General features: G+C 41.7%; 54 protein-coding genes. 19 read left to right on the plus strand and 35 right to left on the minus strand.

Annotation, left to right across the window (positions count from 1 at the left end; genetic code table 11):
* Entirely contained in the window at nt 1–1866 is a 1866-nt protein-coding gene (locus FD724_RS32775) for a type IV secretory system conjugative DNA transfer family protein (protein ID WP_179075900.1), read from the plus strand.
* 139 nt (nt 1867–2005) lie between these two features.
* Here FD724_RS32775 and FD724_RS32780 read toward each other — a convergent pair whose 3' ends face one another.
* The 3 genes from FD724_RS32780 to FD724_RS32790 are packed head-to-tail and all read right to left on the minus strand — an operon-like array spanning nt 2006 to nt 4263.
* Nucleotides 2006–2659, minus strand: coding sequence for an N-6 DNA methylase (locus FD724_RS32780; protein WP_179075901.1), 654 nt, complete (start codon nt 2657–2659; stop codon nt 2006–2008).
* A complete protein-coding gene (locus tag FD724_RS32785; RefSeq protein ID WP_179075902.1) occupies nt 2659–3513 on the minus strand; it encodes a hypothetical protein in 855 nt (284 codons plus the stop codon). The genes FD724_RS32780 and FD724_RS32785 overlap by 1 nt, the downstream gene beginning before the upstream one ends.
* Nucleotides 3514–3561: 48 nt before the next feature.
* Nucleotides 3562–4263, minus strand: coding sequence for a hypothetical protein (locus FD724_RS32790; RefSeq protein ID WP_256874661.1), 702 nt, complete (start codon nt 4261–4263; stop codon nt 3562–3564).
* Nucleotides 4264–4441: 178 nt separating this feature from the next.
* Between FD724_RS32790 and FD724_RS32795 the strand changes: the two genes are divergently transcribed.
* From FD724_RS32795 to FD724_RS32805, 3 genes are read left to right on the plus strand one after another with little or no spacing between them, the layout of a single operon-like run.
* Nucleotides 4442–4768 (plus strand): DUF5674 family protein, encoded by a 327-nt coding sequence (locus tag FD724_RS32795; RefSeq protein WP_179075903.1) that lies wholly within the window; start codon nt 4442–4444, stop codon nt 4766–4768.
* Complete coding sequence (locus tag FD724_RS32800; protein ID WP_179075904.1) at nt 4765–5127, plus strand: hypothetical protein; 363 nt, start codon at nt 4765–4767, stop codon at nt 5125–5127. The genes FD724_RS32795 and FD724_RS32800 overlap by 4 nt, the downstream gene beginning before the upstream one ends.
* A 6-nt stretch (nt 5128–5133) precedes the next feature.
* Nucleotides 5134–5442 (plus strand): hypothetical protein, encoded by a 309-nt coding sequence (locus FD724_RS32805; protein WP_179075905.1) that lies wholly within the window; start codon nt 5134–5136, stop codon nt 5440–5442.
* Between the two features lie 117 nt (nt 5443–5559).
* On the opposite strand, the gene FD724_RS32810 is transcribed toward FD724_RS32805, so the two are convergent.
* Nucleotides 5560–8148, minus strand: coding sequence for a DEAD/DEAH box helicase (locus tag FD724_RS32810; RefSeq protein ID WP_179075906.1), 2589 nt, complete (start codon nt 8146–8148; stop codon nt 5560–5562).
* Nucleotides 8149–8423: 275 nt separating this feature from the next.
* Between FD724_RS32810 and FD724_RS32815 the strand changes: the two genes are divergently transcribed.
* From FD724_RS32815 to FD724_RS32840, 6 genes are all read left to right on the plus strand, one after another.
* Entirely contained in the window at nt 8424–8717 is a 294-nt protein-coding gene (locus FD724_RS32815; protein WP_069069438.1) for a hypothetical protein, read from the plus strand.
* Nucleotides 8714–9064, plus strand: a complete 351-nt coding sequence (locus FD724_RS32820) for a helix-turn-helix domain-containing protein (protein ID WP_069069437.1) — start codon at nt 8714–8716, stop codon at nt 9062–9064. Before FD724_RS32815 ends, FD724_RS32820 begins: the two co-directional genes overlap by 4 nt.
* A gap of 44 nt (nt 9065–9108) precedes the next feature.
* Nucleotides 9109–9978 carry an ImmA/IrrE family metallo-endopeptidase gene (locus FD724_RS32825; protein ID WP_218107937.1) on the plus strand — a complete coding sequence of 290 codons (870 nt, stop codon included), beginning with the start codon at nt 9109–9111 and terminating at the stop codon, nt 9976–9978.
* The gene (locus tag FD724_RS32830) at nt 9971–10786 is read left to right on the plus strand and encodes a thymidylate synthase (RefSeq protein WP_179075907.1); all 816 of its coding nucleotides are present in this window, start codon (nt 9971–9973) and stop codon (nt 10784–10786) included. The genes FD724_RS32825 and FD724_RS32830 overlap by 8 nt, the downstream gene beginning before the upstream one ends.
* Nucleotides 10787–10877: 91 nt before the next feature.
* Nucleotides 10878–11996 carry a nucleotide kinase domain-containing protein gene (locus FD724_RS32835; RefSeq protein ID WP_179075908.1) on the plus strand — a complete coding sequence of 373 codons (1119 nt, stop codon included), beginning with the start codon at nt 10878–10880 and terminating at the stop codon, nt 11994–11996.
* A gap of 205 nt (nt 11997–12201) precedes the next feature.
* Entirely contained in the window at nt 12202–13092 is an 891-nt protein-coding gene (locus FD724_RS32840; RefSeq protein WP_069069434.1) for a nucleoside triphosphate pyrophosphohydrolase family protein, read from the plus strand.
* A 245-nt stretch (nt 13093–13337) separates the two neighbouring features.
* Here the strand turns inward: FD724_RS32840 and holA are convergent, their stop codons facing one another.
* The 12 genes from holA to FD724_RS32900 all read right to left on the minus strand — a co-directional run bounded on the left by holA (nt 13338) and on the right by FD724_RS32900 (nt 25416).
* Nucleotides 13338–14291: a DNA polymerase III subunit delta gene (holA, locus tag FD724_RS32845; RefSeq protein ID WP_179075909.1), complete on the minus strand. Its 954-nt coding sequence runs from the start codon at nt 14289–14291 to the stop codon at nt 13338–13340.
* A complete protein-coding gene (gene dnaX / locus FD724_RS32850; protein WP_179076016.1) occupies nt 14288–15790 on the minus strand; it encodes a DNA polymerase III subunit gamma/tau in 1503 nt (500 codons plus the stop codon). Before dnaX ends, holA begins: the two co-directional genes overlap by 4 nt.
* A 242-nt stretch (nt 15791–16032) precedes the next feature.
* Complete coding sequence (locus tag FD724_RS32855) at nt 16033–16386, minus strand: XisI protein (protein ID WP_179075910.1); 354 nt, start codon at nt 16384–16386, stop codon at nt 16033–16035.
* Nucleotides 16374–16790, minus strand: coding sequence for a XisH family protein (locus FD724_RS32860; RefSeq protein ID WP_179075911.1), 417 nt, complete (start codon nt 16788–16790; stop codon nt 16374–16376). Before FD724_RS32860 ends, FD724_RS32855 begins: the two co-directional genes overlap by 13 nt.
* A gap of 321 nt (nt 16791–17111) precedes the next feature.
* The gene (gene dnaN / locus FD724_RS32865; protein ID WP_179075912.1) at nt 17112–18563 is read right to left on the minus strand and encodes a DNA polymerase III subunit beta; all 1452 of its coding nucleotides are present in this window, start codon (nt 18561–18563) and stop codon (nt 17112–17114) included.
* Between the two features lie 203 nt (nt 18564–18766).
* Nucleotides 18767–19318, minus strand: coding sequence for a WGR domain-containing protein (locus tag FD724_RS32870; protein WP_179075913.1), 552 nt, complete (start codon nt 19316–19318; stop codon nt 18767–18769).
* 104 nt (nt 19319–19422) lie between these two features.
* Nucleotides 19423–21039: an AAA family ATPase gene (locus tag FD724_RS32875; protein WP_179075914.1), complete on the minus strand. Its 1617-nt coding sequence runs from the start codon at nt 21037–21039 to the stop codon at nt 19423–19425.
* Nucleotides 21036–21293, minus strand: a complete 258-nt coding sequence (locus FD724_RS32880) for a hypothetical protein (RefSeq protein ID WP_179075915.1) — start codon at nt 21291–21293, stop codon at nt 21036–21038. Before FD724_RS32880 ends, FD724_RS32875 begins: the two co-directional genes overlap by 4 nt.
* A 130-nt stretch (nt 21294–21423) precedes the next feature.
* Nucleotides 21424–21630 (minus strand): DUF2997 domain-containing protein, encoded by a 207-nt coding sequence (locus FD724_RS32885; protein WP_179075916.1) that lies wholly within the window; start codon nt 21628–21630, stop codon nt 21424–21426.
* 3 nt (nt 21631–21633) lie between these two features.
* Complete coding sequence (locus tag FD724_RS32890; RefSeq protein WP_179075917.1) at nt 21634–22080, minus strand: DUF1257 domain-containing protein; 447 nt, start codon at nt 22078–22080, stop codon at nt 21634–21636.
* 297 nt (nt 22081–22377) lie between these two features.
* Nucleotides 22378–23454, minus strand: a complete 1077-nt coding sequence (locus FD724_RS32895) for a hypothetical protein (protein WP_179075918.1) — start codon at nt 23452–23454, stop codon at nt 22378–22380.
* Nucleotides 23455–23967: 513 nt separating this feature from the next.
* Nucleotides 23968–25416, minus strand: coding sequence for an ATP-dependent RecD-like DNA helicase (locus tag FD724_RS32900; protein ID WP_256874662.1), 1449 nt, complete (start codon nt 25414–25416; stop codon nt 23968–23970).
* 532 nt (nt 25417–25948) lie between these two features.
* Here FD724_RS32900 and FD724_RS32905 point away from each other — a divergent pair.
* Nucleotides 25949–28582 (plus strand): ATP-binding protein, encoded by a 2634-nt coding sequence (locus FD724_RS32905; protein WP_179075919.1) that lies wholly within the window; start codon nt 25949–25951, stop codon nt 28580–28582.
* 43 nt (nt 28583–28625) lie between these two features.
* On the opposite strand, the gene FD724_RS32910 is transcribed toward FD724_RS32905, so the two are convergent.
* The 9 genes from FD724_RS32910 to FD724_RS32950 form a co-directional block, all read right to left on the minus strand.
* Nucleotides 28626–29759: a S1 RNA-binding domain-containing protein gene (locus tag FD724_RS32910; protein WP_179075920.1), complete on the minus strand. Its 1134-nt coding sequence runs from the start codon at nt 29757–29759 to the stop codon at nt 28626–28628.
* Between the two features lie 157 nt (nt 29760–29916).
* Nucleotides 29917–30687: a hypothetical protein gene (locus FD724_RS32915; RefSeq protein ID WP_179075921.1), complete on the minus strand. Its 771-nt coding sequence runs from the start codon at nt 30685–30687 to the stop codon at nt 29917–29919.
* A gap of 172 nt (nt 30688–30859) precedes the next feature.
* The gene (locus FD724_RS32920; protein ID WP_179075922.1) at nt 30860–32494 is read right to left on the minus strand and encodes a TrbI/VirB10 family protein; all 1635 of its coding nucleotides are present in this window, start codon (nt 32492–32494) and stop codon (nt 30860–30862) included.
* 17 nt (nt 32495–32511) lie between these two features.
* The gene (locus FD724_RS32925) at nt 32512–33243 is read right to left on the minus strand and encodes a hypothetical protein (protein ID WP_223278179.1); all 732 of its coding nucleotides are present in this window, start codon (nt 33241–33243) and stop codon (nt 32512–32514) included.
* A gap of 443 nt (nt 33244–33686) precedes the next feature.
* On the minus strand, nt 33687–34805 hold the full coding sequence (locus tag FD724_RS32930; protein ID WP_179075923.1) for a hypothetical protein: 1119 nt from the start codon (nt 34803–34805) through the stop codon (nt 33687–33689).
* Between the two features lie 129 nt (nt 34806–34934).
* Nucleotides 34935–35753, minus strand: coding sequence for a hypothetical protein (locus tag FD724_RS32935; RefSeq protein WP_179075924.1), 819 nt, complete (start codon nt 35751–35753; stop codon nt 34935–34937).
* 33 nt (nt 35754–35786) lie between these two features.
* Entirely contained in the window at nt 35787–39134 is a 3348-nt protein-coding gene (locus FD724_RS32940) for a hypothetical protein (protein WP_256874664.1), read from the minus strand.
* A 210-nt stretch (nt 39135–39344) separates the two neighbouring features.
* Nucleotides 39345–39977 (minus strand): hypothetical protein, encoded by a 633-nt coding sequence (locus FD724_RS32945; RefSeq protein ID WP_179075925.1) that lies wholly within the window; start codon nt 39975–39977, stop codon nt 39345–39347.
* Nucleotides 39978–39999: 22 nt separating this feature from the next.
* The gene (locus FD724_RS32950) at nt 40000–42024 is read right to left on the minus strand and encodes a hypothetical protein (RefSeq protein WP_179075926.1); all 2025 of its coding nucleotides are present in this window, start codon (nt 42022–42024) and stop codon (nt 40000–40002) included.
* A gap of 402 nt (nt 42025–42426) precedes the next feature.
* On the opposite strand from FD724_RS32950, the gene FD724_RS32955 reads away from it, so the two are divergent.
* Together FD724_RS32955 and FD724_RS32960 are read left to right on the plus strand one after the other, a co-directional pair.
* Nucleotides 42427–43323: an Rpn family recombination-promoting nuclease/putative transposase gene (locus FD724_RS32955; protein ID WP_179075927.1), complete on the plus strand. Its 897-nt coding sequence runs from the start codon at nt 42427–42429 to the stop codon at nt 43321–43323.
* The gene (locus FD724_RS32960; protein ID WP_179075928.1) at nt 43324–43530 is read left to right on the plus strand and encodes a hypothetical protein; all 207 of its coding nucleotides are present in this window, start codon (nt 43324–43326) and stop codon (nt 43528–43530) included.
* Between the two features lie 60 nt (nt 43531–43590).
* Here FD724_RS32960 and FD724_RS32965 read toward each other — a convergent pair whose 3' ends face one another.
* Nucleotides 43591–46962 (minus strand): hypothetical protein, encoded by a 3372-nt coding sequence (locus FD724_RS32965; protein WP_179075929.1) that lies wholly within the window; start codon nt 46960–46962, stop codon nt 43591–43593.
* Between the two features lie 35 nt (nt 46963–46997).
* On the opposite strand from FD724_RS32965, the gene FD724_RS41265 reads away from it, so the two are divergent.
* A complete protein-coding gene (locus FD724_RS41265) occupies nt 46998–47129 on the plus strand; it encodes a hypothetical protein (RefSeq protein WP_256874665.1) in 132 nt (43 codons plus the stop codon).
* An 85-nt stretch (nt 47130–47214) separates the two neighbouring features.
* Nucleotides 47215–47541, plus strand: a complete 327-nt coding sequence (locus FD724_RS32970) for a hypothetical protein (RefSeq protein WP_179075930.1) — start codon at nt 47215–47217, stop codon at nt 47539–47541.
* A 128-nt stretch (nt 47542–47669) separates the two neighbouring features.
* On the opposite strand, the gene FD724_RS32975 is transcribed toward FD724_RS32970, so the two are convergent.
* Nucleotides 47670–48812 (minus strand): hybrid sensor histidine kinase/response regulator, encoded by a 1143-nt coding sequence (locus tag FD724_RS32975; RefSeq protein ID WP_179075931.1) that lies wholly within the window; start codon nt 48810–48812, stop codon nt 47670–47672.
* 751 nt (nt 48813–49563) lie between these two features.
* Here FD724_RS32975 and FD724_RS32980 point away from each other — a divergent pair.
* A complete protein-coding gene (locus FD724_RS32980) occupies nt 49564–50283 on the plus strand; it encodes a response regulator transcription factor (protein ID WP_179076018.1) in 720 nt (239 codons plus the stop codon).
* A gap of 76 nt (nt 50284–50359) precedes the next feature.
* On the opposite strand, the gene FD724_RS32985 is transcribed toward FD724_RS32980, so the two are convergent.
* The 6 genes from FD724_RS32985 to FD724_RS33010 all read right to left on the minus strand — a co-directional run bounded on the left by FD724_RS32985 (nt 50360) and on the right by FD724_RS33010 (nt 54724).
* Nucleotides 50360–51262 (minus strand): ThiF family adenylyltransferase, encoded by a 903-nt coding sequence (locus FD724_RS32985; RefSeq protein ID WP_256874666.1) that lies wholly within the window; start codon nt 51260–51262, stop codon nt 50360–50362.
* Nucleotides 51259–51951 (minus strand): hypothetical protein, encoded by a 693-nt coding sequence (locus FD724_RS32990; protein WP_179075932.1) that lies wholly within the window; start codon nt 51949–51951, stop codon nt 51259–51261. The genes FD724_RS32985 and FD724_RS32990 overlap by 4 nt, the downstream gene beginning before the upstream one ends.
* Nucleotides 51935–52693, minus strand: coding sequence for a hypothetical protein (locus FD724_RS32995; protein WP_179075933.1), 759 nt, complete (start codon nt 52691–52693; stop codon nt 51935–51937). Before FD724_RS32995 ends, FD724_RS32990 begins: the two co-directional genes overlap by 17 nt.
* On the minus strand, nt 52666–53490 hold the full coding sequence (locus FD724_RS33000) for a hypothetical protein (RefSeq protein ID WP_179075934.1): 825 nt from the start codon (nt 53488–53490) through the stop codon (nt 52666–52668). Before FD724_RS33000 ends, FD724_RS32995 begins: the two co-directional genes overlap by 28 nt.
* A gap of 146 nt (nt 53491–53636) precedes the next feature.
* Entirely contained in the window at nt 53637–54074 is a 438-nt protein-coding gene (locus FD724_RS33005; protein ID WP_179075935.1) for a hypothetical protein, read from the minus strand.
* A gap of 5 nt (nt 54075–54079) precedes the next feature.
* The gene (locus FD724_RS33010; protein ID WP_179075936.1) at nt 54080–54724 is read right to left on the minus strand and encodes a hypothetical protein; all 645 of its coding nucleotides are present in this window, start codon (nt 54722–54724) and stop codon (nt 54080–54082) included.
* Nucleotides 54725–54847: 123 nt separating this feature from the next.
* On the opposite strand from FD724_RS33010, the gene FD724_RS33015 reads away from it, so the two are divergent.
* On the plus strand, nt 54848–55411 hold the full coding sequence (locus tag FD724_RS33015) for a Uma2 family endonuclease (RefSeq protein ID WP_179075937.1): 564 nt from the start codon (nt 54848–54850) through the stop codon (nt 55409–55411).
* 314 nt (nt 55412–55725) lie between these two features.
* Here the strand turns inward: FD724_RS33015 and FD724_RS33020 are convergent, their stop codons facing one another.
* Entirely contained in the window at nt 55726–56304 is a 579-nt protein-coding gene (locus FD724_RS33020) for a siphovirus Gp157 family protein (protein ID WP_179075938.1), read from the minus strand.
* Between the two features lie 2 nt (nt 56305–56306).
* Complete coding sequence (locus FD724_RS33025; protein ID WP_162398260.1) at nt 56307–56498, minus strand: hypothetical protein; 192 nt, start codon at nt 56496–56498, stop codon at nt 56307–56309.
* Nucleotides 56499–56638: 140 nt separating this feature from the next.
* Here FD724_RS33025 and FD724_RS33030 point away from each other — a divergent pair, with 140 nt between their 5' ends.
* Nucleotides 56639–56890 carry a hypothetical protein gene (locus tag FD724_RS33030; protein ID WP_179075939.1) on the plus strand — a complete coding sequence of 84 codons (252 nt, stop codon included), beginning with the start codon at nt 56639–56641 and terminating at the stop codon, nt 56888–56890.
* A 55-nt stretch (nt 56891–56945) separates the two neighbouring features.
* A complete protein-coding gene (locus tag FD724_RS33035) occupies nt 56946–57569 on the plus strand; it encodes a hypothetical protein (protein WP_179075940.1) in 624 nt (207 codons plus the stop codon).
* Nucleotides 57570–57671 lie beyond the last annotated feature (102 nt).

Consider the following 57671-nt stretch of genomic DNA (forward strand, 5'->3'; position numbering starts at 1 on the left):
ATGAAAATTTACCAGAAAAATCTACCACACAACCAGATCACTGCTAACTCGACATTAATTGAAGTGTCATCCTTCCAAACACCTCTGGCTAGCATTGACTTTGGCAAGTTGTTTCAGCAGTATAACAATCCCCAAGGTTGGATGATGGTAGGTGGAATACTGTTCGTTATACTGTTGTTGCAAATCAGTGGTACTGGTAAGGGAAAAATTACCACTGGTAAAGTCTCCGGTATCAGTGAGAAACTAGCAGCAACTAACCTAGCACTCAAGCAAATCAAGGAGCATAAACACAATAAAGTTACCCTATGGTCTGGTACTCCTCGCTATTGGGTAAAAGGCAAGTGGCGGGGGTTGCTGGCTAACATACAAATTATACTTGGTGCTGCACCTACAGTTTGGTTTCCCAATGCCGAAAGGGGAACACTGGTAATAGGTGCGCCTGGGTCTGGTAAAACCTACTCTACCATAGACCGGATGTTAGAAAGTGCGATGCAGCAGGGTTTCCCGATTTTACTCTACGACAAGAAGGGCGACCAACTACGACTCCATGCACCCCTAGCTGCCCGTTATGGCTATAAAGTACGAGTATTTGCCCCCGGTGAACCCTTTAGCGGTGTTATTAATCCTTTGGATTATATGCGTGATGCACGGGATGGGGTAATGGCAGGGGAAATTGGGCAAGTGATTAACCGCAATGCTTCCAGTGGTGGTAAAAGTGATGAGTTCTTTGCTAAAGCCGGGGACTTGTTAGCTAAAGCACTTTTACAGTTAGTTAAGGGTTCACCTTACCCAGATATGGCGATGCTTTATGCGGTGCTGCGGTTGCCAAAACTGGTGCAACGTCTTGACCATGCAGTACAGTCCAAAAGGTTGGATGAATGGGTGGCGACTTCGTTTATTCAATTTTTGAGTGCCAAGGATGCAGAGAAGACTATTTCGGGGATTTTGACCACAGCAGCAGGTACTTTCTCATCTTTCATCCAAGCTGATTTGCTGAGGGCATTTATAGGGAAATCGGACATTCCCACTAAGCTTGAAGGTAGAGAGATGGTGGTGTTCAAGCTAGATGATGAACGTCGCAGTGTGGTTGGGCCTCTGCTGGCTGCTGCAATGCACTTGATGATTGTTGGTAATTTGAGCCGTCCCCGCAAAGACCCGTTGATTATTTCTTTGGATGAATTGCCATCTATAAAGCTAGACCGACTGCCACAGTGGATTAATGAATATCGTTCCAATGGTGCCTGCTTTATTCTGGGTATCCAAAGTTTAGAGCAACTTTACGATATTTATGGAGATAAAATGGGGAGTGCGATCGCTTCTGCTTGTAGTACCCATGTTTTGTTCAATCCTGGTAACTACAAAACGGCTGAGGATTACTCAAAGCGTTACGGTGAGAAGGAAGTGCTGATTAAAAATCGTACCACAGGGCGATCGCTTGGCGGACAAATGAGCCGTTCAATTAGCTGGAGTGAGAATTTGCAAAAAATGCCTGTAATCAGTGCTGACGAAATTTTGAAATTTCCTCAAGGCAAGTGCGTAATTACCAGTCCTGGTTATAGTTCCGAGGGACAAGCTTCTATTCCTTATCCTTTAATTATTCCCGTGTCCAAAGCCGATGAAAAACGGGCGCATGATAGTGAGGCTCTTTGGGACACACAAGTTAAACCTGCTTTAGAAAGTCAGGTGACAATTCCAGATATTAAAACGCTAACACAAGCATTACATGAACGGATTGAGTCAGCAGCGCGGATGTTGCCATTACCAGAGGAAGATGTAGCACCTGCACATGAGTCTAGTAGCAGTGAAACTGATGTTTTAGAAAATTTCCCAGCACGAGTTTATCAAACACCCGGATTGCAAGGATAAGAGGCTGGTAGCTTTTAAGAAGCGAAATATTGTTGGATATATTGTTGCTCACAGCGTAAAATGTTCAGGGGGTGTATGTTTTCCTGTTGCTAGTAATTTGAGGATAATCTGCGCTTGGTTGAAGTGGTTAAAGCAAGTGCTATTTCTCAACATTATTTTGCCATACCTCTTTGATAAACTTTTTGAACTCTTCTAGAATCAGAGGTAAATCACTATCAATTTCTTGGGTTTGTTGCCCATTTATAATTGGACGAAACAGACGACGACCTCGACTATCAAAACCAATTTTATCCGCAACTGCCATAAAGATTGAGTAATCTTCTGGTACTGGTAAATCTCCACCTTTGCGCTGAAGAATCAAAAAGCTGGTGATAATTCCCAATCCACATTCTACCTGAAAGTTCTCTGTAGGTAACTGAATGGAAGCAATTAGCAAAGCCATGTCTTCTAATAGCCATCGGCGAAAGTGTGCTTGGTTAGATGAAGAAAGAATTCCATTAGACACCAAAATACAGACTATTTCACCAGGTTGCAATTGATTTAAACACTGTTCTACAAATAAGCACTCTTGTTCTGCTTGGGTTTTCAACTTGGATGTAATAACGTAGCTTCCATCTCCGTGTTTTATCCATTTATAAGCCATCTCAAATCGGGCTAGTTCTGAATCGGAAGCGAGATTAATTTTGCAATAGGGAGGATTGGCAATGGCTACAGTAGGCAAGGAAATTGGCAGAGGAGAATTCCTGACACAATTTTGAAATAGTTGTTGCCAATCAGCAATTTGAATTTTCATCAAAATAAACTTCGTTGCAACATATTTTCTGCTTTAGTATTTTCGTATTTAATACCATTAATTAGCAAACTATTATTTAGCTTCGGTTTAGGTGTTGATGCGGGAGTTTCATACTTTAAATTTGGTCGTATAAAAGAAATACCCTTGCCAGTCAGGGTGTCTCCGATAACTAAATCTCCACCCAAACTAGGAATAGGCAATGCCAAGTAGGGAGCGTAAAGCATGAAGTTTAAACTTGCTATTTTTATTAGTAGTGAATCCCACTCCCAGCCTGTTAAACTGATAGCATAATTGGACATTTCCAATGCTAATCTTCCTGTACCAAGTGCTGGTTCATATATATGAAATGGTGCTATTGCAGCAGAACTGTCAACTGCTGCAATAGCCATTGTCCTGGCTGTCCAAGTAGGAGTAGGATAGAATTTAGCTCTCGATTGTCCGTAACGATTAGCAGCCAACAAATGACCAAAGTAATCGAAGGGACAAGAAATCAAAAGCTTCAGTTCCAATTCTTGAATAAGACGATTACTCGCACCGTTACATCCCTCTGGCTCATGAGGCAATTTAGTAATGTTGGGATGCCCTAGAGCATAAAGTAACCAATCAGTGAAATAGGGAATAAATCTGGAAGTACTGCCGCATCCACCTGTAGGAATAGATTGCAGACAGCTTGAGAGCATCTGTAAAACTTGAGGATGTCCTAAGTCTAAAAACTCAGTTTGTGGTATTTCTTTAGGTAGCTCTCCAGTTTCCATTGTGCATCGCCATTGCTCCCACCTACCTTGATATTCATCATCTAATTTCAGTAGCTTTGATAATAGCCATCCATGTTCAAAAGTTGATTTGAGTACCATTGGGGTTATCTGTAATAAGCATTTGCCAATGGCAGAGGCATTAGCCTCTTAAATCTTGACTTCTGGAATAGCTTCTAAATTGACCATTGACGATAACTCAGGAATGACTATGTTTGATTGTGATTTGTTATCTGGAGATTGAGTCAGTAGTTTAATTAACCATTTTTCAGTCTGCATCTGATCCTTTTTATTCCAGCGTACATTTAATCTTTGGGCTGGTTTAACAGGATGTAATGCTAAAACTACGAGTTGTATTTGGTTAGGAGCAACTGAGTATTGTCTAGCCGTAGTCCACAACTTTACCCGGTCTTGCCAGCTTAAGTAGGGATGGCGTATAGCCCATTCATAAAGCCTGGGAATACCTTGTTTAAATGCTATATTTGTTAATACTTGAATAAAGTGCTTGTCGTCATTAATCGCAAGAGGTGCAATAACTGGATTATCGACTAATAACTTTTTCCGAGATTGAAAAATTTCCGGTGCAAGTTCCTGTATTTGATCAACCCACTGAGCAATTTGAGGATAGGCATTTAATAAAGGTTCTACAGTCAGTCCTAAAAATAGTTGTCTCATCACCAAAGAGAAGTTATCTGCAACTATAGAGTCAAAGGCAGAGCGATTTGGATGATATTTTTGACTGGGGAATAGGACTTGTTGCTGTGTTTTAGTAATTTGTTGAATATCGGCAAGATTAATTACTGGCATGGTGGAGAGAATATAACATCTCTCCCATGCAGCGGTAAGCTGCAAATTAATTACTTCGATTAATTATGCTTCAATACAGATATACAAAGTATTGCCGGTTGCAGGAAGTAGAAAATTTAGTTACAAAGCTCTGCACCAATCGGGTATTACTGTTGATAGCTGAAGGCTGCTGTAATTAGGCAAGATAGCCAGGGCAACCGTATGTTTAATAGGAGTAAGTTTTTTGATTGAGATTATTAGAGTTCGTGCTACACCAGAGCAAATTGAACAGATGCTACAAGAGTTAAAGTTTTATATTAAGGTAGCGGTAGATATTGAGCATCGGATTCTGGCTGGGGGAGGTGAAATGCACTTTTACTGTGAACAGGCGTTGCTAGAAGATGGCAGTAAGCAGAGTGATATTAGGTCGCATCGTTTTAGACCTGATACACAACAGATAATCTATGAGTCTATGGTTAATCTCCGTCCCCGACAGAATCGTTCAATGGAAATTATGGACGTTAAGATTAGAGAACAGGTTGCCGCAATTATTATGGAGTTTCTGGGATGAATAGTGGCTTAACTTATGAGCAAGAAACCTTTGTGCAAGATAGTATCCCTGTTAGATTGGAAAAATTGGCAACTAATTTAGCACGGATAAATCAACTTTTCAGTGAGTCTACACATGAGGATGTGGTCAAAAGCCTGATTAGAGAGACTATGTATTTCCTTGAGTGGATAGCCCCAGATATAGATATTGACAATGCTTTTGAGTTAGCAAACTTAGGAAGGTTTCTCACACGCTGGCTGTTTAACTGGGAACAAGCTTGGAATAACACAGATGCTAAAAACCAGATTATTCAAGAACTTGGCACTTGGTCAGACAGTGTTTTGCAAATGTCAAAATTACCTGCTGTACAACAATCCTAACTGATAATGACTCAATCCCAACCTCCATTACCACAACCCAAACTAGAATCTGCTGGTATTACTTCTGACCAGTATTTTGAATTTACTCCAGAAAAACTAGAACTTAGTAACGGATATTTGGGTTATGGTGGACAAGACCAACTTGGGTTTCATTTGTCTGTTCTCACCAACATGGGATTATTGACAGCAGTTCGACATACAAATTTGTCGCTGTGGCTAGAAGCGCTCAAAGGTGTAGTAAGGGAAAAACTACCAACTGTCAACGCTCAACCAGAAGTAGCAGAAGCAATGCTCAATCGATTTAATCGGGCGTAGGCGTAGCCCGCCGCAGGCATCGCAGACTTGGAGGCAGTGATTGAGTATCTGGAACAATAAAATCTGGAAGTTGAGCGATGTCTACGACGATGCTCGTGTCACACATCAGGTGTAGGGCTACGCCCCGGTGGAGGCGATCGCATTTAACAACAGTAATCCCAGTTGCTTCAATAAAGCAGTGTTACCATCAGGGCAACCATGTTGAATTAGACACTTGGCACAGCCAGTATCGCAGTTGCAATCTCGTGCGATCGCTCTAGCAGCACTAGCAAGTTTTGGCAGATGTTTAAACACAGCTTCAGCCGCACCATTCCCACCATCACTGGTATCATAGAAATAGCCTGTGTAATTGTTATTTTCCCCTAACTCCTTCACTACTGTAAAATTCACCTGTTTTAGGTCAACTCTAGCCACCAGCTGTAAAGCTCTCATAATTTGATGCCCAAAGCTGTGGATAGCAATCAAGGGACTGGAATATTCCCACAACTGTTGATAACCTGGTGGAATCGGTTCTCCACTGCGGGTTAAATTGGTTCTAGTTTCCAAGGCATTGTGTTGGAGGTATTCCCGCGCACTTGAGTTTATCGCTACTTTGACCATTGGTGCTGAAAATTGTGTACGGAAAGGCTGCTCAAACTTTTCTTCTGACAGGGTTTTCACAATTACAGCTTTGCGTGTGAGTTTGCTACAAAGCGGACAACGACGTTCTTTAGGTAGCGGCTCTTTGTAGTTAAGACACCGTTTGTTCAAACAAGTCTGCTCATAGATTTGGGTCATTAAACTGTAACCACTGGTAATGTGCTTAACCTCACCAAAACTAAGTTCTAGGGTTAAGTATTCCTGACAGTCATCAACTTCACTGACTTGAGAAAACAGCAATGGTAACTTCACCGGATCTGTCAGCACTGTTAGGCTACTGGTTTCTGATTCTGTAACTGCAACTGTAAACAGTGAGCTATCTGCTGTCTGTTTTAAAATTGCTTGCTTGCTGTTCAAGTCAAGGGAGATGCACCGATAAGTCAGCATTCGTCCATTGGCATCTTGTCGTTTGTAGATGGCTTGGGGATGGACTTCTCGGTGAGCAATATCTTCTGAGATTTCCTCTAGTTCTTCCCCTGATTCTGCATCTACTAGCTTGATGGTAGTTTGGGATAAGCCACCCCGAAAGTTAACATCTTTATGGGGATAGCCTTTTGCCCACAGTCCATTACGACCTTTATTTAGATGCCCTTGGGCTAACAGGAGTTTTGCTACCTCGTAAGCTGCTGTGCCAAAGTAGTGCTTGATTTTATTACTAGGAATACCAGTTTCTGCGGCTGCACACATCAAATGTTTAGCAGCAAAGATGGGATATTCGTCATTAAAGAATACTTCCTCAGCTTCTGGCGATACCAGCATTTCTGGATGTTCTGCTACATAGCAGTCAATGGGATTGAAAGCATTAGGAAGCAGCACTGTCAATCCAGACTGAGAACGTCCGGCGCGGCCACTGCGTTGCTGGTATGCCATTTTGGAACCTGGCCAGCCACGCAAAATGCAACATTCTAATTCTGGTAGGTCAATTCCAGCTTCTAATGCTTCTGTGGCAATAATCCACTTGATCGTGCCAGACTGGAGTTGGTCAACTACTTCTGCCCGACGCTCAGAGGTAATGCCACTGTAGAACGCGGCTACTTGGTTTGATTTGAGTAATTCTGTTAGTTCCCGCACGCTGCGACGGGAGTTACAAAAGGCGATACCTGATTTACATTGATTGAGTAAAAATTGAATTATCCGAGCGGTATCACCAGTTAGATTGTAACTGGGCTGAGTGATTATTATTTGTCTAGATGGTGAAGCGGCTCCACTTTTGCGAATCCAAATCAGGGGTTTGGGGTTGAGTTTAGTTGGTTTTAAGCCGGAGATTTTCAGAGCCAGTTGTTTAGGATTACCACAAGTGGCACTCAGGAAGATAAATTGCAGTTTCTTGGAGTCACCACCGTAATGATCTACTGCTAGTTTAATGCGACGAATCAGCCAGGACATATTTGCGCCATAGCTACCTGAGAGGGTGTGAGCTTCGTCAAGCAGTACATAGCGCAATCGCTGATAAAAGTTTGCCCAATGCGCGGATTTCCAGGCTTGCTTGAGTTGAAAGTGGATTAATTCTGGTGTGACACCTAAAATATGCGGTTCACTCTTGAGGATTTGTTCTCGTTTTTCTGATTTGACATCTCCAGTGATCATTGCAAGTATAGGTCTGGATTGTGTGGGTATGGTAGAGAGTAGTTCAGAGATTTTGTGGAACTGGTCTAGTGCTAATGCTCGCAGTCCATAAAATGCTAATGCTCGGTGTTCTTGATTTATACAACCTTCCAGAATGGCGGGGTATGTGCTGAGAGTTTTGCCACTGGCTGTGGGAGAGGTGAGGATTAAACTTTTACCTTGTCTAATTGCTTGTAATGCTTGAAGTTGGTGAGAGTAAAGTTGGGTGATTCCTAATGAGTGAAGTGCTTTAATTAATTTATTTGGCAGGTCATTAGGGATATTTTTCAGATTAGGTTCTTTGGCAGGGATAGTCTGTTGCCATAGTAAATCTTCACCTAGAAATTCAGTAATATCTGTTGGTTCAGTAGGATGGTTATTTGAGTTGGAATTTTCTGTAATGGGTGTACGAGGTGGTGTCCAAAAGCTTTGTAGCAGGGCATTGTAGTTGGGCGTGGTCATAGTCGTAGTCTTCGCTCACTGCCCTAAAAAATCCCCCATTGGGGGAGTGCTACTGAAAAAATATGTATTTATTATAACCTTTACTACGTATTGCTCACCCTGGGCATAAGAATATTCAGCACACAGTGCGCTACATATAACTTACCTCTGGTCGGTTTCAAGGACTTTGAGATGATTAACATCTAAATGCCTAAATATTACCCTGAACTCCGATTGACATTTTATCCTACACTTGGTAAGATTTTCTTACAAACGGTAATATAGTGTGCTGCACTATGACCCCAGAAAATGTAAAGGTCAAGCTCATAGAAGTGTTTAAAGAAATCCAGAGCGATAGCGGATATGAAGGACAGCCAATCACAGAAACAACTTGTCCTATCAATGATTTAGCATGGCTTGACAGTTACCTCTGGCCTGTTGCCATCACTATGTTGGCTACGGAACTTAACGTGAACATCCCTAATGACAAAAACATTTTTTTGTCAGAGGATTGCACGCGGCGACTCACCATCAACGAATCAGCTGATGTAGTTTGTGAAATCGTCAGTAAAGAGGAAAAACGGAGATGACTGAAGCAAAAGACAAGAAAGCAATAATTGCTTCTCGCATTCGCGAAGCACGTAAGATGGCAGGTTTGTCTCAGGCTCAGGTAGCTCAAACTCTTGGTCTACATCGACCCTCTATTTCTGAAATAGAGGCTGGCAAGAGAAATGCTTCCGCCGAAGAAATTACAAAGCTTGCAGAAATTTTTGATGTCAGTGTGTCATGGCTACTTGGTGAAGGTGCGAATAAGGTCGATGTCCATGACAATAAACTTCAGCTTGCTGCTAGAGAACTCCAAAAGCTTAAGCCAGAAGATTTAGACCGACTGTTAACATTACTTGCTTCAATGCGAACGGGGAGAGACAACCTGTGATTAGTAATATTAGTTACCTTGATACCAAGTGTAGGAAAAAATCTGTGGCTAATCAGAGGCAAGAATTGGCTCAACAGGCCATGCTTAAATCAATCGATATTCGGAAACAAGCTGGTCTAGACCTTAAAAGCCCAGCTTGTATCTATAACTTGTGCGACAAACTCAATGTCAAAGTTAAGTTTGTTGATATTAGTAGCATGGAAGGCATATATCTCAAAGGAGATGAACCACAAATATGGCTTTCTGCGCTGCGACCCCTTACTAGGCGTAACTTTACCTGCGCTCATGAACTCGGACACCACGTTTTTGGACACAGTTCAACGATTGATGAACTAACAGAGGATTCGGAGAAATCTAAGACTTTCCATCCTGACGAGTTTCTGGTTGACTCCTTTGCAGGTTTCTTACTTATGCCAACTTTGGGGGTGAGAAAAGCATTTGCTTCGCGTGGCTGGGATATTGCTTCAGCAACGCCACTTCAGATTTTCACGATTGCCTGTAGTTTTGGTGTTGGGTACGAGACTCTGATCAATCACATGACTTATACCCTAAAAATGATTAATCGCATCAAAGCTGCGTCACTTCTAAAATCTACACCCAAGTCTATCCGCCAAGATTTTCTTGGGCGTTCATCAGCAGAACCGTTGATAATTGCTGATGCACATTGGTCAATGCCTACACTTGATGCTGAAGTTGGAAGTCATCTTCTACTACCAAACACAGCAGAAGCAACGAACGACACTATCACTTTCCAAGAAAATCACTCACAGGGTCGTCTCTTCCAAGCTAACCGTCCTGGTATTGTGCGCGTTTACTGTCATGACGCTGAGTGGGCAGCTTTTGTTCGGGTTTCGCGTTATCAGTTTGTAGGACTAAGCAAATATCGCCATCTTGAGGAGCCGGAAGATGAGTAATAGTGCGCCTCTCCCCATTAACGAAACAAACCTCTCTTGCGCTTGGAGTCGTATATTTTTACACATTATCGATAATCCTGGCAAAGAAATTTCGCCATTGGTGGTTAGTTTAACAGGTTTTAGCAGCGGTATTGTAAATGAAGACAAATCAGTTCGAGATGCTCTTGATAATTGCCTTGTAAAGAACAAAAAACAAAAAATTCACACAGTTGCAAATACGATTTTTCCTAGCTCTCTCTGGCGAATGGCTAAGTATGACCGAAAGAAATTCTTTGAGATTTATCTTAATGCTCTTCCCAGATACAAAGCTGCTGAACCGTCGAAAAACCGACGTGGTATTTACTTTGAAAGGCTGATTGATTTTGGTTCTGGGCCCCACAATGGCAACCAACTCGAACACATCATTTTTGAGTATAATTCACACCCAAAAATCAGAAGAAGTATGTTTCAAGCTTCTATCTTTGATCCAGGGCGAGACCATATTCCTAATTGTAGGCAACTAGGCTTTCCTTGCTTACAACACCTTAGCTTTGTACCAAATAATCAAGATAAAACCCTTGTTTTAAATGCTTTTTATGCTACCCAACAACTTTTTGATAAGGCATACGGCAACTACTTGGGACTATGCAGATTAGGCGATTTCATGGCTCACGAAATGGGACTGACGTTTGACCGGATGAACTGCTTCGTAGGTGTAGCAAAATTAGAAAGAATTGGAACAAAATCGCCAACTTTAACTCCAGTTATAGAGGCGGCTCGGAATATTATGCAACAAACAACTTGCGAACATACAATAGATAAAACATAGCTTTTTTCCAGACAAGCTTAATAAAAGATATTTGCGGGTGAGAGTACTTTACGGATTTAAGGAAACAGAAATGTTTCTTTAGAGAGATAAAATGGGAAAAAAACGTCAGAAACAGTCTAGCGAAAACGCCAATCAAAACAAACAGTTAAGTCTTGGAATTGGCGATAGTGGAGAAAAACCTATCTCATCGCCAGTTATCATTTCACATATTCTACCCGCCAAGCCTACAGTTGTATTCAATACTTATTGGCAATTCGCTGCCGAACGACAAAAGATATTTTACAAGAAGCTAGAAAATGCACAAGTGCCTTGGACTGATGATCCAATTCTTTCCACATACAAATTTACCAATGCCTACCGCGCAAGCGACCGCACGAGCCAGTACTTGATACGAAATGTCATCTATCGGGACGATCTACCATCTTCAATCAATGAGGTATTCTTTAGAATTATCCTCTTCAAAATTTTCAACAAAATTGAAACTTGGCAGCTTCTAGAAAAAAATATTGGACATATTACTTATGCTGACTATTGCTTTGAACGCTACGATAAAATCCTCACAGAAACCATGCAGTCCGGTCAGACTATCTATTCTGCGGCATATATCATGCCATCGGGTGGCAAAACATTTGGATATACTACAAAGCACCGCAATAATCTCAAGTTGATTGAAAAGATGATGACTGATGATCTGCCACAGAAGCTAGCAGATTCACGGAATATGCACCAGGGTTTCGATTTATTACATAATTATCCAACTATTGGCGATTTTTTGGCATACCAGTTTATAACTGATGTTAACTATAGCGAGATTACTAGCTATAGCGAGATGGAGTTTGTAATTCCTGGTCCTGGTGCGCTTGATGGTATCCGCAAATGTTTTCTTGATCTGGGTGGTTTAAACGAACCAGAAATTATTAAATTCATGGCAGATATCCAAGAATCTGAGTTTGAGCGATTAGGACTAAATTATCATTCCCTTTGGGGACGGAGACTGCAATTAATCGACTGCCAAAATCTATTTTGTGAGGTAGATAAGTATTCTCGGATGAAACACCCTGAAATATCGGGAATATCAGGAAGAACACGTATAAAGCAAAAGTATTCAGTTAACGTACAACCAATTAGTTATTGGTATCCACCAAAATGGAAAATTAACCAAGCTATTGAAGAGGATATAAAAATTCAAGCTGCTTCCAAATCTAAATAGAAGGTATTACTAAACGAGGGGTGCAAATTTAAAAAATTTAAAATTATTTGCCCTCCTTGCAAAAGTTTCTAATCAACTCCGATAACTCTACAGAAGGCTTTGCTTCAGCAACTTTAGCATGGCCAAGTGAGCCTGCTTTCAGACTCTATTTTTTCATGCCCATAATCAGCAACACCAAATATAATCTCAAGATAAGGAGTGGATAATGGATTTTCGTAAGTATCAACAACAAGCCCTGAAAACTGATCAAGTTCCTACTAAAAGTGGAGATGGAATAATCATACCTCTGCTGGGTTTGGTTGGTGAAGCAGGTTCACTCCTCGCTGAATATAAAAAGCATCTCCGGGATAAAGATGCACATAAACTTTTTAAAGATTGTGTTGCAGAAGAGTTAGGGGATTTACTTTGGTACGTTGCTAACGTAGCCAGTAAATTTGATCTAGATTTGGCAGAAATTGCACAAATTAATCTGAATAAGTGTCGTGACCGTTGGGGAAGAAGAGATTCGGTACAAATAGATAGTCAAACTACAGCCTACATATTTGATAGTAACTTTTCCGAACACGAAAGTTTACCGCGACAGTTTGAGCTATATCTTACTGAAGTGAGCGAAGATAACTCAGTGAAAGTGAGAGCATTTATTAATGGTCAACAGATTGGAAATTACCTTACCGATAACTCCTACTTTAGTGATGGCTATCGCTTTCATGATATTTTTCATTTGTCCTATGCTGCTGTTTTGGGATGGTCGCCAGTCATTCGCAGTAACCTTAAACGCAAGCGTAAAAGTAATCCTCGTATTGACGAGGTTGAAGATGGTGGTCGGGCAATAGCTATTGATGAAGGTATATCAGCACTTGTATTCAGCTATGCCAAGGATCATGGGTTTTTGGAAGGGGTTGTAACGATAGATGACCAACTATTGAAAACTATAAAAAATATGACCTTGCATTTAGAAGTTCGAGAGTGTTCGCTAGGTGATTGGGAGAAGGCAATTGTTGATGGGTATAAAGTTTGGCGACAAGTAGAAAAAAATGGGGGCGGTAAGGTTATTATTGACATTGATACAAGTTCGATAAGTTATCAAGCAAAATAAAGTGGTAAACAGATCGTTTAATACCTCCTCCATCTGGTGTAAGTAAAAGTGGTGGTTCACATCAAGCGTTCACAGAAACCTAGCTGACTATTATGGTACTTACCATATGCCTTATTTCCTTTGCCTCCTGCCTTTTACCAACGTGAAATATTGACTTGGACTTACTTAAATAACTGATTTTGGATTTTAGACCGGAATCAAATATACAATCCAAAATCCAAAACTCTCAGTCAACTTTATGTTGATTAAGTTAACTTAAATAACCTGCTAACACTAAGAATTATTAGCAGTAAATCCTTACTTTCAGCACCTCTCTTAATAGACATCTCCAAATCCAGCATCATAGTTACTGCCTTAGCTAAAGCGTTGATGCTTGTATTTGCTACCTCCTGACGCAAGTAGTAAATGCGATTAGGATTGCTGATATTGCACAGTTGAGCTAATTCACTATCTTTCTTAACCCCAGAAACGATCGCAGATTTAACCCATAACCAAGTTCTAAACTGCGTTAGGAGAGTAGCAACAATCACCATTAATGGTTCCGAGCGTGACAGTAAATCATCCAGCAGGTGCAAAACTTGATTGCTTTCTCCTTGGCGAATAGCAGATGCCAGTTGTAGGCTATTCTGAGTCTGACATGGCACTAATTCTTTTACTTCTGCAAGCTCAAGTTGTCTGCCCTTACCATAAATATACAGTTTGCGTAACTCAGTAGCTGCACGAGTCATATCGTTACCAATTGCTTCTGCTAGATATTCCACTGCATCCTTTGACAGCATCAGCTTGATTTTTTTAGCTTGAGTAGCGATCGCCTTCTCAATTAAATCAGCACGCCAAGGTGGTATCAATAGAAACTCAAACAACTTGGCATACTTGACAATATGTTTGTAAATCTTCAGGCGCTTATCTACATTGGTGGCGACAAACACCAAAATTGTGAATTCAGGCACTTGAACAAGCTGCTGCAAAGTTTCTAACTCAGTATCACCCCACTGCTTGAGGTGGCAATTTTCGACAATCACCAGTTTTTTACCACCAGTCAGGGAACGAGTGCGAGCTACACTGATAGCTTGGTCAAGGTGATCGGCTGGAAATCGGTGATAGCAAAGTGTGAGCCATTGGGTATCAATCTCTGCTTTGTATTGGTTTAGCTGTTCCTGAATAGCGTGTTGGTCGTCACCTGTCAGCAAGACAATCATGCTTTTACCCTCCCATTACTGCTCTTGTTGGCAGTTTTAATTAACACAGTCATTGGTTGTTGACTTTGGGTAGCTCGTTGCAGCATTTTAGCGATCGCCTCTTTACTACTTTCAAACTTATTCAGGTAAGCTGGTGTAACCTCTAAAATCGCCTTGTCACCTTGCAATTTAACGAGATTTGCATGAGCCAACAGCTTTTGATTGCTAGGTTTAGCTGTATCCATCACCTGCTGCCAAATTTGAGCCAGATTAGTAGTCTGGGCTGCAACTGTTGGTAACAATTTGTCATCATGCCCTTTGTCATTTACAGGTTTAGCTTTCACCTTGTTTGTGGTATATACTCCAACTGTTGGTAGCAACTTGCCGTCATGCACAGGTTTAGCTGTTAGCGTCTTGGTTGCACTGACAGGCAATAAACTGGTCATCAGGTTCAGTAAGCAAACTTCTAGCCATACAGCAGCATTTACTGTGTACCGCAAATAGTTTTCTGCTTTTTGTAACTCTGCTAAAGACAAGTTAAGCGTCTCGAAATTCCAGTGATTTGCTAAAACCTTAAGTTGAGCATAGCTAAGACAACCAGTTAGCAGGGATTGCTCTTTGGGTGCAGATTTGATAATCAGTAAATCTCGGTATGTTTGCAGTAAGTTGGAGAGAATCAATTTGGGTGTTTTTCCAGAATCTACTAAAACTCTCGCTACTTGCAGCAAGTTAAAGGTATTGTTGGTGGATATTGCCTGTAAAATTGACATTAATTCTGTTTCTGTCACACCACCAGCGATTTCCATCACATGATTGGCAGTGATATCTTCATCTAAAAGACTCACCTGACCCAGTAATTGCAGTGCATCCCGCAATCCACCATCGCTAAGTCGAGCGATCGCTGTTAGTGCCTCCTCATCAATAGAGATAGATTCTGCATCTGCTACAATACCGAGGTGCTGCACAATTGCCTGAATAGACAAAGTGCGGAAATTAAACACCTGACAACGGCTGACAATGGTAGGTAACACCTTGTGCAGTTCTGTTGTGCAGAGAATGAAAACAACATGAGGTGGTGGTTCTTCAATACACTTAAGTAAGGCATTGAAGGCGTTACCGGTTAGACAATGGCACTCATCAAGAATAAAAATTCGGTAACGTCCTGCAACTGGTGCTAAGGTACTGCGCTCAATTAAAGCACGGGCATCATCTACACCATTATTAGAAGCAGCATCAATTTCACTAACATCTAGGCTATTACTGGTTTCAATTGAACGGCAGGATTGACAAATACCACAAGGTTGGTCAGTTGGTTTTTTAGTGTTGAGGCAATTGAGGGATTTAGCAAATATCCTAGCAGTTGATGTTTTACCTGTGCCTCTAGAACCTGTGAATAAATAAGCTGGTGCAATTTGCAGGTGTTTGATAGCATTAGTCAGAGCAGTTTTGATGTAGGGCTGTCCAACTAATTCGGCTATTGTCTGGGGTCGATATTTTTGATGTAGGGCGACTGTAGACATAGGATTCATTAACCTTAATTTGTCGCCCTTACCCCTGTTAAGGGGGTGTAATTTTGACTCAAAAGTAGGCTGATTTGCTCAATTCCAGTAAGATTTACCGATACCAGAAGTTGAGTACACCCAATCATTTAAAAGTTGAAACAGGTGTATAAGTTTATGGAATTTACAACCGAGCTATAGCCATTTTAGAATTCATATCCTTGCCTCATAGAACGCTAATTTTATCTTTTTTACCTGCCGCCTTAAGCAGTAGCGAATTCTGTTAAACCTCGTTTACTGGGATGATGGAAACCCAAAACAATATCGGCTTGGGGTATTCCGGCTGATAGCAAATCATCAACAACGCATAAATTAGTTGCATCTTCTTCCACCCAAACTTTGCCGTTTTTAATGCAGAGATAGATAATAATATACTGTATCTGCTTTTTGTCATCCCAGCCAAACCGAAACCAAAGATATTGATCTCTTGTTTCATCAAAAGCCAAGCGATCGCTTACTTCAACTTCCGCATCTTTTATAACTTGAGCATTAGTAGTTTCGTAATAATCACTTAATATTTTCTTGATAGCATTGCGGTATTGCTCTAGCTTATCCATTGCCGAATTTCCTCCTTTTGTGTATTTACAACTATTAATAACAGGTTATTTTCATTGATGACTGCTTGTACAGATTTCCGTTGAAAAAAGTTCTCATAGACAACATCATCAACAGCTAAATAAAGTTTATATTCTGGCTCCGTAAGTTGAATGAGTTTCCGATAGACTATGTATTGTCCCAGCGCATTATGAAAATCATACATCAGTGATTTACCCACAAAGCTCTTGATTTCTACGACAATCTTCTGTCCCTGGCGTTCTGCGGCGATTGGTTTTTCTGCTGCTAGGTCGGCGTAGAGTTCAGCATCCTCATATTTGATAAAGTAAGGATCATCTGTGATAGTCCAACCGTCTTTTATCAATGCGTTTTTGACTTCATTATGGTATATGTCTTTTGCTGGCATGGTGGAACTATTGAGTAATACTCTGATTGTAAAGTGTTTACCATATTGGGTAACAATTAGATTCTAAAACATACTTTTCTCTCTTTCTTTCTTGCACCCTGCTTTGCTTCCTTTTTTCTTGATAAAACTGGATAACTTTGGTATTTTGGCGGCAAATAGTCGGATATCTACCGCCAAAATGCACAGTTTCTATTTGTCAAAATCGAGGATTTTCGTTCATGTTGTCCAGTTTTGTCCAGAGTTCCTCAAATCCCCGTCTAAAATAAACACCACTCGTATCCAAAACACCCTACAAAACTTCAAGTTTCCGATTAAGATTTATTAAGCATTTAGAGTGTACAGTGGCAATAAGAATTGACGCATTTCCATTTGCAGTTCTGGATTTGGTCTATCTCCATAAGGAACCAACATGGCAGGATGATCTGATTGTTGCAAGTGCATTTTGATAGCGGAACTAGGAATTGCCTTGGCTGCTTCTACTAAATACTTGAGGTTAAACTGAATATTCAATGACATTTCTGATGGTAGATGAGCAGCAATAACTTGATCACCTTTGCCAAACTCCCGTTCAATTGATAATCGTAGCTGCTGCAAAGCTCCATCAAACTGTAAGTAAATACCTTTCTCTTTTTTATCTGTTAACACAGCTAACCGTTCCAGTGCTTTGACTAAGAATGCTTTTTCTAGGATTACTTCTCGGTCAAAGCTAAATCTTGCCAATAGCTGTTCGCAGTCAGGGTAAGTTCCTTCGAGACATTGACATCTGAGGATAATATCTTGCCAGGCAAAACCCAAGCGATTACTTTGGGCATCATACAACAGATTAATGAATTCGACAGAATCATCCAAGTTACGCGCTAGTTCCTTGAGGACTCGACCGGGAATAGTAAATTGTATCTCTGAAGATTCTACTTGTTTGCGGGGTTTTCTACCAATTCCTTGAGTTGAAAGTTCAGTGGTTGCGACTCGATGCCCATCAGTACCAATAAACTTTAACTTCTCCTGTGTAAGTTGGATATGAACTCCGGTCAAGATATATTTATTTTCATCAGTGCTTACAGCATAAATTACACCTTTCAAACCATCTTTGAAAACTGTTGTTGGCAGAGGAATGGGAGTAGCATCAATTGTAGAACTAGGTGGAAATTCTTCAGCACTAATGCCTCTAATTTCATATTTTCCATCAGCATCAGATAAACCCAGAGAGCAGATTTTTGTTTGCTTATCCTCATCAATAAGCTGTATAATCTGAGTCTGACTACTGAGGCTAATATTACCATTAGGGCAATGCTTAACTATCTCAAATAGCATTACTACTGGCACAGTGATTTCACCCTTGAGCAAAACTTGAGCTTCAAAACTTGCCTGAATTGTTAATGCTAAATCAGTAACAGTTAAATGTATCTGTTGTGTTTCGATATCTGCAATGATTAGAGCATTAGCAAGAATCGGATGGCTAGGTTTAGCTGGGGTAGCACAACTAACTAAAGAGAGTGCATCGTGAAATTTAGTTTGTGAGCAGATTACCTCCATTCCTGATTCTATAAGTGGTTGAGAGTTGAACTCTGATTTGGCAGAACGTTTATTAGTACGCTTATTTGAGATAGGTTCAGTTGAAGTATCAGCGTCTGGAGATGTACGTTTTTTCTTTTTACTTGTAGATATCTCTGGGATATTTGCTGATACTTCATTTTCGGCTTTAGGAGTAGCTACACTTGTTTTTTCGGTCTGATTGGCAGGCTTTACCCTTTGTTTCGATGCTGTTTGAGTCATGATAATTTATTTCTGGTTGCGTCATTGTTAGAAAGATGACTGCGATAGCAGAAAAGAAAGGATGTGAAGTTTTGAATCAGATGCTTTTACTCTGTGAGACATACAGAAGTTTACTGATATATCCCATTTAACCGCTCTCAGGTAAGCCTTTATTCTGATCGTAGCTTTGGGAATATCTGGCTCTGCTCCTGAATTATTAAGTTCTACAAATGCCTCCAAAAGTTCTTTCCAATGCTTTTTAAACTAATAACTTTGCTGTTATTAACAGATTCTTCTGTAGTGTTATCAGCCAGCACAGAATCAGTTTCCAACAAAGAGTTCAGCAGTGATAGTTGATGTTCAACATCTGCCACATCACGGTATATTCGAGACGGGTCTATTTTCATTCCTAAAGGTGTAGGAACAATTTTTAAATATTGGTTTAATGTCTCTAGATAATTTCTATTGGCAAATTGTCTTTGTGCTACATAAGGGCGCAATATCTCCAGTAATTGAATAGCTCTTTTGATTTCTAGAGAATCAGAAGTACTATCAATTTGAGGTTTGCTTTCTCGGTAGCCTTTCATTTTCTTCTCAGCCACGAGATTGTGGAATTTAGAAATTGCTTGTTGATAATTACCAAAAGAGTGTACTTTTTGCTGAGATTTGTAGCCTACCCTACCCCACTCAACAGTTAGATTACCTTGCTCAACTTTTGCACTCCAGAATTTGTTACTGTTCTGAGCCGCATTTACAAATATTAAGTAAACTTCCATATTTTTGACATAATTTAGCGTAAAGTATTGCCATGTCAAATGAATATCTCAACAACAGATGTTCATTTGACAAAAGCTTCAAATTATTACTAATTTGGGAATACCTAATTAGTACGGAACCTAGAAGTACGAAGACCTTTCTTAGACACCTGCACAGGACTGGAAGCTGGTCGGGCAATCTTTGACCAAGACTGCATCCGCTCAACAGCAGCAGCATCTTGAACAGCTAACGGGGTGATGTTTTGTTGGCAATTTTCTAAATCAGCCAGTGTGACCTGCTGAGGTCTTCCCTCATCGAAAGCCAGTAGAGCTGCTTCTGATGCCAGGGTTTCCAACTCAGCACCACTAAACTTGTCGGTGCTAGCAGCGATCGCCTCTAAATATTCCTGTGGAACTTCTATACCAAACCGTTCCAAATGAATCTTGAGAATCTGGCAACGTTCCAACTCAGTAGGCAGGTCAACGAAGAAATTCTCATCAAACCGCCCTTTCCTCTTGAACTCAATAGGCAGCGCTGTTGGGTCATTACAGGTTGCCACCACAAACACCCCCGCCGTACATTCAGACATGAAAGTGAGTATATTCCCCAGAATCCTTTGTGAGACTCCAGAGGTATCCCCATTAGCTGAAAGTGCTTTCTCGACCTCATCAATCCACAAAATACAGGGTGCAATAGCTTCAGCAGTCTTGAGTGCGCGGCGGACATTGCCCTCAGATTCTCCCACCAGACTACCAAGCATTGATGCAATGTCTAATTGCAGCAGTGGAAGGTTGAGTATGGTTGCAATGTTCTTTGCTACTATCGATTTACCCGTCCCTGGTGGCCCTGCCAGTAGCACACCTTTAGGTTGGGGTAGATTTAGCGATCGCGCTTCTTGAGAAAATAATCGGCTGCGGCGTTGCAACCAATCCCGCAATAAATCCAAACCACCAAAGGGTATGGTCGCCAATTTACCCAATTCAATACCCATTTGAGACAGTAGGCGGGTTTTGTATTCGACAACCAAAGGGATGACCATAGTATCAATTACTATACCTTTAGAAGTTAATCGCTCTTTAACAGTCAGCCGCAGAAAGTCGCTAATTTCCTCCAGCGTCAAGCCTAAAGCTGCCCTTGCCAAGGTTTCTTTATCTTCAGTGGTGAGAGATACGGTAAAAGTTACCTCTTGCTCACTGGCAGATTCTTGCAAGTATAGTAAATATGATTCTAAGTGGTCTTGAATTTGCTCAATGCTGGGCAAAGGAACTTCACAGCAAGGAATTAGTCTCAGCAGGGATTCGTGCAGTTGAATGTTTTGACCTAAAAATACAATTCGCTTTTCAGTCGGTTTGAGGCGATGGTACAAATTTTTTACTCTGGTGAGGATTTCCCAACTCAATTGCAGGGAGTTTCTACCCACAAAAGGGTGAACATCTCCCAGGATAAAAACTCCATTACTACCAAAATTATTGATGTACTCGAACACATATATTAAAGGGTCTATGTTATGAGGCTTTTTATACGTCTCGACTGATTTGAATACTAGTCCACCGTCGTCAGCAATCAGACATTGCTCCAAGCCGGAAACTCCCAAATTCCAGAAGTATACAGGACTGTTAAGTTTGTCCATCACTTCAGTAGTTAACCACTGAATGATAGTGGCTTCTTCGGGGGACAGAACATCTATTGCCACGATGGGTATTTGAGAATCAATGGTGGTAATCAAGTTTGATAGTTTCATTGTTGCGAATTTTGATCGGGTACGGGAGAAAGTTTTTCGTGAGTGGTAACAAGATGCACGACTACTTCGTAAACTTCGGCATCGCCGTTAAACACTTCAGCAACTCCAGAAGAATTTGGATGAGCAATCGCGGAAATTAGGGCATTGAGTAGCGCGCACAGTCCTTCCGCGTTTCCTTTGAGAATTACTGGTTGCCGCGCTCCTTTTGAGGGGTAAATATGGAGCATCGGATAATCTTCAGGTAGTTCGCTCATAGAAAAATTAATTGTGCGGGGGGACGAGCAAAATCCCCCCATCAAATGTTTATTGGTGGAATGGCACGTTTAGATGAGGGATAAGGAGGAGTTATTGAAGATATCTCTCCCTTGTCTCTCTTGTCATCATTTATTGGTACAGTCGTTGTTGATGAGTAATGATGCTACGAAGCTGTTGCTGAGATTCTGGTTTGTAAATGCGATCGCCTTGCACTATACCCAAAGCTTCCTCAAAGGGTTGGGTTGCTTCTAGACACGACAATCCCTCAAATCCCTCGGCTTCTATTTTTACTTCACCTGTAGCAGTGTCAAAATGTATCAAGATTGCCCGTTCCATAAATTATCTCCGAACTTGTTGGGTTTGCTGATGTGCTGAAAATGCAAGGCGCAGGGTATGTACCTGACCATTGGTTTGTTCTGTGATGGTGCATTCTCCCAGATGTTCTTGTAACTGAGCTGCTTTAGCGCGAACCATCTTCTGTCCGTAGGCTTGTATTAGGGTGTGCGAAAAGAAGTCTTCTCCTAGTCGGGGTACAGTTTCATAGGCATCATGGATAAGTTGATACACCCCTGCCTCCTGATCCCACCTAAACCCGATATCTGCACGGACACTTAAACTACGACCAGGGACAACAATCTCAGCACTTTGTCCTTGGGAGTCGTCGTAATAACCTCTCAGCGATTGTGGTTTTTCATAAACTTGGACGGTAAGCTGCAAATCTTGTAGAGCTTGTACTAAACATTCACGGTTAGTTAGTTTTGTAGTGACAGTTGAAAAATGTGACATTTCCTACCTCTAAATACTGTGGACTCGTAAATTAATGCGAACAGTGGTGATAGACAAGGAAGCAAAAAGTTCCTACCTATCACTTCCCCTCTTAGTTCCGTAGCAAGCTTGGGAAGTGTGGGCGTATTGTTTTCCTCTACAACGCCACTTGACGCCAGTCGCCTCTCCCAAGGGGAGACGCTGCACGTAGCTTGCTTCCCCGTAGGGGTACAAGTCGGGAAACCCGTCCACCGCAGTGGCTCCCCCACACCTCGTTTTCGATCAAGGACGATACAGACACGTTCTTGATTGTTTTTTCTAGCGAAGTTTGAGAGACATCGCTGTAGCTCTGGTTAAGCCCATACCCTCATCACTTGCTAATCGTTGGAGATGGCGTTGTTCATCCAGAAGCTTGGAGCAAATTTCATCCATTTTTCCCTGCAACTGAGAACGCCCTTGTGAATCCAGCTTTTTAGCATCCACAGAAGCGTTTTCGAGAACATTTTCTAGATGAGTCATCATTTGTTCAAGGCTGCTACCTGCTTCAAAACTGGCGTTAGCCAAAAGCATTTGGACTTTTTTGAAATGGCGTTCCATCTTCTTCTTGAAGTTGACTGGCTTGCGTCCTGGTTCCCAATTACTCAAATCTTCGAGCAACTGGGCTGCTAGTTGTTCTCCTCCTGCGATCGCTGATTCCCTCAGTGTTTGTTCTAAATTTTTGTCATACTGTTCGATAAATCGAGTTATTTGCCCTAAGCATTCAGCTTGTTTCTCTGACAATTGTTCACTGATGGCGGGAATAATGACAGGACGACCAATTACTACTTGTAAATAGTCCTCTAGTTCCTCTAAACAGGGAAAAGCTTTGGCTAAGTTCTGCTTAACTTCTTGTTGTTGTTCTATAGATAACTGCCAAGCATTGAGTGAGAGAAATTTGTCAATACGTTCTTGATAGTCTGTGTACCCCTTTTCATACTCTTCTTTCAGTTGAGTGCGTAAAACAGGTGCAATATTATCTCGAATTCCGATTAGTTGATTCCAGACCAAGGGCGCTAAGTCTATAGAACAAATCCAATCACCATTGTCATAATTCATCCATTCTTGGACTGAAGAAATTTCTTGCCTTAATTGGTTTGCTGCTTCGTCTAAAGCTTTGAAAACTTTGATGCCCTTTAAACCAACTTCTGAGGTTGTAACCTTCACTAAGTCAGATTCTTGTTCATCTTGAGAATATTTGAGAACATCTGTCCATTTTGGAGCATTACTCTTGGTTGTCTTCTTTAACTGAATCTTGAAACGGATGCGAGTTTTATTCAATTTAGAGATGTTATATCTTTCAACAACAGCGTCTTTTAGAAAAGTTTCGGTTGAATTGGTAATCACTGCTTGTACCACATTTACTAGGAAGAATAATGTTTTTTACCTCAGTAAAATAAAGCGAAAGCTTTACCTTTTTGCTACTAAATTTAGCTAGAATTTTATTCATAAAAATCATTTAAGTAGTTACTAAATCTAGATAAGCTTTCAAAATTATTGGAGAATAAAAAGCTGCTATAATCAGATTATTAGCCGAATTTTTGTAAAAAAAAGACAGGATTTATATAGTTATTAAGCAGTTATTAAAGTGAGCAAACGTTTAATAATACATTATCTATCTCGATTTCATAATCTAGCAATCATAAGCTAATCGTCATTTATTTTTCCAGATTTATTCGCTTGTAGTAAGGGCTTAAGCCCTGCTTTCATGCAACTTAAATGCTCATTAGCTTATTTGATTTGTGAAAATTACAAGGCACAGAACCCCGATTTATCTAATAAATCGGGGTTCTGATTGTTCATGAATGATTAATCGGAATTGTTGACGAATGATTAATCGGAATTTTGTGTCGAGATTGCTATACACAATTATTACCGGATAACTAATATCCGTTGTCTAGCCCGTGAGCTAGAAACATAGTACAAACGATTAAACTCTCTAATCTTTGCCTGGACTGCCTTACTGTCATCTCCTCGTTCTGGATAAAGTCGCTTACTCAAATCTTTACCATCAATACCCGCTTCTAAGAAAGTGCTACCTTGGCTATTGTGAACAGTTAATGCAAAGCAGTTTCTGATGTTAGCAAACTGCTCTGAATGTTTGTAGTACTGCTTCCACAGAAAGGGATTACGCTTGGCACTTTTGAGTAAACGTTTGGTTTCTTGGTCAAATTGTTTTTGCTCATCTTCATGCAGAACATAGATTTGACGCACAATCCCTTCATCTGTCTCTACCTTTAACCTCCAAGTATCATAGTTGTTGTAACGATCCCCAAAAACATCTAAAACAGTAAACTCTGTAGATGTAGAAAGAATCGTAGTTTTACCATCAGGAGCCATCACAGGCTCTCTGGTGATTAATCTCTCTCCAGGAATAAAGCGATTGATATTTTCACCATATAAATGTGTGCGAATCTGATGATTGTAAAAGTCAACTTGAGTATTAGTCCAGGACAAAATTCGGAAACAATCTGGGTTTTGAGCAAATTCTCTCTTCATCTTTTTGCAGGCATAATGCAGCAAAGTTTGACGTTTAACCATCAGCGCCCCATTACTTTTATCAGGTAGATATTTGGCATAAGGCTCAAAAGGAAACTTGCTCTTGGTGACTGCATAGCGAGAAGCAGTGACAAACTCTAACAAAGGACTACCAGTTCCCTGACGCACAACTTGAGTCAATACTGCTTTATCTGGTACTTGAAAACTGGGGGATTTTCCTTCATTAACTGGATTTAACTGTGCTGGGTCGCCCATGAGAATAATTTTGATTTTTGTCCAGGTGGATGATTGGTTAGCAACATCCTCAATCCAGCGCCAGAGTTGTTTGCCAATCATGGAACATTCATCAATAAAGACAACATCAAATAGATTGATATAAGAAGGCCCAGTTTGGTCAAGTACTTTCTCTTTACCTCTAGTTACCATACCCAGTCCTAACAACTGGTGAATGGTGAAGAATTCTACGCCAGTTACGCCATTTTCTGCCGCCATGCGTTGCAGCACACCTACAGCTTTATTAGTGGGTGCAGTCAGTACAACTCGCTTACCCGCAGCGACAAGAACTTTAACTAGTTGGAAAACAATAGTTGACTTGCCAGTTCCAGCATAGCCAACCAGCAGAAATAAAGCAGCCATCACAGTTGGCTGTATAAATGTCCACATTGCATCTAAAGCTTTTTGCTGCTGTTGGGTGAGTTGAAATGGAAAAGAACCTGTTGCAGCGAAAGTAGGAAGTGTTTGGATCATCATCGCTTCGCTAATTATATTAATTGATCCACTCAATGCAGCGATAGCTGTTGGTTTTACTTCTCCGAAAAACAATACTCCTTCTGGTTTGAGGAATATATGTTTCTATATCCATTCGGCATCATCAGAAATCAATATATTAAAAGTTTTGGCGTTGCTGAATCATGGGATAATTCCGGACAATTTGGAACAAATTTTCAATGGTTTAAACCGCCAATTAATGCCGCATTTATGCAACGCCAACGTTGTTTAAGATTCAGATGATTTAGTTAAATCTGAAATTGCACATATATATTTTTCCATAAAGGTAAACATCTTCAATCTTAAAATTATTGCTACTCGGAAATCCTACTTGAATTCTTGTCATTACAAATTTTCGCGCATGTCACCATACATTAGACCTAATTACGCATTACTACGTATTTAAATATACTAAATATTTTATTACACTGAAAATAGTTTTTAGTGTAGGCGTGGCCTGCCGTAGACATCGCTCGTTTTTTTATCCGGACTTACAAAATCCCATCCCGTTGCTCCCATCTCTATGTTATTTATCAAACAAAAATACCTGCCCTACAGGATTGCATTTTTCAGTGTGGGAGTAACCTTGCTAGTAAAGCTGGGACTAGAGCATCTAACCGGAATTACAAATTCTTTCAGCTTGTGGCTGATTGCGATCGCTATAAGTACTTGGTACGGTAGTATCATTTCAGGATTGACATCAGTGTTTTTGGCTGCTTTAGCTAGTCATTACTTTTTTACAAATCCATCTTCTACTCTCGATAGTCTGGAATTTGTATTATTTGTTATCGAGGGTCTATTAATCAGTGCGCTAACTGATAACTTCCAGTCAAGTAAACAGCAGTCAGATACTGATAAAACAGAAGCCCAAATCAATCTAAAAGATTTATTACAGAGTCAGCGTTCACTTCGCCAAGGTGAGGAACTATACCGAACATTAACCCAAAATCTACCCAATGGAGTAGTTTTTCTCTTTGATCGAGATATGCGCTTTATGGGTGCTGAGGGTACAGAACTGCAAATTTTTGGTTTACCAAAAGAAGAGTTCCAAGGTAAAACGCTGCACGAAACTGTTCTCCCTGAGACTTACGAACTGATAGAACCAGCTTACCGTAGTACCTTACAGGGTACTCCAATGTGTATTGAAATTCCTTATAACAATCAAGTTTATCTAGTACAAACTTTTCCAGTTAAAGATGAAAATAGCAAAATTCTGACTGGCTTGGCAATCTTCCAAAACGTTACGAACCGCAAACAAGCAGAAGCAAAAATTATCAAGTTAAACCAAGCTTTAAATCGACGAGTTAAAGAACTACAAACTTTGTTAGAGGTGATTCCAACTGGCATTGGCATTGCAGAAGATCCAGAATGCCGAACTATTCGAGCTAATCCGGCTCTTGCCAAACTGCTTGGCATACCTGTTGACGCAAATGCCTCTCTCAGCGCTCCTAATGATGAACGTCCAACTAACTTTAAAGTTTACCAGGATGGCAGAGAACTAGCTCCAAAAGAACTGGCTATGCAATATGCTACCACTCATGGTGTGGAAATACTGGATTCTGAGATTGAGGTGGTTCGTGATGATGGTGTGAGAATTAACCTGTCGCAGTATGCTGCCCCTTTATTTGATGAAGATGGAAAAGTGCGGGGGTGTGTAAGTGTATTTCTAGATATTACCCAGCGCAACCAGGCAGAAAGAAAATTGCAAGCTGCTAGAGATCAGTTGCAGACTGTACTGGAGGCTGTACCTGGAATTGTATCTTGGGTCAGTTCCGATTTGTGCTATCTAGGTGTCAACAAGCACTTAGCTGATAGTTTTAATTTGCCTCCCGAAGCTTTTGTTGGTCAGGATATTGGCTTCTTAGCTAGTGGTAATGGGTTTCGTGAGTTCGTGCAAAATTTCTTTGCTGGAGATCAATCTGAAGCACTATATGAGTTGAGATCCATAAGCGCAGATCGTAGTTATTTAATTGTGGCTCAAAAATATGACCAGAACAAAGCCGCATTTTTAATCGGCATTGATATCAGTGAACAAAAGCGTGTAGAGGAAGAACTGAGACAAAAGACTGAGGAACTAGCAGAAATAAATCGAGTCAAGGATGAATTCGTCGCTGTTTTGTCTCATGAATTACGTACTCCCATGCATAATCTCCACGGCTGGGCGCAACTATTGCTAACTGAATCTGAGATGGATGAAGCACTGAAAATTGAGGGACTGGAAACGATTGAGCGGAATGCCCGTCTACAAGTTCGCTTAATTGACGATTTGTTGGATCTGGCTAGGATGCAGAAGGGCGAGATGAATTTGGAAATCGAATCTGTTGATTTAGCAAGTGTAATTCGGTCAGCAGCAGATACTATTCGATTGTCAGCCGAAACAAAGGGCATTCAAATTCAGTTACATCTTGATGCTGTGTCCAAGGTTTTAGGTGATGCGATTCGTTTACAACAAGTAGTTTGGAATTTGCTTTCAAATGCAATCAAGTTTAGTTCCAAGAATGAAAGTGTAGAGGTCAGGTTGGAGGAAGTTGAGTCTCAAGCTCAGATTACTGTTATCGATCGAGGGAGGGGCATAGAAGCAGAGTTTATACCATTCGTCTTTGAGCGGTTTAGTCAGCGTGATGCTTCCACTACTCGTTCTGCTGGTGGATTAGGGTTAGGACTTGCGATCGCTCATTACATAGTACAACTCCACAATGGCAATATCACAGCAGCCAGTGCAGGATTCGGCAAGGGTTCGACATTCACGGTGAGACTACCTATCGTGACAATGACAAAGCAGTTGAGTAATGATGAACTAGTACTAGGAGAATTGCTGCATGGGAATAAGGAAATTGCCCAATTGCAGAACTTGTGCATTCTGGTTGTGGATGACGATGCAGATGCTCGGATGTTAATGCAGACTGTCCTCCAGAGCGCCGGGGCAGATGTATTAGGGGCAGCATCAGTAAAAGAAGCGTTGGCACTTTTAGAACAGCAATCGCCTGCTCTACTGATTAGTGATATCAGTATGCCAGATGAGGATGGCTTTACCTTGATTCGTCAGGTTCGCTCCCGCACTATAGAGCAAGGGGGACAAATTCCAGCGATCGCTCTCACTGCTTTTGCTGAAGCCAAAAATGAGCAACGTATTTTAAAAGCAGGGTTTCAACTTTTTATTGCCAAGCCAATTGAGCCAATGGAACTTGTGGACAAGATCATTCAGGTATTAAAAACTTGATCCATACTAATTGATATAATTAAATTCATGCTATTAGCCTGCACTACTCAGCCTCCAACTTTGACAAGACGTTCTGATAGTACTTGTCTGCCATTTCTTCTGCTTTTTCATACACACCCAACGGGTCTCTTAACATATCACCCGGTTCAGTCTCTAAATCGCTAGTTGAGAGTGATACTCGCCCTTTTTCAACATCAATCCAGACAATCATTGCTCTAATCCAGTCATCAACTTGAAAGACCTCCTCTGGATGATTAATAGCTAGTTGAGAAATTGCGTTGATATGTAATAGCGCATAATATCCCCCAATATCAACGAAGACACCATACGGTTTAATTCCACGGATAGTGCCATCTACAAGTTGACCAAGCTTAAGCGTTTTCAACCTCGCCTTTGCTGAAGAACGGCAATTCTTAGGTGTTCGTCTTTCTATAGAGTACTCACACAGTCCATATTTTTTGTTTAACTCAATTCTTCGCTTCTCATACCAACTTGCATCAAATTCACCTAAAGCAAGATCGATTGGTAGATTTTTGTAGAAGCTGACAAGTGCATAGGCTTCTGTGATTTGACCGTTAGCTGTTAATTGTGTAGTCCATAGCAGTACATCATGTAGGATTACCAGCCATTGTTGTTCTAGGGTGAGTTGGTTCCATACGGTTTCACGTCCGGTTTCAGGAACGGTGCCACGTCCTCCCCAGTACATTGCTAAACGTATTCGCCAATTTTCACCAGAAATATTAGATGGCTTGAGTAGAGATCCCCAATTTGTATTGCTCAGATCATCAATATACGACCATTGTGATGGCTGATACTCATCCTTAAGAAATTTGATGACTCCATCATGAAAAGCCTCGATCAATTGACAAGGCTCAGTAGCAATCTTGAGACGTGTTGTAGTATCATTCCCACACATCCACGGCTCAATACGGAATTGCACAAATAGATCGCTCAAATACTCAGCTATAAGCTCTACTCCATGACCTTCCTCATCTATTATCATTTTGGCAGGTAGTTGGGAGTCTCGAATTTGCCCCAGCCAAATATACAGTTCTTTATAAGGATTGAATGTAGATGATGTCCAAATTTGGGTGCAAATATCATTGGCTTCTATGCGGAGCAAAATCCATCCTCTGAAAACACCTTCATTGGAGGATTGGGTAAAGGTCACTCTCATTGATTCAAAAAAATATCGCTATCACTTACAGACAAAATCAATTTAGCACTCTCACAAAGATACGTACCAATATTGTGGTTTTTAGCGGCTTGTTAACACTATTGTCAACTATTTGAGAGTTGTTAACTTCCTTTCTATTTTCCCCTGTGCATCACCTCTAGCGCTGCTGTCCTAGTCTGAGTAAACGGTCATTTAAGGCGATTCTTCCTAATTCAGAAATAACCTCAACTGGAACACCAACAGATGTAGCTGCTTCTGGGATTGTTACTCTGCTATTTCGCAATAGAGATAAAACTTGCTGCACTTTAGGAACAACTGGATCGCTTTTGTTGGTGTAACCCCGATTAATAGCAATTCTCAGCCCGGTTTCAATATCATCTACTCTAGCTCTGCGATTTTTATCTATCAATAGTGTCTGCTGACCAGCAATTCCACTACTTTCAGAAGCCACTCCGCGTCTTGGCGCAGTGCCAGAGGTAATCGCATTTGCAATCTGAATACCAACATACCCAGTGTTTCTACGCACTGGAACGATATCGAAGTTGTAGAGTCGTTTTTGTCCCGTTTTGTCTACAGTTTGGACAAGTAAGTTAGTAATGGCAGTAGTGGTAGCCCCTGGAAACTTTAACGGTTGGATTGCCCTCAGAAAAATGGTTGTAGCGCGTCCGCTTTTTAAATCTGTATCTGTGGTGTAGACGAGTCGTGAAGGGTCTGCTACCAAAATGTAGGCGATCGCCTCGTCGGTTTGAGTGAAGCTAATGGGCGTAGCACGTCCTGGAGTAATTTGAACCTGAATCCTATTGCTTGCAGCCATATCCCGTTCAATCAAGCGATATGTAGGAGTTTGTGCTTGTGCCTGTACAAAAGGTATCGTCACCCCAAACAGTATTGTAGTGCTAGCAATAACAAGAGTGGCAAATTGTTTCATACCAATGAAAGAATTTTGGACTAGAAGTTTTGACTTATAAACTGTTCTAGTAATCTCAAAGATTAAGTTGTAGAACGTTCAGTTTGTATCTATTCAATAGCCAGAATGCTGTAGATAACTCGACTTCAATCTGTTTGAATTTTAAATTGCTGGCTATTATACCAAATTGGTATCATCTTTCAACTTTCAAAAAACTATTGACGACAACCGAGACTTCTGTACCTTCAGGTAAAAACTGGATATTGGGACGTTGTAGCAATTCCTGCACTGCTTGGTCAGAGCGTCTAGACAGACGTTCACTGACTGGACTAAAAAAGCCTTCTAGCGCCGCCGCCCAAATCTGAGGATTAGAGTTACTAGTAATAGTACTTTGGTTAAAAGTGCCACTAGAAACAACAGTGCTAGATTGAGTGCGGGGTTGATTCACTATGCTTCCCACCTTACCCAAACTACTGAGTAATCCAACTAATAAATCTTGTTGGGCAATATCTGTCCCCACATCATTCAGCTTTTTAGCAATTAACGGTTGCTGTCCTCTACCGCGAATTAACAGAGTCTCAGCCGGAATGGTTTCCTGTTTGATTGTGCCTTGGGAGTCAGGGTAAATAAGCGCGATCGCACTAGCAGATACTAAGTTATTCTTTTTACCTACTGCCACTGTTTTCGTTACTAAAACAGTACCAGCCGGGAGTGCCACCGTGCCATCTGTGGCTGTGAGAGGTTTGTTTAACTCGATAGCAAAGCGATCGCTGGGATTATTCCCTCCCTGATCCCAAATCATCGGCATGATAATTCTACCTGGGACAGATGTACCCAGCGCTACCTCTTTAGTTTCATTGACATTGAGATTGGTTGTAGCTACAGGGGTGCGATTGAGGATACCTACCATTCCTGGAGTCAAGTTATCAGTTTTACTGTCAGTGCTTTTGGAGCCAATTAAAACTGTTTGAATACCAGGGTCTTCAGGAGTGGAAATGGATGTCCTAGCTGTTGATTTCAAGCCTGTTGGAGTTTGAGTGTTAAGAGCAACTTCTGACTGAGTTTCAGCTACTTTAGAGTTACCGATTTGCGACTGTCCCAGACTAGCTAGTTGACTCCACTGCTGGAAAGGATCGACATTACTTTCAGGCTGTCGTCTTGGTGGTGAAGCTTGATAACTTACAGGATTTCGAGAAATATACCGCACTACTGGGGGCGCAGGTTGAGAAATTCTTACAGGAGTTATTGGTGTTGTGCGTGATGTAGGAGTTGTGCGCGGTGAAAAAGTCTCTTGAGGTCGAGATGGCGTTGGTTTGGATTTATTTTGTAGGGTTGGACTTGGGGATTTAGCCGCAACAGGTTCTACTTTGAGTTGTTGTCGTTGGTCTTGAAAGGCTAATCTGCTTTTAAGTTCGGCAGATTCATCTAAAACTGGTTCGTCTTTTGGAGATGTAGTAGGGGTTTGGACTACTTGTTTGACAGGAGGTTTCGGTTGGAGAAATCCAAACCAGATCAGTGCTACAGAGCCAATAACCATTCCCACTAAGGCAACTACTGAACCTAGTCGAACACTAGGTTTTTCTGCTAACGGTCGCTCTACTGCTCCTTCTGCATCTTGTTTCAAGCGATATTCTTCAGAAATGAGGTGACTTGCGGTAGGGTTATAACCTGCCAACAACTGCTCCTCTTCAGGGCTGATATCATCATCAGCAACCAAAGTGGCTTGGTTAGAGCGATGATTGCCGTTAATACTGTTGAATTCTGACGAATAATCAGCAGAGTTCTCGTTTCGGTAGTCAAATTCATGGTTTTGATTTGAATTGGTCATAATTCTACCCTTTTCCTTTAGCGTCGTTGCTGAGAATTGAACTCAACCATCTTGGTAATTTGCAGTCCAGACGATCGCACTTCATAAATTTTCTGTTCTACCAGGGGGGCATCTTTACCTAAAGGAGATCGGGGAATCTCCACTGCTTGGACGGTAAAAGTGCGGTTAAAAGGAATACGCTCATCTCTACCAGTAGTACGGTCAACTAAGATACGGGTAGCAATCATGTCTATTTCCCATTCCCCAGGTCGTACTGCTCTTGGTTCTGACAGATAGGAAATAATAGTGGTGCTACGCAGTTGACCTGAAAAGAAGCTAGTAGGAACTAATTCGGCAATCTTCGGTAGAGAAGCTTTGGCAAATTCCGGTTCTAGTAGCAGGGAAGCAAACCAAGTATTTGTGGGAATGCGCCCATTTCTACCAACTTGAATGCCTTGGTCTGGTTGATTAGTGCCAGTGAGTTTGTCATCCCAGTTAAATGTTAGGGTTGTCCAGTCACTAACTACTTTTTGAATTACAGCTGGATAACGCCAGTTGCGGTCTTGCTCGGAAATGTAGATTGTTTCGCCATTTACCAATTGGGCAAAGGTCGTTTTGCGATCGGCAATTTTATTGACCCTGAAAGCGGTGAATAGAGTCAACAAAAATATCAGACCGTTAAATGCAGTTAGGCAGATAAAGCAAACAGCTAGGAGGTTTTTGGCTTCTGGAAGTAATGGAGCTTGAAGTCGTTTAATTTGCAGAGTCATACCAAATTGGCATAAGTAGTATTGTTTGAAAATCCACCGAACAGCCCTGTGTTAAAGGTTTTTAATTAGTCTTGGAAAGTTCTGATGCCTGTTTTGAAAATAGGGACTGGGGACTAGGGATGAGGGTAGGTTAATTTTCATGCCCTCGTTGTGTGATTTATCACATGACCGTTTAGCTTGAAAATAGGGAACAGGGAATAGGGGAATAAGGATTTTCATCCCTTGATTGTGGGATTTTCCCGTGATTGACTGTCTTGAAAAGTGACGGTAACGCTCCTCCGTCGCTCTAAGCGTACCCCTGCGGGGAAGCAAGCTAGCATCTCGTAGAGAAGTTATGCCGCAGTCTTTACGCTGCGCTAACAAAGAGGCGGAAGTCGGCGCACCCTGCGGGATCTTGCTACAGACTTTCCGCAAAATCTAAAATCTAAAATTCAAAATTGGTATTACCCCCTACGGAGTAAAGCAATACTGGTTGCAGTTCCAATGGCACTGCTAAAAATATCGATTAAGCCTTTGACATTGGCAGAAATGCCGTTATAAATAGCCATTCCCCCACCTCCAGCTATCAATACCGCCAAAACTGGTGCAAAGATGCTCAGGAAACATAAAAATGCTACATCAGATGCTAATTCCGCACCAGATTTCACCAGCACGACGGCTGCTAAACCTACTAAAATGTTGTAACCAAGTTGAACACCAAACAAGGAAATAAACCCTGTGAGCCATGCCCAAATAGGACGACCTTGTAATGGCAGTAAAGATAAACCAACTGCGATCGGTGCAAATAATGCCGTCAGCAGCAGAGCAGCTTCCAAAATATTTACAAAGCCCCATTGCAGGGCATACAGGATAAAGCGAATGATGGGGATGGCAGTATCTCGAAACACACTACCTGGATCATTGGCAAACTGAACAGCAGTACCGATTTGACCAGGTAAAGTTCTATTCCAGAGAAAACTACCAAAATCTCGTAGTGGTTGGAGTGGAGATTTAGCTTGCTCTTCAGCTTTGGTAACAATTGCCTGTGCCTGGGCTTGCTTTGAGTTCCAGCATTCAACTAACTCTGTACCGACTTTTCCTTGACATTCGCTATAGAGGTTTTCTAGCTGTTGTCTAGCGATACTGCTAATTGCCACATTGGTAATAGCATCTCGAAATGTTAGTTCACCAACTTGAAGCTGAAGAACGCTTTGCACTTGGTTGTAAGCAAAGCCTCGGATAACAGTAATTGTCTTCGCCAGCATATTGCCGTTGGCCCCCAAGAAAATCATAATTACGATAGGCCAAACAAAGATTGATGCCAGTTCTGACCATGATTGTTTTTCAATGATTTCTTTGCCAGTGGTTAGCGCCACAAATAAGATGCTGGCGGCTCCCAAGGTGATGCCCAATTTAATCAAGCCAATCCATAATGCCGAACCGAGCGGATCTAAAGTAACTAGCCAGACGGTATTCCACGACTCAACTGTGGCGCGAGAAAGTTCTAAAGAACTGGAGATAATTTCTAGGGCATCGGATTCTCCGCCTGTTACTGGAAATGATTGAGCAATAATGTGGATCATGAGTGTCGAAAGCGTTAGCGATCGCAGCTAAAATTGACAGGACTTACGGAAATAGCTAAAAAGGTTGATTAATCAGCTTTTCGACTTTTGAATTCACGGCGGTACTAGCTCTAAGATTCCAATTGGTAGCTACTGCTTGTCAGAACCAAGGGTAATGCCACCAGGCATGATCAATAAGCCTGCCTGTTGAGTCGCAGCATTGCCTGCGGCAACACTCTTACGGCGATCGGCAGTATTGATGGCTGAAAGTTCCTTGGCTGTTTGAGCGGTTAAGGTGTTACTTAATGCCCTGTCAATGCGTGCTTGCTGGGCTTCAATAAGCATCCGCTCGTTGACGCGACTGCTAAGGGCAGTCTGTTGGGATAGGTTTTGCAAAATCTGTTGGGTGACATCTAAACTTTGGGATTCCTCACCCAAGCTGACGTTTTCTTGAGTATCTTGTTGAGTAGCTTGCTTAATTTGAGCCATCTGACTTTGGGCTGCTTGGCTCAAAGTAGCCTGATTAGCGATCTCTGTGGCAACTGTTCTAGTAGCATATTTACCAAGGTCTTCACGGATACCATAAGAGCTTTGACCATTGGTTTTGTTCTCCAAAGTTTCAGACAGCACGGCACCAGGATCGTTGTTGGCAGAACCGTTCATGATTCCTGCCAAAACTTTGTTTAAATCTGGAATTTGAATTGCACCCAAGGCAGAATTGAGCAGATTGCCAAGAGGATTAAATAGGTCATTTTGAGCGAAATTTTTGACATCTCCCACAAAATCATTGATTTGAGATGCTGTGTCTGAGGTGAAAATACTACTACCAGTAGTTTTGTTACTAACAGTAGCAGCTACCGGATCTCGACCGTTGTCTTGAGTGCGAGCAAGGGCTGGACTGGCGATAGAACCAAGTTCAAAAATTAGAATTAGTGCCATCAATCTGATAAAGGTAAGTTTAGATTTCATGATTCACCTTCCTTAATGCAGTTTCTAGATATATCAACTTGCAATCAGGCTACTTTCAGCCTGTTGGCCATCGTTATTCTCTGGGCGATCGCCTTCTTGTTGCAGAGATGCTCCACTTTGGTGGAGGCTGTCCGCAGGATTTACGGCTGGGCGTAGCCAATCGCGCAATGCTGCGGTTTGATGTATCTCTTGACCAATATGCTTAAACCCTCTGTTTTCCTTCAAAGCAGGAATGTAAGCATCTGTAAACGCTCTCAGTCCTAACAGATTGCCTTTGGCGGTATCTGGATACTGAGCCATCACCCGTTCTCGTGCTTCCCGTTCATCCTGGTTATTGGCAACACTGGCCAACATCATTTCGCCAGGATAAAAGCGGGTACGCCAGAATCTACCACCTGTTTCTACTAGCCAGCAGGAATAAAGGTCGCTGGTACGGGGCAAAAATGCTTCAGTTGCATTCTGACTGATAATATTGACGGGATAGCCTAGATATTGTTGGAAAGAAGCAATACCGCTACTGGTAATACGTCCGGTAATCCGGTAGGTCATGTTCTGCATAATTTGAGCGCCTGTCGAACACTCGCAAATGGTATCGGGGTCTTGGGACATCAGCAGAACAGCAATGCCTTCTTTCCTTCCCGTGGCACAAGTTTCGCCTATAATCTGGGCAAAGCCATCTTTACGTAACAATACGGAAAGCTCATCGCCAATAAACAAACTCTTAGGATGGGATAAGGCATTACGGATACAAGCACTATGGGCGTTAATTGCCATCAAGTAAGCATCCTGTTCGTTACTTAATCCACTGAGGGCAAAGAATTTAATCGCTGGTAATGGGGAAAAAGTGCTGGGACGAGCGATCGCTTTCCCTAACCTAGATGCTAGTAAAGCACTAACCTGATTTTGGATTTGGTTGAGTGCCTGTCGGTCAATGTCTTCAAAGGATCTCAGATTAAGGCGCTCTCTAGTGCAGAACTTGACGAAATCTGGTAGCGTGGGTATCTGCTGCCATTCTGGTGAAAGCCAGCCCATCTCAAAGGCTCGGTTGTAGCGAGTAATAATTTCTGGGTCTTTTAAAAATACATCCAAAGCTTTGACCAGTAAAGCATCAACCCGTTGAGCTAGATGGGGGTTTTCGACTTTACCCATTGCGATCGCTGTTAATGCTTTGCGAATAAAATCCTTCCAAGATTCCATGCGCCGTTCCCGTTCTGACTTGTCGAACCGTCGCAAATCTGGCGGTTCCAGTAGGTTACTACTGCCACTGGAAATATCGTAATATGCTCCTTGCTCGCCCAAAAGCTCAATCGCCGTCTTGAAAGTGCTGTTACCACTGGCAGAGATATCCATACCAACAACGGGAATATTGTTCGCTAATGCCTCTAAAGCAAAGCGCCATCCCAAAACGCTCTTTCCTGAGCCGGAAGTACCTGTAATTAGAGCGCGTCCAATCTGCTGGTGAAATAAGTCAACATAAATAGGCTTACCACCACGACTGGTAAGGAATTCCACACCTTGTTTATCAATGTCCTTGGGGACAGTTAGGGGCATAATCCCGGCTACAGTATGAGTATCTAAAGTTATTCTGCGTTCGCTGAGATTACCTCCGTGCAGCAACCATTTGCAGGTAATCGGCAGGGTTTGCAGCCAAATTTCCCAAGCAATATTACGCTCTCGAATGACTTTGGCAGTCTCAAAACTGTTAGCCAATAAGTTGCAAGCGTGGGTTAACTCTTGGGCGCTGTGACGATAAACTAGAAATACAGGCGCACAGTGCAACGCTTTTGTCCCTTCATAAAGTCGTCGTTGAGCTTCAAAGGATTCCTCCTGTTTGATTTCCGCTCCAACGTCCCGTCCTTGTCCTTTGGTTATGGCTAAAGTGCGGGCTGTTTTGGATTGTTTTGCCTGACGCGCCAGGTTGTCTTGGATTAAGAAGTCATTGCTGCGGCTGATTTCAATCCAAGCTTCTGTATCGTGGACGTAGCTGGAAGCAAGAATTTTCCAAACCCACTTTAGCTGCTCTTGGGCATTAGACCAACCGACGGGGGGATCTGTTACAACCATGACTCCACAAACCTTGCTTTTACCTGTCAAGTAAACTCGGTCATTATCTCCCCGATGTTCGGGACAAGCAGAACGTCCCTGTTGTCCTTCAATCAGTAATGTACAGATGTGTTTATCGGTAGTTAGGGTTTCTGTTAACTCTAGTCCCGTTTCAGTCTCCTTCAGTGTAATGACTTGGGGAATAGGAGGTGCTGCACCCTCATTAAATCGATTCCAAAGCCACTGCCACAAATCTATAGCATTGCAAGGTGTTACTTCTAAGCCAATTTTGGTATTGAGTAACAATTCCCACTGAATGAATCCTTGCTGAAACCCTTGCAGTAAAAGCTTTTTGAAAAACTCCTCTTGGTAAATGCGTTTGTTCCCCGTAATCAGTTCAACTGCCCAAGAGCCGAATTTTCTACATTTTTCAATCAGTCCACCCACAAAATCCTTTTGCTGTGAACCAGCTTCATCATCGCTCGTCCAAGTACAGAAGGCAATTTGATTCCAGATTTGGCGAGAACCTGCTTCCTTGAGTTGTTCCACCCGCAATTGCTCGTTGCGAAGCAGCACAGAAACTGGTTTCAAGTGGCAATCGTCTGCTAAGGCAGTAAGTGGGGTTTGGCGTTTGTGGGGTACTCCCTTGGTAGAGCCTGTCTGTAGGGGATATGACTCAGTATCATCACTATAACAGCCTGTACAAAAGGTAATTTTTTCACCGGGGGGTAGTTCTTTCAAACCCTCTTCGATAGAGTGGGCAAATTCGCTGACCTCATTTTCATGGAGTATGTCATGCAGTCCAGCGATGCGAAACCCAAACACGAGTTGATACTGAGAGTTGCCTTTATCCAATAACAGGGCAGCCACTTCACGATCATCTTTCTTAATTTCTGCAATACAGCAGATGTTTACCTCATTTTGGAAGGGCATGAGCTTACTTTTGCCTCCATATTGATTCGGTACAATCAGCGGCTTGAATCGTATTTGCACTTGCGAGTCTGCGTAGCGCCGACGTACCCACCAGGGTCGATATTCGGGAATCGGTGAGATATAAATGCTGTTACTGTTGCACCACTCTGTTCCCGGTGGATTACGCCATCGATCTAAAAATTGATGGGGCTGTTTGCCTGTGAGAATCCACCAACTGATAATTAGCCAGAACGAGGTGGCAAAGAACCAACCCATACCCAAACTGAGTAAACCATTGGTGAGAACATAGCAAACTACAATGATGGCAATCCAAGGAAGTAGCTGTTCAGCCGGAATTGGCCCAATGCTGGCTTGCTTGCCTAGAATCCGATTTACTTTGATGAATTCTCGATTGTCTTGTGCCATATTTGTATAATTCTCTGGTGCTGCATTAGTAGTCAGTCAACCAAGAAGTGACAAGTGAAGATAAGGGGGAGAATAGGACTTTTCTTTTTGTCAATAACCTCTCAAAGTTGTCTAGACCAACTAACTATGCTCATCCCCCACTGATGAATTCTGACGAATGTTTTCTGACTTCTGAATTTTTATTTAATGCGTATAAAATTCAAGTTGGGTTTACCTGATGGCTGTTGTTCCTGTGCCATTACCGACAAATATGAAAGTGATAACATCAATGGCAATTACGATGGAGAACGCTAGACCAACTTGAGTAACAATCGGCCGCCAGTCGTTACCTTGCTGTGCTTGGTTATAGGCAAATAGAGAAGCAGCAGCAACCAGCAGCAAGAATGCACCTCGGATGAGGTTGAATGTCAAACCAACAACGTTGGCATCCAAAGTACTAGTGGAACCGCCTCCTGCTTGGGAACTTTGTTGGGCTAAATTGTTGAAGAAGCTTTCTAACCCGCTTAAGAAAATAGCTTGGGCTGGAGTTGTAAAGGTATCGAGTAAAGCGGTAACAGTTATAATTGCGGCAACAATATGCCAGAAACGAATTTTTCTACCTAAATACTTTTCTAGAATTGGTACTGTCCGAATTATGTACCCAATACTCAAGAAAACAATGGTGGCACATCCCAAAATAGTGACGAATATGGGTTTGGTAGCTAACAAATAAATTCCAATCGCAAGACATAGTAAAATGAAAAGTAAGTCAGTGCGGTTGATTTTCAGGTTTCTCAAGTTGGTTGAAAATTTTCGAGATGACAGCAGTTTGAACTGAGAAATGTGAGATTTTGTGTTGTTCATTTTTCTCTTCTCGTTTGTAGAATTAAACTTGCATTTCTGGTTTGCTGGCTTTTCTTTGAGTTTGTTTCTGGCGTTGCCTTGCAGTATCTTTATCAGTCTGGGCTTGGGTAGAGCGAGTTGATTGCTGATTGTCCAGTAGCGTTTCTATCTCACGCAGGGGGATGCTACACTGCAAAATCTCTGGGGGCTGCCCTGGTACTAAAACGGCATCAAGCACTTGTTCATCGTTACGATTAGGGTTAAATCCTTGAAGTAGCCGTGTACCATTGGGCAGTTTTACTACTTCAAACTCGTACTTGACTTTGCCCTTTTCAGTCCAGGTGAATGTCGGTTCATCGTTGCTGTTAAATCGATTAGGTAGTTGTTCTTGAAATTTTTGAATCAATGCTTGGGTACTGGCTTTGAGGGCGTATTCTTCTTTCGACTGTGGCAGTTTGCAGATGCCCGTCTTTTCATCAGGGCTAAGATTGTCTTGTGCGATCGCCCACTGTCCCTGAGTGCGAGTACCAGCAAAGAGTGTTTCACCTTGGGTATTTTCTAAGGCGATGGCTACTTGTTTGTCCTGTGGCTCTACCCATAAAGTTTTGTTACTGGAAATGGCGATACCTGCTTGGGGTGATTGGTCAAATAACTCACCAGCAACTTTGGCAAACCCTACTAAAGCATCGGCACAGGCAGCTTGTTGTTGCTGTGCTTGGCGTTTCGTCAGATGTTCTAAAATGTCAACGTCTGCTGGTGGCTGGTTAGCAGAGTTAGGTTGGACAATATCTGCATCAGTTTCTGACTCGACAACAGTAGAATTATTTTGTGGCGTTACCATCTGTTTTTCCAATCGGCTAACTACCATTTCTAAACGGTCAAGTCGCTTGGAAAGAACTTTCAGGTAGGCTTCAATTTGGTCAAGCTGTTCGCTGACGCTGGCATCCTTATTTAATTCAAATGGTTGAGATTGGTATTTGGGGTCTAGTTGGGAACCAAGATTATCTACTTTCGAGCCGATTTTGGTAGCAGCTACAGCCAGTGGATTGTTTGCGGCTGATTCTTCAGATACAGTTTGAAAATCTTGAGACTTTTGAGACTCTGGTGAGTCCGGCTTTGCTTCTTGCAAGCGACTGGCTATGTTATCTACGCGGTCATTCTGCTGTTGCAGTTCTTTGAGAATTCGTTCAAGCCGCTTTTCATCAGCTTCAGCTGCTAGCTGTTCCAAAACACCTTGTCCCACCGCAATTCCCAGAGATGCCAGTTGACCTGTTAAGCCTGCCAAATTCACCCCATTTACTTCTCGTCCATTGGTGGCAGCTGTGGCACTTAAACGCGAAGCTTCGTCTAGAGGCTCTCTGGATTTGGAGTTTTTGGCAGCAGTTTTATTGGTCTTAGCTCTGTCCTGAGTTTTAGCTTGTGTTTTAGGCTGAGAATTACTTTGGGTTTTAGTTGAAGTTTTGGCTTGAGTTTTAGTTTGGGCTGCGCTAACACGACTAACAGATGGCTCGTCTTCTTCACCTAAGTCATCTAGGTCGTCAAGTTTAGTGTTGAAATCGTCATTTAATAGGTCGTCTAGTTCATCGTTTGTATCATCTATTTCTTCATTTTCTTCATCTAAATCGAGCAGGTCATCTTCTAATTCATCATCGAGATCATCTAGTTCTGTTTCAGCAAAACCGCAAATTTCAGCAATGTTAGAAGGGGTGAAGTAGTTTTCATCTTTGCTGGTAATTCCTTCGAGGTTTTTAATCAGGTATTTGCCACTGGTTCTGTGGTTCGGATCATTCGTGAGGTAAAAGCGATAGCCTCTAATCTCGTCATCATCCCCACCTCCTACACAGAGTTCTACTGTGATGGGGGCTTTACCCGATTCCTGGCTGTAATTTTCTACATAGGCTTTAAAGTCCTCGTGGGACTGGATAGAATCATCCTGAATTGAGGATGCGATCGCTTTATCCAATGTGTTTTCAATATGGCGGAGTTTGCGGCGATCTGTCAGGTTATCCCATGAGCGATTTTGAGAATTTTGTCTTTGCTTAGGTTTGGTCAGTGTTTTGGTAGCCATAGGTACTCAAAGCTGATTGCCTTAAGAGTTAACCTAACAAGGCTTGATCTGGAAACAGCTAGACCAAATGGCGATTTATAAGTTGTCCAGTTGGCTAATGTTGACAGTTAACAGTTTTATGAACAAATATCCTAAAGCTACTTTTCTGATATGACTCAGAATAAACGATGAATCTGAAAAAAAAGTTCCCAGCAGTGATCTATATTATTGTAAACATTTATCAGAACTGCGCGCTTTGCATAATTGTATTAATTTTATGTAGGTAATTAACAGTAAAAGTAATAAAGATGCTATTGTTCAAAGTGTGAAAAATGCTAAAATATACATCAGTATACAAAGCGTCCCCAGAAGATATTTTTGTGCCGAATGCGGAAATTTGGATGTGTTGGAGGAGTTGCTAGGATGATTGACCATGACAGGCTTTTCAAAGAATTAATATCTACATTCTTTGTTGAGTTTCTCGATTTATTCCTGCCTCAAGTAGCCAGCCAAATAGACCGCGATTCCATTCAGTTTTTACCCCAAGATGTGTTTACTGATGTCACATCTGGAGAAAAGAAAGAAATTGATTTGCTGGCACAGGTGCGTTATCAGCAACAAGACACTTGTTTTTTAATTCACGTTGAAAATCAATCTTATACTGAGACAGCATTTGCGAAGCGGATGTTTAAGTATTTTGCGCGTCTCCATGAAAAATATGATTTAGCGATTTACCCAGTTGTGATTTTTTCTTTTGATGAACCCAAACGGGCTGAACCTCAAAATTATCGTGTCACCTTTGGCGACTTCAAGGTGCTGGAATTTCAGTTTGCAGCTATTCAGTTGAATCGTTTAAATTGGCGGGATTTTCTAACGCAACACAATCCAGTGGCGGCGGCGTTGATGGCAAAGATGAATATTGCGGTGTCAGAACGTCCGCAGGTGAAGGCGGAATGTTTGCGGTTGCTGACAACTTTAAGGTTAGACCCAGCGCGGATGCAATTAATTTCGGGATTTGTTGATACTTATTTACGGCTGGATGATACTGAGAAGCAGGTTTTTCAAGCGGCTATTAGTACAATGGGGTTAGATGAACGGGAGGAAGTTATGGAAATTGTTACCAGTTGGCAACAGGAAGGTGCGGAAGCCGAACGAAAAAAAGTCATTTCAGGGCTTTTGAAGTTACGATTTGGTAATTTAGATACTGATTTAGAAGGCATTATTCCATCTTTGTTACAGTTGTCACCAGATGAATATTTGGGCTTAATATTACAGGCTGACCGTGAGGAGTTATTATTGCGTTTTCTAGGACAATCGTAAATGGAAATGGTAACGAGTTGGGAACGAGAAGGTATCCAGAAAGAACGAAGGGCAACTATTACTAAAATTTTAAAGCTGCGCTTTGGGGATATTGATGCTTCTTTAGAAGCCATTATTCCCGCTTTGTTACAATTGTCCCCCGATGAATATATGGATTCACTTTTACAAGCTGACCGTGAGAAATTATTATCGCGGTTTCAAAGGTAATCGTAATTTGATAAAAGCGCCTATACTATTTTACGCATTTAAATAATCTCCTTTACCACTTTAGTTCAACTCTATATCCTGACTGCTAACATGGTGTCCATTATTTGATACCTCATGTTTTCTGTGAAGTAATCGTTCCCTCTCTAAAATCATCACTTCTAGCTCACTGGCACGTTCTTCTGAAAGTGGAAATATCTCCTCACCCGTCTGGAGATTACCTCGACAAATCGTCCGCTTACCTTCATTTCGCACAATAAAATCACCACTGGGTTGCACATAAGCAGTCCAATGGCTACCAATTTTAAACTGCTCAATTTCATTACTTGCAGATTGATTGGCTTGTCGCTGTTCGTAGGTAGTAGCGATCGCTCCTACTAAATTATCAAACATTTCTTTACGCCAGAGTTCGCGGTGAATGGCTCGGAATCGCCCAGCAGTATCTAACTTTGGTTCTGATTCCGGTAATGGAACTTCTGGCAGATTGATTGACTCAGGATTAACCTTGAGGATAATACTAGAGCCATCTGGTTGCAAAGTAGCTGCAAATGTGGCACCAATCGGCAGTTTCGGGCTGTCGGGAGCAAAAGTGCCTAAATTCTTGCCATCAATCTGTAATATCGGTGTACCGTTGTAACGATAATGCTCTGGATGAGATTCGGGTAACTCAAAAACTCCCACTTCCAAAGTAACGCTGCGCTTTTTCCATTGCTTACTAGCAAAGTTTTCATTGGCGAAGTGATTGTATTTGATACCCAACACTTTAATTTCATCAAACTGAAAATCCTGAAGCTGCTGACATACTTCCTCTGTAAACAGGTTATATGCCAAAGCACCAACACCTGAATCCTGACGTGATGTTGCCCAACTATGATCTGCTGGAGGAATAATTCTCAAATTCTTCGGGATATTAAGTTCATCTAAATCGTTAATGTTTTCGCCAAATTTAGCTGCTAATTTATCAACTACTTTGGGGGATAAGTCTTTCAAAGCAAATTCAATCAGAGGTAATTGAGGATGAATAGTGGCATCAAATTTAATTCCCTTTTGTTCTAAAGATTCTTTCCATTTAATAGCACCTGCACCGAAAGGAACACTCAAAACATAAATATCCTGTGGTAATGCAACGCTTGGCAGTTCATAATCATGCTCAAACGAAAACGTAATTTCCATCTGTTCTGCCAGCTTTAAACAGTCTTTGCGATGCCGATCTAATTCTGGACGGGTGTGTTGTGTGTTCCACAGTGCCGCCGCCCCTTCTCTGCGAGACGCTACGCATTGGCGGAGCCTGTCCGCAGGATTTACAAATCGTTCCTCTGAAGTGGGGAATAATTCATCAATTTCCGCCCGATAGCTTTCGTAGAGCTTCCCTAGTTCCTCATTAAAGGCTTCCCTGTCATCTCCCACCCGTTCCTTAATTTCGTCTCTAGCTTGCTGAAACCTTGTTTTCAGTTCTTCTGCCCATTCCAAGGCATCTACAGATAGCGTCTCTTTGGGAAACAGGTAGCGAAACTCATGCCTATCCCTGCTGCGAATGCGTGTTGGTTCCCACACAGGATTGACTACAACTCTTGCAATGACGTTAATTGAGCCGGGAGCATCCGCAGGCATGGCAAAGGAGCGATAAAGCCGTTCATCTTTCTTAAAGTCAAAAAAGTAACTGGGGTGAGACTCTGACCATTTTTTGGCATCGGCGAGCAAATTTTCCCCACCTATTTCCTTGATATCTTCCAATCTTTCTGCACTTTTGGGCGAATCTACCTCAACCTGAAGTGCCTGAAATAGACGGTTTAGTAGCTTCCTTTGTCGTTTTTCAAATCGCTCTACATTCTCCCCGTCGTGGGGCATTGATGACTGTACACGTCCAATGTTTGTTGCTACTAGCCCTACTTTGTTTTGACTGCTGGCAGCAGCAATCTCTGCTAAATTTTTGTATTTTAAGTTGCCTTCTTCATCTGTAATTTCCGTATACGCCAGCTTAGGGCGTTGTTTAACTGGCTCAAATCTTCCCGGTTCACCTGCGCGGAGAGTTTCTTGAGCAATATTAGGCAGTTTACTGGCAGGGCTGACCATTAATTGGTCGCCGTCAAAATCGGCTTGGTGGTATTCCTCAGCATCCTTGGGGTGAATCCAAACTACGTTGCGAGTTTTCCTCAATTCTGGATCGTGGATATTTTGGTAGAGGCGGATGTTGTCTGAGTTGACGATGGGGTAACGGGTGAGAATGACATCTCCTTCCGGTAGATGAGGTACACAGATTGTGCCACGAGTTAGGCGATCGCATGGCATTGCCATACCCGAATTATGGTTGTATCCTCCCTTAATTGCTAGGTCACGCCATTGATTGGCTATGTAATCGGTGGCAAACTTGCGAAATTTGGGGGTTTCAATCAATTGACCATATTTATCGCTGCGTAATAGGGAAATCCAGCGAGATTCCTGCGCTTGATTGTTAGCATTACCCTCAATTTCGTTAAAAGCTTCTTCTGACTGCTCTTGCTGCGATCGCTGTTGTTTGTCATATTGTTGGATGATGTATTTTGCCAACACCAAGGGATTACGCTGTAACTCGGCAAGTTCTCTAGCTTTCTCTTCGGTGGGTTTGCTCAAATCTTCTTTGATTGCTTCTTCTGAGTACCAAATGGTAAATTGCCAACTATTATCGTAGCTGGTAGCTTTGGCGTTACCTCGATTACCGATTACCGCTTGGGGAAACTCATAGTCACCGCAGGGTATTAAGTTTTTAAGTTCTGACTTTTTAATGCCTTTAATTGAGGAACGATCCATAATAATGTCGTACCCTTTGGCATCAGTCAAATTGGCATCGGGTAGGAAAGTACCTTTGGACAAGAAGCTGGTTTTTGGGCACTCGAAATTATCTGGTTCAGCCCAATTACTTCTCCAGGCGAACCGAAATTGGAATGGACAATTGCCTTCTCCTCCCAATTGTTTGGCAAGTTGGGGCGAAATCTTGCCGTGACAGTCTCCTGTTTTATAATGAGCATACTGTGGATCTTCAAAGTCCACAATTTTAACTCGCAGCCCTGTAAAAGTTTCTGAGCCTTTGTAGCAATTACTAACTAGTAAAGAACCATAGCGACAGGCAGTATCGGGTTCTGTAGCGAATAAGCGTCTAATTTTTTTATGCAGTGAACCATCAGCAAAGTAATAACTATTGCCAGAACTGAAAGCTAACTTGCGTCGGATTCCATCCTGAAAGGTTCTTTGTCTTAAATGGTTGGCATCTGGATTTTTACTGTCAATTTTAACCAGTAGTAGAGATTGTAAATCTTCTGCTTCAAACATCTGTTCGAGCAGAGAATTTTTAATGATTTCTGGTTCAGATAAATATCTTCCCTTACCATTGTTATACGACCCATCAAAGATAGATATACTCAGACCAGAACCTTCTAAGACTCTAGTGGTTAAATCCATTACCAATAATCTATTAGATAGCTTATCTAGCAAGCATGAGACTCCAATATTCACCTTGGCACGAAATTACACTCGATAAAATCATCCAAGTGGATAATTTACTGATTTCATGGCAGACGGTATTTTATACGGTATTAGCTCTGCTAGCAGACTCCCAAGAAAGTTAAATAGCTGAACAGTGCTTTTAATCGTATTATCATTGTTCCACTGTGTTACTGAGGCTACACAATTTTGAAGCTACCACTAGATTTTATGAATAAAAGAATTCAACGGCTAGAAGATGGTTTATTAGTAATGCTTTATGACGATGACCCAGATTCACCAGGAGATGAGTTGATCACTCCTTCTGATGATATATCCCAAGATGAGCATTACCCCGAATATGCTCATCTCAAACCTGGTGAAAGCATAGTAATTAAGGAAAATCCTATCAAACCTACATCAGGTTTTTATTATCCAAGTGGATATGAAGATTTAGATGAATTCCTCAATAGCAATCCTGGTGCAATTGATAGACTAGGTGATGAAAGTTCAACTACTCGTGGTTGGCGTCCACCTGAACCAGATGAATCTTGGTAAAACTTCCCTTAAGAGGCACGCATTAATAAGTTACCTTTTTGAATAACTGAAAGCCTTGATTATCAGTTTTTTGATAAAGTAGGTAGGTTATTTCGGTGCAAATCCTTAAGCTCGATTTACCAAACTTTTTATGCTGATAACATTTTTGAATAAGCTGTTTCCACAGGTAAATAAACTGTGAAAATGCTGCCTTTGCCTACAGTCGATGAAACAGAGATATTCCCTTGATGGGCTTCAACAATTTGACGGGACAAATATAATCCTAAACCGTTCCCCCGGCGTTGATGCTTGCCCTGTCGAAAGCGATCGAATAAGAGTAATTGTTCTTCTGGATTCATGCCAATACCTGTATCCTCTACTTCAATCTTTACCCCTTGAACAGTGGAATTGAGGCGAACTTCTACTGAACCAGCATCACTGAAGCGAATGGCATTACCAACTAAGTTAGTCAGAAGTCGGCGTAGTTCCAGGCGATCGCCTTTAACTCTAACTAAAGAAGCTTCAGTACCCTTTGTCAAGACAGCTTTGAGAGTTAAATGTTTAACATCGGCCAAAGGCATTAGTTCTTGCACTACTTGCTGACATAATTCCCACAGGTCAACCACAAAGAAATCCAAAGTTTTGCCTCCAGCTTCATACTGGTAAACTTCTAACAAGGTATCGACCATTGACAACAAAGTTTGGTTACTCTGAGCCATTTGTTCTAAAGATTCACGCATTGCTGATAAGGTATTGCCAAAAACACCTCTTTGCAGCAACTTTAGGAATTGGTCAGCAGCTATCAGCGGAGTTCGCAGGTCGTGAGTGAGGCGGGTCACAAAATCTTCCCGTCGCTGAATGAGTAACAGTTGTTCGTCCATACTGTGTTTCAGTCTCAGCAAAGCCCGCACCCTGGCCAGTAATTCCTTCTTATCTACAGGCTTGCGAATAAATTCATCTGCACCTGCATCTAAACCTTTAACAACACTTGATTTTTCAGAACCTGTCACCAGCAAAATTGGGATAAAAGGTAAGTTTGAATTGTGTTTAATTTGTCGGGTAACTTCGTAGCCATCCATCTCCGGCATCACCACATCAAGCACTACCAAATCGGGAGGAGATTCAGCAATTTGTACCAATGCTTCAGCACCACTGTTGGCTATGGTCACGTTGTATCCCTTCAGCTTTAAAGTGACTTGCAGAAAGCGGAGGCTGTCAGCTGAGTCATCCACTAGCAGAATTCTTTGGTTTCTTTCTTCTGAAGTTATATTCAAAGATAAAGTGTTCTTCATAAAACGCCTTTAATAAACCTAATCCCTTCCGAGTAGAGAAATAGAGTAGTCAAGCTGAATTTCGTTGGGGAAAGTGTAATTTCAAGCGCCATGCTAACCACTACGTGGCGATTAACATTCATCAAAATTTTCTAAAAAAGGCATTGTTCAACATAATTACTAATTCGTAATACTCGCCTCCAGCGAGAAACAAGGTACGTAATTGGTAATTAAGAAACTGGTTATAGTCTCCTATCTCTACAGGTCACAACCTTATGATTGTGGTCTAAATTCCCATGCATAACGTAATTACTAATTCGTAATTACAAATTGTTAATCTGGCTATGTTATGTGTAAGAGCCAGGGTTCTCGGTTAGAGATAAGCTACATCCTCCTCTAAGTGTGATGTGGACACAAGTCAGAATAAACTGTATTGGTTTCAGTTTAACTTCAGTGCTTTTATATTTTTTTATACTTTAGGAAGATTTTTTCAGAGAATTTTCAGATTAAACGATGTCCATTTTGAACACTGGAGTTTTTTCAACAGCTAGTTGAGATATGTAGCCTTTGATATATAAACTGTTCAGCCAATACTGTAAAAACTACTGGTTTCAACCTGGATGAGGTTTAATAACATTGAAATGCCACTTTGCATCTCAATAGCCACATTTTGGCTGAATAGCTAAAATTTTTCGTCCAATGGAGTAATCCTTTCCTTGAAACCATATTCGACAGTTAAGAAAGTATAGTTACCAAGCTGCTGAGGTAAATGATGGGAGATATTCGAGTAGCAATTATTGAAGACCATAGCTTAACGCGGATTGGAATGCGTAGTTCTCTCAACGAGCAAGAAGGTATTCAAGTCGTAGGTGATGAAGCTACAGCGTCCAATGGGTTGAAACTGCTCCAAAGTACAAAACCAGACATAGCGATCGTTGATATTGGCTTGCCGGATAGAGACGGAATATGGCTGGTGCAGCAGTTTCGGGAATCTCTAGTGTCGGAAACTACTGCACAAACTAAAGTAATAATGCTTACTTCGTTTGCCAAGGAGCAAATGGTACTGGCAGCGTTTGCAGCTGGGGCAGACTCTTACTGTGTGAAGACAATTAAGTTCGAGTTGTTGCTGGAAGCGCTGCATATCACCCATGAAGGTCAGTCTTGGATTGATCCAGCGATCGCTCGTATTGTTCTCAAGCATACTCGTCAAGGAGCGGCGGCGGCGGTAAAACCGAATGCTACTCAAACGGTGACGATCTCTGCAATTGACCCAGAGCAAGCAAGCATTCTGCAAGCAGATCCACTGACAAATCGGGAATTGGAAGTCTTGGAGTTAATTGTCCAAGGCTATAGCAATAACGAGATTGCCCAGAAACTCTATCTCAGCTTGGGAAGTGTAAAAGTATATGTGCGTGGGGTTTTGAACAAGCTTTGTGCAAGCGATCGCACTCAAGCGGCTGTATTAGCGTTGCGGGCTGGTTTGCTCAATTGAAGTCACTGTACAGAAGCAACTGTACAGTGCTTGGTTATTAACTTGAGAGGGGAGCAATATCTACGACAGGCTACGCCTATGCACAGGAGTGACCCAGGAGAATCGCCTGCATAATACTGACTTGCGTTGTATACAGAGATTTTCCGCTACCACTTTCTAAGTCGAAATAAGTAGCAAATCGTCGTAGTTTCCCCGTCGTCAGTTGCAACAAATAATCAAAGGCTTCCGCAGCAACTCGCTGGTTAATGCTCAAGGACTGGCTATTGAGCAAGGCCATTTGTTCACAGGACAAGTTGTTGTCTGCCAACTCTTCTGGTTGTGAAACCAGTAAGTCAGGTTGCTGTATAGTTGGTGCAGGTAAGCGAAAGCAGCCTAAAGCCTCGAAATCATAGTCATTGGGGTTAGTAGACAGATGGGAACCTAATAGTACCTGACCACTACGTTTGGAGTTGCCGCAATCCAAATGCCAAATGTGAGGCGCAGCGCGATGAGTGTTGTGCTGAAGTACTTGGGTAATTGACTTTCTGGCTTTGGCATTATCTACGCAAGCAGTGACAACAATCAGGGTATTGTAACTGGGAACAATCCATTTAGATTGGAAAGGTTGAGCGATCGCTGTAACTTGCATCTTCCAAGCCAGGGAGTAGCGCACCGCCAACGTTTTGGCTTTGTTGAGTCCGATTTCTGCATCACAGAAGCACTGGCGTAAAACGTTAGCCGACTCAACATGATCCGGGTCAACAAAGTAGAGTTTCACCTGTTTACCTTGCTGAGAAAGAACTCTACCTAACCGAACCAAAGAAGGAGCCAACCAAGAACCAGTACCGCCGCACCCAACTAGCCACAGTTCTATCTTCGAGTAGTTGACAGTCACGACAGGAGAAGCATTTGCCAAATCAAGATTTAGCTCCATAGTACAGTTGGTTAAGTTGATATAAGTATTGGTGAGGGGACAGGCATTTGCTAAATTGAAATTCACCTCCATAGCTTCTCCATCACATTTACAGGCGGTACATCGGTACTGTAAAATTTACAGTCAGATGAAAGTGAGACATCAACCATAAAAAAGTCTCGGTCGATGTCAAACACTGCTTTAGCAGGTACATCCCAATAGTGGCGAAACAGTCCAACCCGGATTTTAATCTCTGGTTTCAGTGTATTAACTCTACCTAGTACTCCATAAATCCGAAAGCCAGATTCGTCAGCATTATCGGTGGTAGAGAAAAAGGCAGGTAAGGAACCGTGGGAATGGATGTCTACAGCCGCTTTCTGGTGGGAAGAGTCACTGCCAGAATGAGTTGGCTGGCAGCTAGTTGGAGTTTGAATTTGCTCTGGGACTTGTAAATCCCAGCCTGCATCAGTACAGTGGAGGTGAAAGAGAATTTCATAAAATTGATTGCCAGCTTGATAACTCGACCGCCACATTTCCAGTAGTAGCGGTTTGGGAATTAAGGGAGTGACTTTGAGATAAGGTGTTAGGTGAGGTAGCCCTTTGATAGTTTGGGAACACAAGCAAATAGGCATTAATACCTCTATGCCAGGACGAATGGCTCTAGCAAAGATGCCATTTCCGGCATAAAGGTACTCTAGTCCACTGCTGGTGTGTGTTAGCAGAGATGAAGTTGTGACAATTTTGTAACCAATAATACCTTCAAGTAATGGGTTCATCGAGGATTTCCTGCACAAGCATAGCGACACTTTTCTGATTGCCGATAGGCACAAGGTCAGATACAGGATAGGTTGCGTGTCTACATCTTTTGTGCAGTTTTAGAAGTTGGTGGCGAACATCCTTGCGGTATTTTTGTGATTTACTTATTGTTAAATGGTTGGTGAAAATAGTAGAAATAAACAAATTCCAAGCATGGTTAATTGATAGACCATTAGCAGCAGGTGGTTCGTTCACTCCCCAACACACCTGTCCAGAACTGTAGACATTGGGTAGTGGCACATGAAAAGCTTCTGCTTGAGGAGTAAACTCCTGTTCTTGAATTGCCCAAACCCAATATTTTAATCCCTTGCCCACAAACACCATTGCAGGTAGTGGAACGGTTAAAGATCCAAGTTCATCGCAATTGATTGTATGAGTGGCTGGTGGGATAAATTTTACCAAATATGTGTCTGTACTGCCCGTACCCCAACGCACAATTCCTGGTTCCATCCAACCAGTATCAATTGGTTCATTGCTGAAAGCAGTTCTTAGGGCTGCCGGTGAGATACATTTGTAAATATGAGCATCGGCAATTTCTTTATCTCGGTGGTGGAAGATGTAAATACCATCCAAAAACAGCAATTCTGCTTGAATTACTGGAGATTTCCGGGGAGGGTCTGCCAAAATTGCTCGTAGAATCTCGCTGGATAGAATTGCTGTGGATGTAACGTCGATTAACGTGGTTTCAATGCTTGTTTCCATAGTTTTAGTAGGATTTGAGCATGAGGTTTTAAGTCTGCTTCTAGCCAATCAATTAAGTTGGCTGCACAGTTCAGCATTCGGTTTGCTTGCTGCCATTTTCTGGTGAGCAAATCAATAGATGCTTTTGACCAAGGTAAAAAGGTGCGGTCAGGTTGGTAGTAATAATCGTCTGCGTACTCGTCCAACCAAAGGTTTTTAGTTTCATGGTCTAGCAGCTTTAAAGTTAAAGGCAGAAACTTTAAAGGATTACCTAAGTGATGACACTGGCGTTTCAGTTTTTTGTGGTCAATTTTGTCTGGGTGGTCGATGTCACTGTACGTAATTTCGTAAATTGCAAATTCACTATCAAACCAATCGCTACCTTCTGGGTGTATGTCATCAAGCCAACGGCGACTGTCATGGCTAAAGGGTAAAAGTAGTTGCCAACCATCTTTGAGATGTTCAATTTCTCCATCCATTGTCCAGTCAATACCCATTGGGGTAATAGGAATGCTGTGCAATCTTTGTTCATAGGCTGTTTCTACAGTCCAGTGAGATAACGGAAACAGATGAGTGTAAATCAGTACAATGAATTCCAGTTCTCTGGGACTATGGCAATCTACATCTGTAGGTGGGTAAATAGTGGCTTGGCTGGCTTTCCATTCAGTAGAAAAGTAGTGCTGATACAGTGCTAGTAAGGAGTAAATGTTGAGTTGGGTTTCCAGATAATCAAGTGATTCTGTGGCATCTAAGGTAAATTGGCACTGATAAAGACTATAAATTGCCTCTGCCATACTGAGGGGTACGAGGTGAGACATATTTTGTACAACTCGTTATTATGGGGGTTGGAATTAAAGAAGAGATGCAGGTAGGGTATGGGGTCTACTTCAGCCGAAATGCAAACTGCTGTAATTTGGACAATAATTTACCCCTCAAGTCAATTTCCAACTCCTTTTATCAGCACTCAAAAACCTTCAGGGATAACGCTAGATGTAGGAGTGCAGGCTGTTAGGGATTTTAGGGTTTGGTTGAGTGACTGAGAAAATTCTGTCCCAGCTGCGATCGCCTCTTCAATTTGAACTGATAGCTGTCCTGCATTTTGCCAGTCAATTCCAGTGATGACCTGACGTTGACGCATTTGGTAGCACATTTGGACTGCGGGGTTGATTTCTTCAGGAGCCACTATTAGGGAATCTAGAGAAAAAACACCTTTCTTACCGGGCTTCTTGATGATGTGAATGGGTTCTCCTGGTTTCCGCTCAATGTCTGCGTTTGCCAGTTCAGCGCAAAGAGGAGTGAAGGCATCGCGTAGTAATTGGTCGTCAAAGGCGATCGCTTCTGGAATCCAGTGTTGTTGACCTTCGTAGATAACAAGTAATTTGTTACTATTTGTAGTAGTCATGGCATTTAAAAAAGTGAAATTTGCGTAGTATTACTTGCTGGTTTAGTAGTATCTGAGCTAGCAGTTTCAGTGCGAATTGGAGTCTGGGTAGTGGGCGGTTTATTGGTTTTGACAGCTTTAGTCTGGGCTATATTCCGGCGAATTTGGCGATTAGGAAAATCGGCTTTCAGTTCGTCCAGTAGTTGAATAATTGCAGGTGGAAAATCACCGAGTTCTTCTTGATTGAGCATGGTAACTACAGGGAAATCACCGTGACTGCTAGCAGCAATCATTACAGGTCTATCTCCTGTTTGTTGTGTAGGTAGTAAAGTGATGACAATTTGAACTTTGCATTGCTCGAAAATAAATGGTTCTAGTTGATTTACCTTGTTGGTAGCAGATGTTTCTATGTCATCGTCATCTAAGTGATGAGAGTCGATTTCATCTTCGGCGTAGCTATTCTCATCACTTACTAGTTCTAAAAGTTGTAAAAAGTTAGCTTTACCTGCACGCAAGCGTTCCCTGTCAAATAGCAATCCTAAAGCTTGAAATTGTTCTTCAGCAGTGGTTTTTCCCTGTTGTTCTGAAATGTAAGATTTTAAGGTTTCAGATGTAACAGTAAGGTTGGCTTTGACAATGGCCTGTTCTGGTGTTAGCCATTTTGTAGTCATAGCTTTTTTGGCCTTGTTAACTGGTGTGCAAGCAGTTGTGGCGGTAGCCAGAAGTAGAAACTGTTTTTGAGAGTAGGTACTGCTAGACTAAAACATATCCCCTTTGCTTTTCTCGACTGAGCCATGTCTACGGTAATTACCCAATCCCTGACCCTGGAGGAGTTTCTCAAGCTACCAGAAACAAAGCCTGCAAGCGTTTACATTAATGGTGAGATTATTCAGAAGCCAATGCCAAAAGGGAAGCATAGCCGATTACAGTTAAGGCTGTGCAACAGTATCAACGATGTTGCCGAAAGCCTTCATGTTGCTTATGCCTTTCCAGAACTGCGCTGTAGTTTTGGTATCCGCTCAGTAGTACCTGATGTAGCGGTTTTCAACTGGTCACGTATTCCCTTTGCTGCTGATGGGGAGGCACCCAACGATTTTCTGGTTCCTCCAGACTGGACAATTGAAATTCTTTCTCCCGAACAAAGTTCAAATCGAGTCACAGGCAATATTCTCTATTGCTTAGATCATGGTTGCCAATTAGGTTGGTTGATAGACCCAGAAGATCGTTCAATTTTGGTCTTCCGTCCAAATCAGCAACCAGAACTTTTACAGGGTGATGAGCGTTTGCCAGTGTTAGCCGGGATAGACTTGGAGTTAACTGTTACGACTGTGTTTGGTTGGCTAAAAATGAGCAGTTAGAGAAACAGCTAAAACAAGTTCTCTACAAATTTTTGATAACGTAAAAACAGGAGTTTCAGCCATCGTGAATCAGGAGTATTCACCATTGGTTTAAGAGCGTAGATGCTTATGAGGCTTGTCACCAGACATCGCTTGCTTCTGAGCTAGGGGTATCGCCTGAAATGCTAACTAATAGGTTGTTTTGCTCCCTCTCTGTATTTACCTGAAATGTCCGCTTGTCTTGACTTCTAAAAACTTTTTAGTTGACGTATAAGTAGCAGCCAACAAAACAGTAAAATCCCTGCTGTTGGCTGATAAGTTAGTTAAAGCTATTGTTAAGTTAAAAGAGAGTCTTTGAAGTCATGAATTGCTGTTGCTGTCAAAGCATAGATAACTCGGCGCTTACGTATGATGTGAGTGCCATCTACAGGAATACCTTTCTTCCAAGCAGCAATAATAGCTTTCTTGTCTGCTGAGTAAACAGTCTTTTCTCTGCGGTATTTTGGAGACAATTGTTCTGCATCTATCAGCACCTCACAACTGGGCGGATTTTCTTGAATTGTGATGCGAAGTGAATTACCAATCATTTGCTCAGGTAGAATTCCTGCGGCGGTTTGTTCTAAAATAGTTTCATCTAATTTTTGTCGCCAGCGTTCTAGTCTTAATAGTGCTGATTGATGTACAACTTTTAGATGTTCTAGTCGTTGCTTAATAGCCGTTATTTCAGCATCCAGTTGCAATGCTAATTCTGCTTGAATATCAACAACTTCTTCCTGAACTTCCTGAGTTTCCCAAATAGCGGTGATGATCTCAACTTCTTCTTCAGGAGTCTGGCAATTAGTTAGCTGTTCCCAGAGATGAGCAGCAGTTTGGGAAAGTCCCGCTAAGGATTGTTGAGCGAGTGCTAAATTCATGATTACCACTCCTCACAAGCTTGGTAGTATTCATATTCAGCTTCAATCTGTTCTAAGATAGCTATAGTGCCTGAATCTAAATTAGTATTGAAAGATAAATTGGAAGTGACTTTTTGTGTAGGGTGAAGATTTGAAATGGGAGGAGTAACCAATTGCGCTTTAACTTTCGTGAAAATTGCTGTTAATTGTTGCATTGCTTTGGTTGTTTAACACCATCAATGTTGGCGCGATAGCGCACCTATCTGTGTTGGTATTCTCTCAAATTTTTAGGAATTAACTTAATTTCAGATTATTGTTATTTTGTCAATGTCAAACGTTAAAACTACAAATAGATATGAAGCTCATCAAAAAATCGGAAAAGCTACTCCAAGAAACAAAAATCATCGAGGAAACACAAGAACAGAATTTTCAAATTGACATTATTAATATGCAAGAACCAATGCTTGAAGAACAGCCACAAATAGGTGGAAGTAATAAGGAAGCTAACTATATTCCAGCGCGTAATAATCCTATAGTCCTTTCTGTTGGTAAGACGGGATGGCAAGTTTCTGATATTTGGAAGGATATTAGATTAGATAAATTCTAGTTATTGTCTTGATGTTGTTCTTCTTGATTGCTAAAAGTTTAACAAACGTGTGGTTATGTTTACTGGGTACTATCCAATTATTCTTTATCCACCACTAGTGAGACGTTTATACACTAAAGATTCTACAAGTCAGGAGCATTTGAAAGCTTCGTTTCAAGGATGCGTTCAATTACCAAATGGAAATGGTACGGCCAAACAAGGTGTCAGTGAAAAGCAATTTTTTCGCCATTTACTGTGTGCTTTTCTAGAGAATCTTATCTGTCAAGCGGTGGAATTTGAAATTCCTGGTTCGTCTAGACGTTACTCGGCTGATTTTATCCTTTACCATCGGTTTTCTGGGTTGGCTCTCGATATTGAGATTGATGAACCTTATGCTGGAGATACAGGTAAACCTCACCACTGCATTGATGTTGATGACGATAAAATCCGTAACCGTTTTTTCTTAGAGCGCAATTGGGGTGTGGTGAGATTTGCAGAAGTTCAGGTGGTGCGTCATCCTTGGAGTTGTTGTAAGGCGATCGCTCAAATCATCGCTCGGTTGACTGGAGATGATAGTGTATTCATATTATTACAAAGATTGGCTGATGTTCCTTTACAAAAACAGTGGACAAAGCGTGAGGCTAGGCTGATGGCTAAGAACAATTATCGTCAGTCTTATTTACCAAAAATGGCAAAGTAAAACTAGAGATAATACTTTCAATACTCATCTTTAATAGTCATATAGTCTCCCTGGAATAGGGCTACCGTGTACACACAAGTATTTTAGAGTTGTCCCACACCG

The organism is Nostoc sp. C057, from assembly GCF_013393925.1.
Taxonomy (GTDB): domain Bacteria; phylum Cyanobacteriota; class Cyanobacteriia; order Cyanobacteriales; family Nostocaceae; genus Nostoc; species Nostoc muscorum_A.

Coding starts and splice junctions, on each gene's coding strand:
- FD724_RS32775 (WP_179075900.1), top strand. CDS start 1: ATGAAAATTTACCAGAAAAATCTACCACACAACCAGATCACTGCTAAC.
- FD724_RS32780 (WP_179075901.1), bottom strand. CDS start 2,659: ATGAAAATTCAAATTGCTGATTGGCAACAACTATTTCAAAATTGTGTC.
- FD724_RS32785 (WP_179075902.1), bottom strand. CDS start 3,513: ATGGTACTCAAATCAACTTTTGAACATGGATGGCTATTATCAAAGCTA.
- FD724_RS32800 (WP_179075904.1), top strand. CDS start 4,765: ATGAATAGTGGCTTAACTTATGAGCAAGAAACCTTTGTGCAAGATAGT.
- FD724_RS32805 (WP_179075905.1), top strand. CDS start 5,134: ATGACTCAATCCCAACCTCCATTACCACAACCCAAACTAGAATCTGCT.
- FD724_RS32810 (WP_179075906.1), bottom strand. CDS start 8,148: ATGACCACGCCCAACTACAATGCCCTGCTACAAAGCTTTTGGACACCA.
- FD724_RS32815 (WP_069069438.1), top strand. CDS start 8,424: ATGACCCCAGAAAATGTAAAGGTCAAGCTCATAGAAGTGTTTAAAGAA.
- FD724_RS32820 (WP_069069437.1), top strand. CDS start 8,714: ATGACTGAAGCAAAAGACAAGAAAGCAATAATTGCTTCTCGCATTCGC.
- FD724_RS32830 (WP_179075907.1), top strand. CDS start 9,971: ATGAGTAATAGTGCGCCTCTCCCCATTAACGAAACAAACCTCTCTTGC.
- FD724_RS32835 (WP_179075908.1), top strand. CDS start 10,878: ATGGGAAAAAAACGTCAGAAACAGTCTAGCGAAAACGCCAATCAAAAC.
- FD724_RS32840 (WP_069069434.1), top strand. CDS start 12,202: ATGGATTTTCGTAAGTATCAACAACAAGCCCTGAAAACTGATCAAGTT.
- holA (WP_179075909.1), bottom strand. CDS start 14,291: ATGATTGTCTTGCTGACAGGTGACGACCAACACGCTATTCAGGAACAG.
- dnaX (WP_179076016.1), bottom strand. CDS start 15,790: ATGTCTACAGTCGCCCTACATCAAAAATATCGACCCCAGACAATAGCC.
- FD724_RS32855 (WP_179075910.1), bottom strand. CDS start 16,386: ATGGATAAGCTAGAGCAATACCGCAATGCTATCAAGAAAATATTAAGT.
- FD724_RS32860 (WP_179075911.1), bottom strand. CDS start 16,790: ATGCCAGCAAAAGACATATACCATAATGAAGTCAAAAACGCATTGATA.
- dnaN (WP_179075912.1), bottom strand. CDS start 18,563: ATGACTCAAACAGCATCGAAACAAAGGGTAAAGCCTGCCAATCAGACC.
- FD724_RS32870 (WP_179075913.1), bottom strand. CDS start 19,318: ATGGAAGTTTACTTAATATTTGTAAATGCGGCTCAGAACAGTAACAAA.
- FD724_RS32875 (WP_179075914.1), bottom strand. CDS start 21,039: ATGAAACTATCAAACTTGATTACCACCATTGATTCTCAAATACCCATC.
- FD724_RS32880 (WP_179075915.1), bottom strand. CDS start 21,293: ATGAGCGAACTACCTGAAGATTATCCGATGCTCCATATTTACCCCTCA.
- FD724_RS32885 (WP_179075916.1), bottom strand. CDS start 21,630: ATGGAACGGGCAATCTTGATACATTTTGACACTGCTACAGGTGAAGTA.
- FD724_RS32890 (WP_179075917.1), bottom strand. CDS start 22,080: ATGTCACATTTTTCAACTGTCACTACAAAACTAACTAACCGTGAATGT.
- FD724_RS32910 (WP_179075920.1), bottom strand. CDS start 29,759: ATGAGAGTGACCTTTACCCAATCCTCCAATGAAGGTGTTTTCAGAGGA.
- FD724_RS32915 (WP_179075921.1), bottom strand. CDS start 30,687: ATGAAACAATTTGCCACTCTTGTTATTGCTAGCACTACAATACTGTTT.
- FD724_RS32920 (WP_179075922.1), bottom strand. CDS start 32,494: ATGACCAATTCAAATCAAAACCATGAATTTGACTACCGAAACGAGAAC.
- FD724_RS32925 (WP_223278179.1), bottom strand. CDS start 33,243: ATGACTCTGCAAATTAAACGACTTCAAGCTCCATTACTTCCAGAAGCC.
- FD724_RS32930 (WP_179075923.1), bottom strand. CDS start 34,805: ATGATCCACATTATTGCTCAATCATTTCCAGTAACAGGCGGAGAATCC.
- FD724_RS32935 (WP_179075924.1), bottom strand. CDS start 35,753: ATGAAATCTAAACTTACCTTTATCAGATTGATGGCACTAATTCTAATT.
- FD724_RS32940 (WP_256874664.1), bottom strand. CDS start 39,134: ATGGCACAAGACAATCGAGAATTCATCAAAGTAAATCGGATTCTAGGC.
- FD724_RS32945 (WP_179075925.1), bottom strand. CDS start 39,977: ATGAACAACACAAAATCTCACATTTCTCAGTTCAAACTGCTGTCATCT.
- FD724_RS32950 (WP_179075926.1), bottom strand. CDS start 42,024: ATGGCTACCAAAACACTGACCAAACCTAAGCAAAGACAAAATTCTCAA.
- FD724_RS32955 (WP_179075927.1), top strand. CDS start 42,427: ATGATTGACCATGACAGGCTTTTCAAAGAATTAATATCTACATTCTTT.
- FD724_RS32960 (WP_179075928.1), top strand. CDS start 43,324: ATGGAAATGGTAACGAGTTGGGAACGAGAAGGTATCCAGAAAGAACGA.
- FD724_RS32965 (WP_179075929.1), bottom strand. CDS start 46,962: ATGGATTTAACCACTAGAGTCTTAGAAGGTTCTGGTCTGAGTATATCT.
- FD724_RS41265 (WP_256874665.1), top strand. CDS start 46,998: ATGAGACTCCAATATTCACCTTGGCACGAAATTACACTCGATAAAATC.
- FD724_RS32970 (WP_179075930.1), top strand. CDS start 47,215: ATGAATAAAAGAATTCAACGGCTAGAAGATGGTTTATTAGTAATGCTT.
- FD724_RS32975 (WP_179075931.1), bottom strand. CDS start 48,812: ATGAAGAACACTTTATCTTTGAATATAACTTCAGAAGAAAGAAACCAA.
- FD724_RS32980 (WP_179076018.1), top strand. CDS start 49,564: ATGGGAGATATTCGAGTAGCAATTATTGAAGACCATAGCTTAACGCGG.
- FD724_RS32990 (WP_179075932.1), bottom strand. CDS start 51,951: ATGAACCCATTACTTGAAGGTATTATTGGTTACAAAATTGTCACAACT.
- FD724_RS32995 (WP_179075933.1), bottom strand. CDS start 52,693: ATGGAAACAAGCATTGAAACCACGTTAATCGACGTTACATCCACAGCA.
- FD724_RS33000 (WP_179075934.1), bottom strand. CDS start 53,490: ATGTCTCACCTCGTACCCCTCAGTATGGCAGAGGCAATTTATAGTCTT.
- FD724_RS33005 (WP_179075935.1), bottom strand. CDS start 54,074: ATGACTACTACAAATAGTAACAAATTACTTGTTATCTACGAAGGTCAA.
- FD724_RS33010 (WP_179075936.1), bottom strand. CDS start 54,724: ATGACTACAAAATGGCTAACACCAGAACAGGCCATTGTCAAAGCCAAC.
- FD724_RS33015 (WP_179075937.1), top strand. CDS start 54,848: ATGTCTACGGTAATTACCCAATCCCTGACCCTGGAGGAGTTTCTCAAG.
- FD724_RS33020 (WP_179075938.1), bottom strand. CDS start 56,304: ATGAATTTAGCACTCGCTCAACAATCCTTAGCGGGACTTTCCCAAACT.
- FD724_RS33025 (WP_162398260.1), bottom strand. CDS start 56,498: ATGCAACAATTAACAGCAATTTTCACGAAAGTTAAAGCGCAATTGGTT.
- FD724_RS33030 (WP_179075939.1), top strand. CDS start 56,639: ATGAAGCTCATCAAAAAATCGGAAAAGCTACTCCAAGAAACAAAAATC.
- FD724_RS33035 (WP_179075940.1), top strand. CDS start 56,946: ATGTTTACTGGGTACTATCCAATTATTCTTTATCCACCACTAGTGAGA.